Source organism: Methylobacillus sp. MM3 (genome assembly GCF_001645185.1).
GTDB lineage: Bacteria > Pseudomonadota > Gammaproteobacteria > Burkholderiales > Methylophilaceae > MM2.
Genome location: NZ_LXTQ01000040.1, coordinates 1 through 57,000, shown reverse-complemented (window position 1 = coordinate 57,000; position 57,000 = coordinate 1). Strand labels below are relative to the sequence as shown.

The window sequence follows — 57,000 nt, the reverse complement described above, 5'->3', positions numbered from 1 at the left end:
ATTGCACTGATCTTCATACTCTCGGGCTTCAGCAAGATAGCCGGCTTTGACGGCACCGTTGGCTATATCGCCAGCCAGGGCTTGCCAACACCACAACTGTTGGCAATCGTCGCGATCATTGTGGAAATCGGCGGTGGCCTGATGCTGGTACTGGGCTGGCGCGCACGCTGGGGCGCTGTCGCGCTACTTGTGTTCACCGCGCTAGCCGCGCTGCTGTTCCACAATTTCTGGTCCGTACCGGCAGATCAGGCGCAAATCCAGATGATCATGTTCATGAAGAACATTTCCATCATGGGCGGCTTGCTGTTCGTGGTCGTACACGGCAGTGGCAAGCTGAGTCTGGCGAAGAATTAAAGCCGCGGGCGCTTCAACACTGAAAAGTAATAAAAACAATGGCCGCTCCTGCGGCCATTGTTTTGTCGGATTACGGCGCCCCCATCACTTGCGCACCTGCCACAAATACAACTGCTCCACCTTCGCTCTTGCCCAGGGCGTCCGGCGCAAGAACTTCAAGCTGGATTTGATGCTGGGATCATGCGTAAAACAGCGCACCGGAACAGCGGCTGCCATGGCCTCCCACCCCATGCTTTCAGACAGGTGCGTGACGATCATTTCAAGCGTGACGCCTTCCAGGCTGGGGCGGTTTTCCGGCTTTTTGATTGCATCCATCGCTGCATTTTACAGAGGTTACCGCTTGCAGGTCCTTGCAAAATGCACCGGGATTTCACGCAACCGAATTGGCATATCCCGGCTGGTAATGGCCCGAAAACGCGCGCAACGATTCAAGGGCAAGCGCCGGATCATGGCCCGGTTTCATAACGAAACTGGTGAATCCGCAGCGGGCGAGATAGTGCACGGTATCGATGAGCACATCTCCAACGGCTCTCAACTCGCCGCTCCACCCGTATTCCTGGCGCAGCATCCATGCCAGCGAGTAACCGCGGCCATCGCCATACTGCAAAAATTGAATGGCGATGAACGCCACATCCTTGCGAGCATGCAATGCTTCGGCATCCAGCATGAGATCGCTGCAATCGCCATCGGAAGGCATCACGATGCCGACCGGGCACTTTCTCCCGGGTTGGGCATGGAGCAACTCTTTCCATGACGACAGCTCGATCATCCATCCGGGGGTGTCGGGGGGAAGAGCGCATCCTGCGGCCGGATCAGGCTGGTAAAGTCGCCATGGGTTATCTTCCAGCTGTCCGTTGCGAATGAGCTTGCTGGCAGCAGACTCAGGCATGGGCCATTTCCTTCGCTTTTTGGTCATCGGGCTCGGCGTGTTTCGCATAGACAGCCTGCTTGAAGGACTCGATGCCCAGGCGCTCAACCACGTCGATGAAATGCTCATTTTCGCTGTCCCGCAATTGCAGGTAGGTCGTAACGAGTTTTTGAACCACTTCCGGGATTTGCGCTCGCGCGAATGCCGGGCCGATGACCCGTCCCAGCAGGGCCCCGCCCGCGCCAACGCGCCCTACCCGGCCTTGATTCGCGCCGTTCTGCCGGCCGCCCAGTGTCACCTGATACCACTCCTGGCCGTTTTTATCGACGCCGAGAATGCCGATATGGCCGATATGATGATGACTGCACGCGTTCATGCAACCGGAGATATTGAGGTCGAGCGGGCCGATGTCATGCAGGTAATCGAGATCGTCGAACTGCTGCTGAATAGCCCGTGCTACCGGAATGGAAGCCGCATTCGCCAGGCTGCAGTAATCGCCACCGGGGCACGAGACGATATTGGTCAGCAGGCCGATGTTGGGAGTCGCGAGCCCTGACCCATCCAATGCTTGCCATAACGCGAACAAATCCCGCTGGCGCACATCGGCCAGCACCAGATTCTGCTCATGCGAAACGCGCAGCTCGCCAAAGCTGTAGCGGTCGGCAAGCTCCGCCACGCATTCCATCTGTTCCGCCGTAATATCGCCCGGCGCCGGACCAGTGGCCTTGAGCGACACGCTGACCGCGGCATAGCCCGGCTGCTTGTGCTTGTGCACGTTGCTGCGCAGCCAGCGGGCAAACGCGCGGTTGCTTGTTGCAGGAACTCCGGCGTGCTCATCTTCCAGCGCCTCGTACTCCGGCCATGTAAAAAGATGCGCGATGCGTTGTAGTTGCGCTTGGGTGATCGTATCCGGACCGTCCTTGATGCGTTGCCAGAGTGTCTCGACTTCCTGTGCGAAAACCGCCGGCGTAAGATCCTTCACCAGGATCTTGATGCGCGCCTTGTACTTGTTGTCGCGGCGGCCATGCAGGTTGTAGATGCGCAGAACGGCCTGCAAATACGTAAGCAGATCCTGCCAGCGCACGAAGGGCTTGATGGAATGCCCCACCAGTGGCGTGCGGCCCAGACCGCCGCCGACCCAGACGCGAAATCCAACCTCGCCCTCCTGCTCCATGGCCTGCAGGCCGATATCGTGGACGCCGACGGCGGCACGGTCTGTTGCCGCACCGCTCACCGCGATCTTGAATTTTCGCGGCAAAAAAGCGAATTCGGGATGCAGCACCGACCATTGCCGGATGATTTCGCACCAGATCAGCGGGTTGATGACTTCGTCGGCCGCGACGCCAGCCAGATGATCGGTCGTCGTGTTGCGGATGCAATTGCCGCTGGTCTGGATGGCGTGCATCTGCACGGTGGCAAGTTCCGCCAGAATATCCGGCACATCCTCCAGTTTCGGCCAGTTGAACTGGATATTCTGACGGGTGGTGAAATGCCCATACCCCTTATCCCAGCGCCGTGAAATTTCCGCCAGCTTGCGCAACTGATACGACGCCAGCATGCCGTAGGGGATGGCGACACGCAGCATAGGTGAATGCCGCTGGATATAAAGGCCGTTCTGCAGACGCAGGGTGCGGAAATCGTCTTCGCTCAGCCTGCCGTCGAGAAAGCGTCGCGTCTGACCGCGAAACTGGGCAACGCGCTGCTCGATCAGACCCTGATCGAGTTCGTCGTAGTGATACATGGCACTCCACCTTTATTCAATGGGCGGAGCTTAAATCCGATGCAAAGGGAATAACAGGCTCAGTTTTGTGAATAAATACCGTATCAGATACGCGCTATCGCTGTGTGATCAATCGCCCCAATGTCATCATCGCGGACGCGACCCGGTCATCCCAGGGATGACCGTAATTGAGGCGGATGTAATCGTTATAGCTGCGCTGCGCCGAGAAGATCGGCCCCGGCGCGAGGCTGATGCCGTTGCCCAGCGCCGCGCGGTGCAGTTCCAGCGCATTGGCGCCTTCCGGCAGTTGCACCCAGAAAAAATAGCCGCCCTGCGGACGGCTGACGCGCGTGCCTTCGGGGAAATGCCGCTCGATGGCTTCGAGATACTGAATCTGCTGCAGCATCAGGGTGTGACGCAGCTGGCGCAGGTGGCGGTCGTAGCCACCCTTGGCGAGATAAGCGGCGACGGCTTGCTGCGCAGGGATGGAAGTCGCCAGCGAAGTGGTCAACTTGAGCCGTTCGATCTGTTTCGCATAGCGCCCTGGCGCCGCCCAGCCGACACGATAGCCTGGCGCCAGGCATTTGGAGAACGACGCGCAATGCATCACCCAGCCTTCGGTATCGAAGGCCTTGGCCGGCGTGGGCCGCTTTTCGCCGAAGTAGAGCTCGCCGTAAACGTCGTCCTCGATCAGCGGAATCCGGTAGCGCGTGACCAGTTCGACCAGCCGTTTCTTGTGCGCATCCGGCATCAGGCTGCCTTGAGGGTTCTGGAAATTGGTCATCAGCCATACGGCTGTGGGACGATACGCCTGCATCGCCCGTTCCATCGCGTCCAGATCGATGCCGGTGACCGGGTGGCTGGGCACCTCCACCGCCTTGAGGCCATTGCGCTCGATGGATTGCAGCGCCGCGTAGAAAGTCGGACACTCGATCAGCACCGTATCGCCGGGCCGGGTGACAGCGGCGAGGCAGAGGTTGAGCGCTTCCAGCGCACCGGTGGTAATCACGATGCCTTCAATCGGCACCTGCACGCCGTCGATCATGTAGCGCAAGGCGATCTGCCGCCGCAATTCGATATCGCCCGGCCCGAGGTCTTCCACCGTGCGCCAGGGGTCCATCTTCTGCACGGTGCTCGCCATGCTGCGCCCCAGCCGCGCCATCGGGAACAGCAGCGGGCTGGGAAAAGCCGAGCCGAGCGGCACGCCCTTGCGCGCCCGCGTCGCTTCGAGCACCTCGAACACCAGCTCGCTCACATCCAGCTCGGCGGGGATATCCGTCATGCCTGATGCGGGTTCCGGCAGCGGCTGCAAACGCAAGGAGCCGGACGAAACGAAATAGCCGGAGCGCGCCCTGGCCGTAATCATGCCGCGCGCTTCCAGCAGGTAATACGCCTCGAACACCGTGGAAGGGCTGACGCCGCGGCTGGAGCTGGTCTGGCGCACGGAAGGCAGGCGGTCGCCGGGGCGCAGCACGCCTTCGCGTATGGACTGCGCAATCGTGTCGGCCAGTTCTTCGTAGCGTTTCATTTCAACACTATTATGAAACCGTTCGGCACCATCTGATACGGTTTTTTTAGTTGAAACTGAATCTGTAATCCTTTTCGCCAAATTCCTACTATGCAGGCTCTCGTTGTTCCGTTTGGAGCCTTACATGCAAGCCGCCGAAGCAAAACAGCCTTTGTTCGCGAAGAAGGTCATCCCGATCACGCCTTACAACGTAAAAGGGCGTTACCGCAACATCAAAAGCCTGATCCTGGTCGTCGCCTATGCTGTGTATTTCTCGCTGCCGTGGCTCACCTGGCATGGCGACCAGCGCACCGGGCAGCCGCTGCTGATCGACCTCGCCACGCTGCGGGTCAATTTCTTCGACCTGGTGATTTTTCCGCACGATCTCATTCTGCTGGTCGGCATGCTGATCCTGGGCGTCGTGCTGCTGTTCATGGCCGCGTCGCTTTACGGGCGCATGTTCTGCGGGTTCTTCTGCTTTCAGACGCTATGGACCGATGCGTTCCGCTTTATCGAACGCATGGTGCAGGGCGAGGCGCAAGCCCGGCTTCGTTTGCGCAAGCAGCCATGGACGGCGGAAAAGGTCGCGAAACTGGGCATTACCCATGCGCTGTGGCTGCTGCTTTCGTTTGCGACTGCGCTGACCTTTGCGCTCTATTTTCTCGAAGCGCCGGTGCTGTTCGCAAAGATTTTCAACGGCACAGCGCCGGCCGCAGCCTATATTGCCGTCGTCACCCTGACGGCGACCACCTATGTCGCCGCCGGGCTGGCGCGCGAGCAAATCTGCCTGGTAGCCTGCCCTTACGGCAAGTTCCAGACCGCCATGCAGGATGCAGGAACGCTGACCGTGATGTACGACCAGCCGCGCGGTGAGCGCACCCTTGGCCGCGCCGCGCCGCGCGCAGAACTGAAACAGGCCGCCGTTCGGGCGGAAAAGGGAGTCGGCGATTGCATTGATTGCAATTACTGCGTGAATGTCTGCCCGACCGGAGTGGATATCCGCAAGGGCTTCCAGATCGATTGCATTGCCTGCGGTTTGTGCGTGGACGCCTGCGATACGATCATGGACAGCGTGAACATGCCGCGCGGCCTCATCCGTTTCGATCGGGGACAAACCGCAGCAGGCAGCCGCCGTCGCTTCAATGCCAAAACTGCGGGCTACTCGGCCATCCTGGCAGGCATGCTGGGATTCGTGATTTACACGGCCAGCACCCTGACGCCCTTCGATGCGACCGTGCAGCACCATGCGCAACCGCTGGTCACGCGCCTGTCGAACGGCGACCTCAAGAACCGATACATCGTGCGCATTACCAACAAAACCACGGCCAGGGCGCAATACATCCTGCGCGTGGAGGGCTTGCCGGCAGAGTCGCTCAGCGGGTCAACCCGGCTTGCGATCCCGGCGGGCAAAACCTACACCCAGACGTTCAACGTCGTTTTGCCGGAGAAAACCGCGCGGGCCACGGAGAAATTCAAGCTGATACTGATGCAGCAGGGGCACCCCCAAGCATCCAGGTCATTCAGCCTGAGCTATTACTCCATGATCTGATTGACTCAGCGCTTCTTCGGCCCGACGCGCAACAATTCGCCATCGTCGTTCACCACATAAATGGCTCCGTCATTGCCTTGGCGAACATCGCGGATGCGCTGTCCCCGGTCGACCAGCAGGTGTTCTTCGCCGGTGACGCGATTGTTGTCGATTACCAGCCTGACCAGTCGCGCCTGGCGCAGGGCGCCGACGAACAGGTTGCCCTTCCACTCCGGCACGGCATCGCCGCTGTAGAACTGAGCGCCGGATGGCGCGATGACCGGATCCCAGTAATAAACGGGCTGTTGCATGTTCGGGCGCTGGCCGGCGGCGGTCTTGATCCTGTCACCGGAATATTCGATGCCGTAAACCTGCATCGGCCAGCCGTAGTTTTTGCCGGCCTCCAGCAGGTTGACCTCATCGCCGCCGCGCGGCCCGTGCTCCACGAGCCATAAGCGGCCCTGACCGTCGAATGCGGAGGCCTGCACGTTGCGGTGACCGTAGGTAAAGATTTCCGGCAGGGCATCGGCTTGCTTGACGAAAGGATTGTCCGGCGGCGGCGTACCGTCGGGCTTGATGCGCAGCACCTTGCCAAAATGACTGTTGAGGTACTGGGCTTGCGGGCGCGTTTCGAGGTCGGAACGTTCGCCCATGGTGACATAGAGCATGCCGTCCGGACCGAATGCGAGGCGCGATCCGAAGTGCATGTTGTTGTCGTAGGTGGGGCGCGTATGCAGGATGACTTTCACCTGGTCGAGCTGCGTGCCGTCCGACGACAGCACGCCGCGCGCAACGCTGGTGCCGTTGCCGTTGTCGCGGGGCTCGGTGAAGCTCCAGTAGACCGTGCGGTCGTTCTTGAAATCGGGACTCAGCACAAGATCCAGCAAGCCGCCCTGCCCGCCGTCATCCACTTCGGGGACGCCCTTGATGGCAGGGCCGACCTTGCCGTCGGCCGACACCAGCCGCATCTGGCCGCGCTTTTCGTTAACCAGCCATCGGCCGTCTGGAAGCGGCTCTATCGCCCAGGGCTTACGTAAACCCTTGGCCACAACAGCCACGTCGATACTTGCTTTGGTTGAAACGCCGCACGTGCGCGTCTGGCCCTGGAAAGCCGGCTTGAAGAAGGGAGCTTCTTTCTCGCCGGTTTTCAAGGGCTTGCAATCGGTCTCGGCATAAGCTCCGGCAATCGACCCAAACAGCAGGATAGGGAAGAACAACAGCTTGCGGAAGCGTGGAGGGGTGTCTTTTTTTTTCATCGTGCGCTCCTGTAATAGCAGGGATATTGCATTGTGATGGCGAAAAGCGCTCCGGGTTCCGAAAAAGTATTTCTGTATGCTTCCCGCTTGGCTTTCCGGCCGCTACAAATGCCAGTACTTCCTTACTCCTCGTCGGCCACCTCACAGTATCGGCGCCTGGCTCGTCGGCGTATCGATAGAAACGAACAAATAGTAAGTTTTTATCGAACTTGCAACGACGCTTATGCTGGTATTCTCGAAGTTCGCCGGAACGGCTCCCGAATATTTATTTAGAGGAAAACCATGAAACGCTTTTTTTCGACCCTGATGGTGGCTTTCACCTGCATCGCCTTGTTCGCGCCCCCGGCGGCTGAGGCTGGCAAACGCTTCGGTGGTGGCAGCAGCTTCGGTAAACAGCGCACGGTACAGCAGGCGCCGCAGAAATCCGCCGACCAGACCACGACACAACAGAAGCAAGCGCAACAACAGCCAACCCAGCAAGCCCAACAGCCTTCCGGTGCCAGCAAATGGCTGGGCCCGCTGGCAGGTCTCGCCATCGGCGCCGGTCTCGGCGCGCTGCTGGCCAATATGGGCCTGGGCGGCGCGATGGGCGGCATCCTGATGGCCTTGCTGGCTGGCGGCCTGGTGCTTTTCCTCGTCTCGCGTTTCGTCAAGGCGCGGAGCCCGGCCATGCAGTACGCAGGACAAGGTGCGCCGTATCATGAGCCCGCGCCGGTACGCGAACCGCTCATCGGCGGCGGTGCTGCTCCTGCGATGGCCCCCGCTACATCGGCGATGATCCCCGCCGATTTCCCGGTCGAAGAATTCCTGCGCAACGGCAAGCGCTCGTTCATCCGCCTGCAAGCGGCCAACGACCGCAAGGACCTGAACGATATCCGCGAGTACACCACACCGGAAATGTTCGCTGAAATTTCCATGCAATTGCATGAGCGCGGCGATGCGGCGCAGAAGACCGATGTGGATTTCATCGATGCCGAACTGCTGGAAGTCGCCAATGAAGGCGACTACTCGATTGCGAGCGTGCGCTTCACCGGCCAGATCCGCGAAAACGACGGCCAGGCGGAACGTTTCGATGAAGTCTGGCATGTGCAGAAGGATCTCCGCGACGCGAAGTCTTCGTGGCTGCTGGCGGGAATCCAGCAAGTTTCCTGATACAGGCAAAACATGAAAAAGCCGGCGCAAGCCGGCTTTTTTATTTGCACGGTCGGACAATTCCACCCGCCGCCAAGTCATCCCATACCCCACCCTGTCCGTTATAGGAAATAGCAGTGCTGATATGGAGTGTTATTGCTGGTGAGCCATATCTTCCGTCAAAACACCAGATAGTAGTTCAAGGTCCAGATGAAACATTTGAGTGTGCTATTGGCAGCCATGGTATGTCTCATGTCGGGCTGTGTCGTTGTGCCTTACCATCATCATGACCCTTATTATTATGGTTATCCGGGCGGTTATTATCAGTATCACCATGATGGGCGAGGCTATCATCACTATCGCCGCTGATTTTCAGACCCAATACTAGTCCCGGACGCAGGCATCACAGCCATGAAACAACTGCGGTGATGCCTGGATTTATCCTTATTAGATACATGAGGCCGGAGTCATTTGTCGTTCAAAATCTTGACTCGACTTTATTGTTTCTTCTCCTTGTTCAGCTTGTATTCAGCTTGGCTCTATAGAGTAAAGACTCCCTGAACCGATAAAAGGAGTCTTGTCATGAAACATATTGCTATCTCTTTCCTGCTGGCCGGGCTCACCGCCGGCGCCGTATTCGCGCTTCCGGCGCATGCCGACGACGATGCCCGCGAAATGGAAGCCCTGGTGAAGCAGTTCGGCTTCATCACCCTGGAACAAGCCAGTACCAAGGCATTGGCGGCAAAACCCGGCGTGATTACCGATGCCGATCTGGATGACCGCGATTTCGGCAAAGGTTGGGATTACGAGTTCGAGATCGCGGATGCCGACGGTCACGAATGGGAAGTGTATGTCGACGCCAAGACTGGCAAAGTACGCAAGGTCAGCCGGGAATGGTTTTAAGCGTTTAACTCGCTGCCTGACGAGCCGCACATCGGAATCGATGGCGGCCCGTCAGGCTTGCGGCAGATTGGAAGTAAAACGCACCTCGACACGCAATCCACCCAGGCTTGCGGATTTTCCGAGCTCCAGGGTTCCGCCGTAGCTCTCCACGATATCCTGCACGATCGCCAAGCCGAGTCCGCTACCGGGCTTGGATTCGTCGGCGCGGAAACCGCGCTGGACCAGGGCTTCCATATGGTCGCCCTGATATCCAGGCCCATCGTCCTCGACGGTGAACCGCACCGCCCCATTGCCGCTCACGGTCAGGGCCACACGGCGCGCGCACCATTTTCCCGCGTTGTCGAGCAGGTTGCCCAGAAGCTCCAACAGGTCTTCACGATCGCCGATGAAACTGGCTCCGGGGGCGATGGACCAGTCGAACTCCACGGCCTTTTCCGCATACAGCAGCCGCATCGTTTTCATCAGCTGGGCAATCTCGAGCTCGAGATCGATACGGCGGCCCGGGCTGCTGTTGCCCAATAACCGGGCGCGCTTGAGTTCGCGTTCCACGATCTGGCCGATAGCGGCCGTGGAGGCATGAATCTGGTTTCGCACTTCCGGCGCCGCGTCGATTTCGGGACGCTCGGCCGCCTGATTGAGCAGCGTGAGCCGGGTTTTGAGCGCATGCGCGAGATTGCCGAGCGCTTCGCGCGACCGCCGTGTCCGGCGCACCATGCCGCCGAGCAGGCGGTTGAGCTCGTCAATCAGCGGCATGATCTCGCTTGGGCCGTGCGCTTCGATATGGTCGGCTTCGCCGCGCCCGAGCCGGATCAGGTTCTGGCGCAGCTTCTGCAAGGGGCTAAGCGCGTTCAGTACGATCATGCGCTGCAGCAGGAGCAGCAGCACCAGACCAACGACGGAGACAGCCGCGTACATCATCTGGAAACGCATCAGGCCGGCCTGCATTGCCGTCAGATCCGAAGCCACGAGAATCGTGATCGGCAGATTCCGCTTCGCATAACCGTGAACGATGGCCAGCAAGGGCTGCCGCTCCGGTCCGGCCAGGCGCAGCATGCGCTGCTCGCCGGGGCCGACGGCCTGGAAGGCCAGATCGGCATCCCACAGCGAGCGCGACAGCAGTCGCTGCCGCGGCGTCACGATGGCGTAATAGTGCCCCGAGAATGGACGCTGGAAGATCGCGCTGACGTGCCTCTCGTCCAGTTGGATAGCGCCTTGCGCATCGAACCGGATACCGGCCAGCAGGCTTTCGCTTTCGAGCTGGAGGCGCGTCGCAAGCTGATCTTCGGTCAATCGCTGAATGGCATAGGTCACCACCAGCCATTGCAAGCCGAGCAGCAGCACCAGGCTCAGCATCAGCCCCCAGGTAAGACGGCCGCGCAGCGACGTCATGCCGCGGCGTCCATGAACACGTATCCTTGGCCGCGCCGCGTTTCTATCCTGCCCAAGCCGATTTTCTGCCGCAGGCGATTGATGTACACCTCGAGCACGTTGCTGTCCCGGTCTTCATCGTATTCATAGACGTGCTCGGTCAATCGGGATTTGGACAATACCTGTCCGGGATGCAGCATGAAGTAGCGCAACAGGCGAAACTCGGTGCCGGTCAGGCCAGACTCGCTGCCGTCGGGGAGAATGACGCACTGGCGTCCCTCGTCCAGCGTAATGCCGCCCACCTGCAGCTTGCCGAGTGCCGCGCCCTGGCTGCGCTTCAGCACCGCACTGATGCGGACCAGCAGTTCTTCGGTATGAAAGGGTTTGCCGATGTAATCGTCGGCCCCGACCTTGAAACCCTCGACCTTTTCCTGCCAGCTGCCGCGCGCCGTCAGGATGACCACCGGCAGGCGATTGCCTCCGGCGCGCCAATGCTCCAGCACGGCCAGGCCCGACCGACCGGGCAGGCCGAGATCGAGCACCGCCAGGTCATACGGCTCGATGTCGCCCAGCGCTTCCGCATCGATGCCATCCGTCGCCAGATCGACCGCATAGCCCGCCTGCTGCAATGCGGTTTTCAGTTGCGGACCGAGTTGCGGATCGTCTTCCACCAGCAGCAGACGCATCTCAATCCTCGCTTTCCACGGCGATGAGCTTGCCGGACCTGGCATCGAGCTTCACTTCCCACACCTGCCCGCGCGCGTCGAGGATTTCGACCTCGTATACATAGCGGCCGTGCTTGCGCTCGAGTTCGGTTTCGAGGATTTCGCCGGGCTTGACCGCCTTGGCGGCGGCCACGATTTTTTCCAGCGGCAGGATAACGCCTGCATCGCTCAGCTTGCGCGCGGCCACCGGGCCTTCATCGGCCACGGCAACAGATGGATGGGCTGCGGCGATAACGGCCAGCAGCGCCATCGCCGCGGCCAGATGGATCAGCGTTTGTCGCGACATTACGACTCCTCCCGGGCAGGACATGCGATAAGGCGCAGTCTAACGCAGCTTCCTTAATTCAGACTGAACGCGTCATGCCGAACCGATGCCGGGTCGGACTCAACGCAATGCCTGCTTATCCGCCGCATCCTGCGTATCGGCATGCCACCCGCCGCCCAGCACCTTGTAGAGCGTTACCTGGTTGCTCAGCATCGTCAGCCTGAGCGTGATCAGGTTCTGCTGCGAGGCGTACATCGCGCGTTGCGAATCGAGCACGCTCAGATAGCTGTCGATGCCGCTCTTGAAGCGGGCCTCGGACAGGCGATAACTGACGTCGGTGGCGTCCACTAGCGATTTCTGCGCGGCGAGTTGCTCGTCCAGCGTGGCCTTGACCGCGAGCGCGTCGGCAACTTCGCGGAAAGCGATCTGGATGGCTTTTTCGTATTGCGCGATATTGATGTCCTTCTGCACCTCGGCCACGTCCAGACTGGCCCGGTTGCGGCCGGCATTGAAGATCGGCACGGTAATCTGCGGAATGAAGGTCCAGAAGCCCGAACCGGCGCCGAACAGGCCCGAGAGCTGGCTGCTCGCCGTACCCACCGAAGCCGTCAGCGAAATGGTCGGGAAGAACGCCGCGCGGGCCGCGCCGATGTTGGCGTTGGCAGCCTGCAACTGATGCTCGGCCTGCAGCACATCCGGGCGGCGCTGCAGGACATCGGAAGGGACGCCGGCAGGGATTTCCGAGAGCGCGGTAACTTCGACCATGCCTCCTTCGGGCCGAGCATCGGCGGGCAATGGCGCGCCCAGCAGCAGCGTCAGCGCGTTTTCGTCCTGCCGCACCAGCGCGGTGTAGCGGGCTACATCAACCTGCGCCGTGTCCATCGTCGTCTGCGCCTGGCGCAGGTCGAGTTCCGACGCCACGCCGAGTTCGAAGCGGCGCCTGGTGAGGTTGTACGATTCCTTCTGGCTGGCGAAAGTGTCCTGCGCGAGTTGCAGGCGCTCCCGATCCGCCGCCAGCGTGAGCCAGGCGTTGGCGACTTCCGCCACCAGCGAAATCTGCGTGGCGCGCCGCGCTTCTTCCGTGGCCAGATAGGACTGCAAGGCCTGGTCGTTCAGGCTGCGGATGCGTCCGAAGAAATCCAGCTCGTAACTGCTGAAGCCGACGGTGGCGCGGTAGCTGCGCGAGGTATCCGAGCTGCCTGAATTCGTTGTCCCTGAACCGGAATTGGCGGAACCGTTGTGCTGGATAGTCGCGCTGGCGCCGCCATCGATGGTCGGGAACAGATCCGCGCGCTCGATGCGGTATTCCGCCCGTGCCCTTTCGATGTTGAGAGCGGCCACGCGCAGGTCGCGATTGTTGGCGAGCGCGATGTCGATCAGCCGGCGCAGTTTTTCATCGACGAAAAACTCGCGCCAGCCGATGTCCGATACGCGCACATCGCCCTTGCCGGCTGCGCTGCCCCATTCCGCTGCCACGGGCGCTTCGGGCCGCTGATACTCGGGCGCCATCGAGGCACAGCCGGTCAACAGCGCGGCCATCGTCAGGGAAATCAGCGTTTTGTTCATATCCATATTCATCAACTCGTTGCAGCCGCCGGGGCATACGTTTCCACCGGCCGATAAGGAAACACCGTGCGGATCAGCACATAGAACAGCGGCACGAAGAAAATGCCCAGCAAGGTCGCCGTCAGCATGCCGCCCAGCACGCCGGTGCCGATGGCCTGGCGGCTGGCCGCACCGGCACCGGTACTCAGCGCCAGCGGCAGCACGCCGAAGATAAAGGCCAGCGAGGTCATCAGGATAGGGCGCAGCCGCTGCTTCACCGCCTGCATGGTGGCGTCGACCAGCGACTTGCCCTGCTCCTGCAATTGCTTGGCGAATTCGACGATCAGGATCGCGTTTTTCGCTGCGAGGCCGACAGTGGTCAGCAGGCCGACCTGGAAATACACGTCGCCCGACATGCCGCGCAGCGTAGTGGCGAGCACCGCGCCGACGATGCCGATAGGCACGATCAGGATCACCGAGAACGGCACCGCCCAGCTTTCGTACAGCGCCGCGAGGCACAGGAAAACAAACAGGATGGAAATCGCATACAGCAGCGGCGCCTGCGAGCCGGACAAGCGCTCCTGGTAGGACGCGCCGGTCCAGTCCAGGCCGAAGCCTTCGGGCAGTTGCCGCACCAGGTCTTCGACGATGAGCATCGCATCGCCCGAGCTGACTTCGTGAGCCGCCTCGCCGACGACTTCCAGCGAGGAAATGCCGTTGTAGCGCTCCAGCAACGGCGAACCGTACGTCCAGCGGCTGCTGGAGAATGCGGAGAACGGCACCATTTCGCCGTTGTTGTTGCGCACATACCACTCGCCGATGTTTTCCGGCTGCATGCGGTACGGCGCATCGGCCTGCACGTACACCTTCTTCACACGGCCGTTGTGGATGAAGTCGTTGACGTAGTCGCCGCCCATCGCCGTCGACAGCGTGCTGTTGATCGCCGAGGTGGAAATATCGAAGGCACCGGCCTTTTCGTCGTCGATATCGACGCGGAATTCCGGCGTATCGTCTAAGCCGGTACTGCGCACCCGGTTAAGGCGCGGTTCCTTCTCGGCAAGCTCCAGCAGCCGGTCGCGCGCTGCGACCAGCGCCTCGTGCCCCTTGCCCGCGAGATCGCGCAATTGCATGGTGAAGCCAGAGCTCTGGCCGAGGCCGCGCACGCTGGGAGGCTGCATGACGAAGATCTTTGCGTCGCGGATTTTCGATAGATCGCGGGTCGCCTGCTGCGCAATCGCGGCGGCGCTTTGCGATTGCTCGGTGCGTTCGGACCAGTCGCGCAGCTTGATGAAGGCGCGCCCCGAATTCTGGCTGCCGCCTCCGCCCTGCCCCATGCCGGTAATGGTGACGATGGAGTCGATGACATCGGTCTTCTTGACGAAGTACTGCTCGATCTCGTCCATCACCTTCAGCGTGCGATAGTCCGTCGCGCCCACCGGTAGCTGCACCTGCGCCATCAGGATGCCCTGGTCTTCGTCGGGCAGGAAGGAAGTCGGCAGGCGCAGGAACAGCACCGCCAGCAAGGCGGCGATGCCGCCGTACACCAAAAGCGCGATGAACTTGTGGCGCAACACACCCTGCACCGTGGATTGGTACTTGCGCGAGGAACGGTCGAAATTGCGGTTGAACCAGCCGAAGAAGCCGCGTTCGCGATGCGGATGCGCGCGGTCGACCGGCTTCAGCAGCGTGGCGCACAGCGCCGGCGTCAGCACCAGCGCCACCAGCACCGACAACAGCATCGCCGACACGATGGTGATAGAGAACTGGCGATAGATCACGCCGGTGGAACCGCCGAAGAAGGCCATGGGCACGAATACCGCCGACAGCACCAGCGCGATGCCAACCAGTGCCCCGGTGATCTCGCTCATAGATTTGCGCGTGGCCTCCTTGGGCGGCAGGCCTTCCTCGCTCATCACGCGCTCGACGTTTTCGACGACGACGATGGCATCGTCCACCAGCAAACCGATGGCGAGCACCAGAGCGAACATGGTGAGAGTATTGATCGTGAAGCCGAACGCCGCCAGCACGCCGAAGGTGCCCAACAACACGACCGGCACCGCAATCGCCGGAATCAACGTGGCGCGCCAGTTCTGCAAGAAGAGGTACATGATCAGCACCACCAGCAAGATGGCCTCGGCCAGCGACTTGACCACCTCCTCGATGGAAATCTTCACGAAAGGCGTGGTGTCGTAGCCGATCTCGGTGCGCAGCTTGAGTTCGGGCGGGAAATATGGCTCCAACTCCTTCATCTTGGCCTTCACGGCTTCGGCCGTGTCCAGCGCATTCGCGCCGGCCGCGAGGCGGACGATCATCGCCGCGGAAATCTTGCCATTGAATTCGGTGCGCGGCGTGTAGCTGTCGGCGCCGAGTTCCAGCCGCGCCACGTCGCCGAGACGCACGCTGGCGCCGTCGGTGGTGGATTTCAGCACGATGTTGCGGAATTCCTCCACGCTTTGCAGCTTGCTGCGCGCGCTGATGGTGGCGTTGAGCTGCTGGCCGGATGCGGCGGGCAGCCCGCCCAGCTGGCCGGCGGAGACTTCGGTGTTCTGCGCCTGGATCGCGGCGCTGATGTCGGACGGCATCAGGTTGTATTTCACCAGCCTGGCCGGATCCATCCAGATGCGCATCGCGTAGCCGCCGCCGATGGCCTGCGCTTCGCCCACGCCGTCGATGCGGCTGACCTGGTCAAGCAGCGTGCTGTTGATATAGTCGCCGATATCGATGGGCGAAACATTGGGGTCATCGGAAATCAGCGAGACCACCATCAGGAAGTCGATGCCGGACTTGTTGACCCGCACACCCTGGTTTTGCACCACTTGCGGCAGGCGCGGCATGGCCTGCTGCAGCTTGTTCTGCACCTGCATCTGCGCCACGTCCGGGTCAGTGCCGGCGGTGAAAGTCAGCGCAACGCTGGCGCTGCCGGAGGAGTTGCTCGACGAGGTCATGTAGGTGAGATTGTCGATGCCCTTCATCGCCTGCTCGATCACCTGCGTCACCGAGTCTTCGATGGTCTTGGCCGAAGCGCCGGTATAAGTGGCGCTGATATTGACGCGCGGCGGCGCGATGTCGGGATATTGCTCCAGCGGCAGCGCAAAAATGGAGGCCAGGCCGGCCAGCATGATGACGATGGCGATGACCCAGGCAAAAATGGGACGGTCGATGAAGAAACGGGCCATGATCGTGCCTTACTTTCCGCTGGCTTCGGCGGATTTGTCGACCGCTTCGGCAGACATGACACGGGCTTTCACCGCATCGCCGACACGTATCTGCTGCACACCTTCGACGATCACGCGATCGCCGGCAGCGAGCCCGGCGTTGACCAGCCACTGGGTGCCAATGGCGCGCCCGACTTCCACCCGCCGCTGTTCCACCTTGTTTTCGGCATTGACCACCAGCACCAGCGCGTCGCCCTTGGCGGTGCGCGTGACGCTTTGCTGCGGCACCAGGATGGCCGCCTCGTCCACGGCTTCTTCCAGTTGGGCGCGCACGTACATGCCGGGCATCAGCAGGCCTTCCGGATTGGGCACGATGGCGCGCAACGTGACCGCACCGGAGGTCGGATTGACGGTGACGCCGCTGAAACTCAGACGGCCGGCGTGCGGATACACGCTGCCGTCTTCCAGTAGCACCTTGATGCGCGCCTCGTCGGCGCTGATGCGCTTGAGGTTGCCCTTGGCAAGCTCGCGCTTGAGCCGCAGCAGATCGCTGCTGGATTGCGTCACATCGACATAAATGGGATCGAGCTGCTGCACCGTGGTAAGCGCGGCCGCCTGGTTGGCCGTCACCAGCGCGCCGGGCGTAACCACCGAAGTTTCGACGCGGCCGGAAATCGGCGCGGTAATGCGGGTATAGGCAAGGTTGATGCGCGCGGTTTCCAGTGCCGCCTTGGCCAAGGCAACATCCGCTTCGGATTGCTTCAGCGTTGCCTGCATGTCGTCGTAATCCTGCTTGCTGACGGCATTGATCGCGACCAGCTCGGTATAGCGCTCGGCCTTCACCTTGCTGGATTTATACGTGGCTTCGGCTTTCTGCAGCGCGGCCTGGGCGCTGGCGTAGGCAGCTTCGTACATCGCGGGGTCAATGCGGTACAGCGTCTGTCCGGCCCTGACCATCGCGCCTTCGACGAATGTGCGTTCCTGGATGATGCCGCCGATCTGCGGGCGGATCTCGGCGATCATGCGCGCGTTGGTGCGGCCCGGCAGTTCGGTCACGATGGGCTGGGCGCTGGACGCAATTTCTACCACGCCGACCTCGGCCGTTTTGGGCGGAGGCGCCTTGTTTTCGCCCGACGAGGGATTGCAGGCCGTCAACAGCAGGAGCACGGGAAGCAAAGTCAGCAGAGATGGTGTGTAGTTGATTTTCATGGCATCACGGAAAAACTAAAAAACTCCGGGCCGCGCTTTCGCGTTACCCGGAGAAGGGAGTAAATCAATTCAAAAGGGAGAGATTATCAGCTCTTTTCGACGTCATCGTGACGCGCGCGTTTCGCATCCCACTTCTGCTTCTGCTCGGGAGTCAGCAGGCTGTAAATCTGATGCATGGTCTCGGTGCGCAGCACGGTCATGTCGGCGTGCAGCGCGGCCTGCTTGTTGGCGATTTCGCGCACCTTGGCACTATCGTAGGCATCGCTGCGCGTCGCTTCGCGCAATGCCTGGCGCGACTCCTGCATGGCCTTCATGTGGGCTTCGCGCTGGGGCTTCTGCTTGTCCATGATCTCTTTCACCCGCGCCTGCTGCTCGCTGGTCAGGTTGAGTTCCTTCAGCTTCTGATGGAAACCGTGATGCATGTCGCCATGCGCCCCTATCTTGCCGTGATGCCTGCTGTCGCAGCGCTCGCCCTCGCCGGACATGGCCGTACCGGCAGCAAACAGCGATGCGGTGATCAGCGCGGCGGAAACCAGATATTTATGAGACTTACCCATGATGGACCTCCGATGGTCTGTGAACAATGAATGTGACGATCATTTTCCGGATTTGCGTGTAGGCTTGCGTTCAGGGCGCGTAATACTACGTAAAAGTATGTAAGGAGCGCACCATCCGCCCGCCAAACTTTGGCAGAATCACATCCAACCTCTTAATTCGGAAACGATAACGCGTGCTGCAAGTCCTGCTGATCGACGACGACATCGAGCTTTGCCAGATGATGGAAGAATATCTGGAAGCCGAGGATTTCGCGCTGGAATTCGCCCATGACGGGCAGGAGGGCGCGCGCATGGCGCTGTCCGGCAAATACGACCTCGTGGTGCTGGATGTGATGATGCCGGGCATGAACGGCTTCGATACGCTGCGCCTGATCCGCAACACCAGCCAGATTCCCGTCATCATGCTCACCGCCAAGGGCGACGACATCGACCGCATCGTCGGGCTCGAACTCGGTGCCGACGATTACCTCACCAAGCCTTTCAATCCGCGCGAGCTGGTCGCCCGCCTGCACGCCATCCAACGCCGGGTGGTGGTGCGTGATGCCGCAACACAGCGCGACGGCGTGCTGCGCGTGGGCCGGGCCGCGCTGCATGCCGCCGAACGCATCATTGAATGGAACGGGCAGCCGCTATCGCTCACCACCAGCGAATATGCGCTGCTGGAAGTGCTGATCAAGCACGCCGGCCACGTCGTCACCAAGGCCGACCTGTTTGTGCAGGCGCTGGGCCGGCCGGAAACCAAATACGACCGCAGCATCGATGTGCACGTCAGCAACCTGCGGCAAAAGCTGGGCACGCTGGACGATGGGCGCTCCCCCATCCAGACGGTGCGCAACGTCGGCTACCAGTTCATTCCGGGTTAAGGAAAGAAAGATGGGACGCCTGTTCTGGAAACTGTTCTTCGGCCTGTCCGTCACGCTGGTGCTGATCGGCGCCGGCATCGGCGGGGCGGTCTATCTGCACGATCAGCGCTTGCAGAACGAAGAAGGCATCTCGCGCGACCGGCGCGCCGAATTCGTCGTCGGCGTCGTCGCGAATGCGGTGCAATATTCCGGAGTGGCCGGTGCGCGGGCGCTGCTCGATGAATGGCCGGGCAAGAACAGGTCGCCGCGCGTACTGATCGTCGATGTAGAAGGCCGCGATGCGCTGGGACGCACCGTGCCGCCTGCCGCGCTGAAAAAAGCACGGGCGGCATTGCAGCACGGCAGGCTGAAACACAGCGTGAAGCGCGTCAGTGCGCCCAGCGGCGAAGAATATGTACTTTTCCTGCCCGCCGCCAGCGCGGATGCCGGCCCGCCGCGCATGCCGCCGCCGGGCATCCAGATTGTCATCGCCCTGTTCGCCAGCCTGCTATTCAGCGCGATATTCGCGACCTATCTCAGTCGCCCGATCCGCCATCTGCGCAAAGTCAGCAACCGCCTCGCCGAAGGCGACCTCAACGCCCGCGTCAGTCCGTTGATCGGCAGCCGCAACGACGAGCTCTCCGATCTCGGCAAGGATTTCGACTTCATGGCGACGCACCTGCAAACCTTGCTGAATTCGCAACGGCAGCTGCTGCACGACGTTTCGCACGAGTTGCGCTCGCCGGTCGCGCGCATGCGCCTGGCTGTGGGCATCGCCCAGCAGCAGCCCGACAAGGTGGCGATGGCGCTCGGCCGTATCGAACGCGAAGCCGAGCGCCTGGACGAACTGCTCGGCCAGATACTCACCTTGGCGCGGCTCGAATCCAACCTCGGCAACGACGGAAAGGAAAAAGTCAGCATTGACGAACTGCTGGAGGAAATCATTCAGGATGTCAGCTTCGAAGCTCAGGCCAACGGGCGCACGATCGAATATCGCGCCGACATCAAGGCCGAGGTCGAAGGCCAGCGCGAACTGCTGCGGCGCGCCTTCGAGAACGTCATTCGCAACGCCATCAAGTACACGGCCGACGCCAGCGCCGTGGAAATCCGCCTCACCGACGAATCGCATAAGCCCACCGTGCTGATCCGCGACCACGGCCCCGGCATTCCGGAGGAAGAGTTGACCAAGGTCTTTCAACCCTTCTATCGTTTGCCGCCCGAAAAGGATAAAACCCAGGCATCGGGCTATGGCTTGGGCCTCGCCATCGCTCAACGCGCGCTGCACAAGCACGCCGGCACGCTGGAACTAAGCAATGCCACCGGTGGCGGCCTGCTGGTCAGGATTCAATTCAATCACGCAAAGGTGTTTTGATACGCAAAATTTGCACGAATATTTTGCGTGAGTCATTTCGAATGCGCTGCGCATCCAGCGGCGCCGCCCCGGATGCGGACGTCTGGCCGGACAAATCAATAACCGTTTGTTTTTAATGATATTGTTTTAAACGCTCGATACCGTTGCGCAAGGCTAGCCTTGCGTGAATGAGTACTGACATGGGAAGTGCAGAAAGGCAGCCCGCAAGCAGATTGCCTGGTACAAAAATTCGAGCCTTACCTGTCAAAACATAAAGCCCTGGCCGTGTTCGGTTTCGGCCCGGCTTGTGCATTGAGAAATTGAGTTCCAGGTCTTGGCAGACCAAGCTCCGGCATCGGCCAATGACAGAAAAAACCGGTCGCCGGCAGAAGAAGCGGTAACAGCGCATACAATATGCGCCTATCCAATTCTGTAATCGTGCAACTCCATGACCTCCGGCCATATTTCTTCCTCCGCCTTCTGGCGTAAGCACTTTTTCCTGCATTTCATTGCCTTTCTGCTCCTCACCTTCTGGGTTGCCGCGCAGACGCGCCCAGTTGCGCTTCCCGATCTGCATCTGGCAGAGGGCGAGCGGCTGGATTGCGTGTCTTATGCGCCTTACCATTTGCCGGGGCAGACGCCGCTCAATCCGGCGATGCGTATCCCCAAGGAACAGATCGCGGCGGATCTGGCAGCCTTGGCGCCTATCACCCATTGCGTGCGGATTTATGCCGTCGATCAAGGCCTGGAATACGTGCCCGAACTGGCGCAGAAACTCGGCTTGAAAGTCCTGCTCGGCGCCTGGATAGGGCGCGATCCGGTGGCGAATCGCTCGCAGCTGGAAACCGCCATCCGGCTCACCAACCTATACCCGGACGCGGTGCGCGCCGTGATCGTCGGTAACGAAGTTCTGCTGCGGCAAGAGCAACCCGAGGCAGCAATGCGCGCGATGCTGGACGAAGTACGCGGGCGGGTGAGCGTACCCGTCACCTATGCCGATGTATGGGAGTTCTGGCTGCGCCATCCCACTCTGGCGGAAGGCGTGGATTTCCTGACGATACATATTTTGCCGTATTGGGAAGACGAGCCGGTGGCGGTGGACCATGCGCTGGAGCATGTGGCGCAAGTGCGTCAGCGCATGCAGGAGCATTACAAAAAGCCGGTGCTGATCGGCGAAACCGGCTGGCCCAGCGCTGGCAGGCAGCGCGAAGGCGCGCGGCCGGGCTTGGTGGAGCAGGCGCTATATGTGCGCAGCTTCATCCGCGAGGCGCACGACAAAGGCTGGGATTACAACGTCATCGAAGCCATCGACCAGCCGTGGAAACGCCAACTCGAAGGCACGGTAGGCGGATACTGGGGAATTCTGGATCAGGATTTGCAGCCCAAATTCCCTTTGGCGGGGCCGGTACGGGCGCGTACTTCCGTGCAGCCCTATCTGCTTGCGGCACTGGCAGGCAGCATGCTTTGCCTGGGATTGGCCTGCCTGCCCGGCCGCGCGCGTAGTTGGCGCTTGCTCACACACATTGCTGCGGGCGCGTGGACGGGCGGCGTAATGTGGCTGGCATGGGAGCATGGGCAAGTGGCCTACCGCAACGCATGGGAATGGGCGGTGCTGGGCATGATCGCGCTCGCAGGCATTGGGCTGGTGCTTGGCATTGCGGGACGTCGTAATCAAAACATGCTGCCGGGATTCATCGAGGCCATGCAGCAACGGCAAAACCGCTGGCTTCCGGCCTTGCGCATGGCCGTCCTGTTCGCGGCGGCAACGGCGGCCCTGCTGTTGCTGGCCGACCCGCGCTATCGGGATTTTCCGATATGGCTGTACGCCATTCCCTCGCTCAGCCTGCTGACGCTGAACCGATTGTCGCGCACAGGGCGGGAGGAGAAACTCTGTGCCGGCATTATCGCGCTGGGCGGCATTGCGCGCTGGGCGATGGAACCGATGAACCCGCAGGCTCAGGCATGGCTGGCGCTTTGTTTGTTGCTGGCCGCGGCCTGCCTCGCCAGCACCAGCAAGGCCAGTACGACTGCCGGCGCCGACGGTTCGTAGCAATAAAGCACCAGCCCGGCGATGCCGGCGATCCAGCCTGCCCAGGCGAGCAGCCGCAATCGCGGGATCAGCGCGAGCAAAGCGGCCGCCAGGCTGAAGTAACCGAGCCGCTGCTGGGTGAAGATGACGATGGCGGTTTCGCGCACCGCGCAGCCCATGTCGGCCACCTGCGTGCAGAGCAAGGCCATTCCCTCTTGCTCCACCAGCGCGTAGCGCACCCACAGCGCCATGCCTAGCGCAGCCAATCCGCTCAACAACAGTTTCAAAACCTGTGCACGCATGCGGCTCATCCTGACCTCATGAAGCACTTGCGGGATTGTCTTGCGGGGCTTTTTCCGGCCAGTACGAGGCAATCTGGCAACCCAGCGCCGCCCAGTATGGAATCGTGGCGAACAGCAGCACGGCAACCCACGCCTTGGCCGCGGGGTCCTGCACTCCCAGGGTGAGCGATATGCTGACTACGCTTACCAGCAGCGCCAGCAAGAGCCCTAGCTCCTCACGTATCGGCCCGAAGAACGCCAGTGCACGCTTGGCCTTCCAGCCCTTGGGGGTGACAACGAACTCGCCCTTTTTCTTGAAGATGCCGGCGAAAATGCCGCGCGCCACGGCGTGCGAAATGCCCGCCGAAAGCAGCGAGGCGCCGGCGATATCCACCCACGGGCAATTCATCGTGCGCCGGTAGAGGATGGGGCCCATCGCGGTCTTGAACGCCATGAACCCTAGCATCGGCGCGACCAGCACCGTCATCGGCAGACCGAAAGATTCCGGCGCAACGATCATCAGGATGCTCCACAGCAGCGCGGCGAAGGTAAACACCAGTTGCAGCGCATCGCCGAACCAGGTGAACCAGCCGGTAAGGAAGTGATAGCGCTGCGCCAGATTAAGCCGGCTGCGACCGAGCAGCGCCGGCAGGTGCGCCTTCAGAATCTGCATCGCGCCGAACGCCCAGCGGAAGCGCTGGCTCTTGATCGCAGAGAAGTTGGCCGGGGTCAGGCCCTTGCCCAGCACGCGATCCACGTAGCGGGTGTCGTAGCCTTTGCGCAACAGACGGAGCCCGAGTTCGGAGTCTTCGCAGATACACCACTCCGACCAGGCGCCGACTTCGTCCAGAAATTTGCGCCGTACCAGCGTCATCGTGCCGTGCTGGATCAGCGCGTTGCGTTCGTTGCGGTGGTGCATGCCGATGCGGAAGAAGCCGTCGAATTCCCAGTTGCACATACGACGGAAGGGCTGTGTTTCCCAGTTGCGATGGGCTTGCGGCGCCTGTACCACGGCCACGTCGGGCGCATCGACAAAATGCGGCACCAGCGTGGCGATCCAGTCCGGATCGACCACGTAATCGGCATCGACCACACCGATGACCTGCGCGCGGGGATCGGTTTCCTTGAGCGCGAAATTGAGCGCGCCGGCCTTGAAACCCGGCCACGGGCGCAGGTGGAAGAAACGGAAATTCGGCCCCAGTTTCGCCATGTGTGCCTCGACCGGCTTCCACAGCGCTTCATACGCCGTATTGTTGTCGATCACCAGCACTTCGAAATTGCGATAATTCATCCGCGCCAGGCTGTCGATGGTCTCGATAACCATTTCCGGCGGCTCGTTGTAGCACGCAAGATGGATGGAAACGAAAGGCTCCTCTTCCGGCGGCAGCGCGGGCAAAGGCGCAAAACGGCGCTTCCAGATGCGCTTGAACAGCACCTCGCCGAACTCGTAACCGTGGGTCAGCAGTACCGAGATGGTGATCAGCGTGGCGGCGATCAGCACGGAGAGGCCCGCGAGGTCTTTCGGCGTCAGGTAATAATCCGCCGGCACGTTGATGCCGACGATCAACGTCGCCACCGACGCCTGCACCAGCATTGTCAGCCATACCCGGCCCCACAGGCTCCAGCCGGCCAGCAGGTAGGCGATCAGCACCATGGGAATGAAGGCGTAAGCCGCAGCTTCATACGCTTTGCTTTGCCAACGGATATCGCGCGGCACGTCGCCGGTCAGCGCGAACTTCGGTTCACGGTCGGCACTGAATACCCCCCAATAGGCGCCCGCCCAGCCTTCAAGCGCCACTTTCCAGGGCTGGTCGAAAGCTTCCATCACGTAATAATCCAGAGCGCGGGTGCGCTCCTGCGACAGGAAGGTGCGCAGGAACAGGGCTTCGTTGGCGCGCGAAGGGATTGCCGCCTCGACCGCAGGGCCGCGACTCGGCCAGCCGATTTCGCCGATCACGATCTTTTTCTTCGGGTAAGCCTTGGCCAGCTCATCGTAGCGCTGCATCGCATATGCGACGGCCGCCTCGGCGGGCACGCCTTCATGGTAGGGAAGCAGGTGCGCGGTGATGAAATCGACGCTGTCCGCGAGTTCGGGATACTTGAGCCAGATATGCCACGGCTCGGCGGTGGAAACCGGCTTCCGGGTTCCGGCCTTGACGGTCTTCAGGTAGAAAATCAGCGTGTCCGGCGTCATGTCTTCGCGCAGTACCGCTTCGTTGCCGACGATCAGCCGGTCGATATGCTTGTACTTGTTGGCGAGCCGGATGCCCTCTTCGATCTCGCGCTGGTTATGCTCCACGCTCTGGTCGAGCCAGATGCCGTTGGTCAGCTTGAGTCCCTTTTTCGCGGTGAGGGGCACCACGGCGGCGTTGTCGATTGAGCTATAGGTGCGAACGCGCTTGGTGAATTTGGCGAGCAGGTCGATGTCGCGCGCCAGTTCGGTTTCCTTGGGGTATTCCCGCGTCAACGGGCTCTGGTCGCGTCCGTAGCCGCTGTAGGCAAAGCCTGCGATGCGCTGTTCCGCATCGGTCATTTCCACGCCGCGATTGACCCATGCCCAGACGGCATATTGGGCAAGCGCAACAAAAGTCGCAATGCTCAGCGCGACGGCGAGCCGCATGAAAAATCTTGCGTAACGTTTAATGGGCATGATGCTGATTCTGTTGCCGATTTACCTGACGGTGATGGGGACGTGATTGTAATTGATCTTGATCGGAAGAATGCATCGAAACGGAAACACCATACGAAAAAAGCCCGCATTTGCGGGCTTGGGCGCTCACCGGAATCTCGCCATTCAATTAAGCTTCCGTTAAGCGCAAGCGTCTACAATAATAATCATACCGTGATCAAGGATTTGTACCATGACTTCTGCCGCCACTTCCTCCCGCTATGGAAACCTGACCATCGGCCTGCATTGGCTGATTGCCATCCTGATTGTTGCCGTTTATCTCCTGATCGAATTGCGCGAACTCTACCCCAAGGGCAGCGACCCGCGCGAAGCGATGAAAACCTGGCACTTCATGCTGGGCTTGTCAATATTCATTCTCGCGTGGCTGCGCCTTTTCGTGAATATTCGCGCTACCAGGCCGGCCATTGTTCCTACCCCTCCTGTCTGGCAGAAAATCAGCGCCGGCGCAGTACATGGCCTGCTTTATCTGTTGCTGCTGGGGTTGCCGCTGGCAGGATGGCTAATCCTGAGCGCAGCCGGAAAACCGATTCCCTTTTTCGGTCTCGAATTGCCGCCACTCATCGGCGAAAACAAGGAACTGGCCAAAACCATCAAGGAAATCCACGAGACCGGCGGGACTATCGGCTATTACCTGATCGGCCTGCATACCGCCGCCGCGCTGTTTCATCATTATCTGGTACGCGACAACACCTTGCGGCGCATGCTGCCTTTACTGAAATAGCGGAAGGGATAACCGCGATGATGCGCAAACTGGATTCATTATCGGTATCCTCCGGCGTCCGCGGCAGAAGCAGCCTACCTTGAATAAAGCCCGCCGCCAGGCAGGCTTCTTCAAGGATCCGTTCAAAAAATCAGTTTGATAACGCCGGTGACTACCAGCAATCCGACCAGAAAAATAATGCCGACTATCCACAATAAGATTTTCATTTCTTCTTCCTTCACACATTGATTCCGATACTAGGGAAATAGCAGGTTCGACGGTAAGAAGCGGAAGCTGAATCGTGTGTGAGATGACTCTTACGTGGGGCGCGCCTTCTGGTTGCAACGGCGGGATGCAAAAGCCCGGCCGGCACGAGGCGTATAACGTGAAAATAGTGCGACTCTATGGCGAAAGAATCGCCATAGTCATTGATCATACCCGGTTGCACGAGGCGGATTGAGCGTCAGCGCATCCAGTTCCGCCTCGGTAAACCCGGCGGCCAGTCTGGCTTCGATGTTGAACGGCCCGCGCAGGGCCGGAGCTTTATAGGCAAGCGCCAATTGCTCGTAGGTATCCAGCGGATTCAGGTTCCGCTGTTCGCATAGCCAGCCATACCAATGGTTGCCGATGCGTACGTGCCCGATCTCGTCGCGCAGGATGATCTCCAGAATGGCTGCGGCGGCGCGATCCCCCGCCTGCGCCAGCTTGTCGCGCAAACCGGGCGAAACATCCAGGCCGCGCGCTTCCATCGTGCGCGGGATCAGTGCAATACGGGCAAGCACATCGCCCCTGGTGCGATCCGCGATTTCCCACAAGCCGTTATGCGCCGGGAAATCGCCATACGCATATCCGAGCGACTGCAAATGGCCGACCAGCAAGGTGTAGTGGTACGCCTCTTCCGCGGCCACCTGCAACCAGTCGGTGTAAAACTGCGTTGGCATGTCCGGAAAACGCCAGACTGCATCCAGCGCCAGGTTTATGGCGTTGAATTCGATATGCGCCAACGCATGTATCATCACGGCCCGCCCTTCCACCGTCGCCATGCTGCGTTTATTGAGGGATGCAGGCGGCACCAGTTCCGGCCTTGCCGGACGGCCGGGAACCGCATTTTCGGCCGAAAGAACAGCTTCGGTATCCAGCGTCATGCTTCCTGCCGCCCAGCGGCGAGCCATTTCGGACACGCCCGCTGCCTTGCCGACCGGAACAGGCTCGGCCAGCCAGTGGAGCGCGGCCCGCCTCAGTTCGCCAGACATTGCATGTTCATGCATGGTAATGGAATCAATTTCCCCAAGCCTTATCCAGCGCCTGTTCCCGCTGCTTCAGTTTCCCTTTTGCGATATCCAGGCTCGCCCTGGCGGCCTTCTGCCGCTTTCTGAGTTCATCGAGTCGCGCCTGTTCCTGCGCGACACGCCCGGCTTGCGCCTCGGCCAGATCCGTGACGGATTCGTACTCGGATCGCGCATCGTTGTACTGCTCGCGAGCGACGGAAACGTTGTATTGCTCCGTCGCGGCGTCTTTCGCCATGACCGCCTGAACGGCAAGCAGGCCCAGCAGGAGCGCGATAGTTCGTTTCATGGGCATCCGTTATACCTTTGCGGTTGGTTTTTATGGTGAGAATTTTATACCGCATTCGTGGCCGGCATTGCAGCCGCCCCCTTGAGCAAGGAAATCCAGACATCGAGCAAAAGGCCGGCACAACGCCGTCTGCGGCATGATTGCTCGTTCCTGGCGCAATTTTTTTATCAGCCACTGGAAACATTGATCGGATTTAATGTATGATGCCGGCCTTCGTCAGCACTTGTGCGAACGAAAGAGCGGAGTGGTAGTTCAGTTGGTTAGAATACCGGCCTGTCACGCCGGGGGTCGCGGGTTCGAGTCCCGTCCACTCCGCCAACTCCCCAGCCTTATCGGCAATATTTCCCGGCAACATCGTCATTCCCAATAGCGCATCCGCCGTTATAATCTGCCGACTTTACTATCGCAACATATCCGAGGTTCCCTGCATGCGCGAAGAAACTCCGCTCAAACTCAAGCCCTTATCCGCCATTCTGTTCGGCAGCCGCTGGCTGCAAATGCCGCTTTATCTTGGGCTGATCGTTGCCCAGGCAGTGTATGTCTATCTGTTCTGGGTAGAACTCACTCATCTGGTACAAGAAACCCCGCATCTCACCGAAGAAAAAATCATGTTGATCGTGCTGGGGCTGATTGATGTCGTGATGATCTCAAACCTGTTGATCATGGTCATCGTCGGCGGCTATGAAACTTTCGTTTCCCGGCTCGGCCTCGCAGGCCACCCGGACGAACCGGATTGGCTATCGCATGTAAATGCGAATGTGCTGAAGGTGAAACTGGCCACTGCGATCATCGGGATTTCTTCGATCCATCTGCTGAAAACCTTCATCAACGCGCCGAATCTCGATGAAAAAACATTGTTGTGGCAAGTCGTGATCCACATGTCCTTTGTGCTTTCGGCGGTAGGCATCGCGGCCATCGACCGGCTGATGTCGCACTCAATACCGGCAATAAGCAAACACTGACGACGCGAAAGCGAATTGCAACAAAAACGGCCAGCAATCGAACTGGTCGTTTTTGTTCAGGAAGCCGCTTCATGACGCCGGGCTGGTGCAAATAATCCACACATCCTGTCCCACGGGCCTATGATGAATGTATGTTGCCTGGCTTGGTGCAGGCAAGCACCTGCCACTCAATCACTGCCGCCCGGGCTCTCTGCACGGGGCATCGCTAAGGAGAAACATCATGGCCAAGGGTCAACAACGCAGCAACAAGGAAGTAAAGAAACCCAAAAAGGACAAGCAGACCACCGCGCCCATAGGAACCTTTATCCCCATGCCGAAAACAACCCTCCCCAAGTCCAAATCCTAAAATCGAATTGCAGCGTCACGCACCATTCCCATTGCCGCGATATTCACTCCGGATGTTTTGCTGCCCAGCCCGGATGTTTTAGTAGCGATATCGGGCAGTTTCAGGACGCTATTCGAGTGTCCAGCCCCTAGTTCTTAATCTCATCCGCGCAATCCACAAAATCTGTGGATAACTCTGTGAACATCTGTGACTTAAAAGCGTAACTTACGCCTGCATAAAGACTTTTTTCCTTCGATTAAAAATTGAACTTTTTAGCATCCCATTTAAAATCAATAACTTATTTTCTTTCCATTATTTATTATGGAGTTAGGGGAATTCTTAAGGAACTACATGAAGAGGTGTGCATAACCGAGGATGTCTTGCAATGATTTTTTGCTGAAACTCGGCTCTGCGCTTGGGCCCGGGCCGTCAGTCGGAAACAAAAACCTCAAGCGAAAAAATTTATTTGTACTTGCGGAATTGCCCGACCACCACACCGAAAATTTCGAGCCGGCCCTGCGGGCGTATCGTGGGATAGGCCTTGTTTGCGGGATAAAGAACAAACGCGTTTTTTTCGCGCCCCAGCGTTTTGAGGGTGAATTCGTTATCAACGATGGCAACCACCATGTCGCCGACATTTGCCATCTGGCGCTTTTCGACCACCACCACATCGTCCGGCATGATGCCGGCATCGATCATGGAATCGCCGCGCACGGTGATCAACACGGTTTGCGATGGGCGTTCGACCAGATAATCATCGATGGAAAGCGTATCGTGCCGATCGCCGGTGGCTGCCGAAGGCATGCCGGCTTGCACCACGCTCTCCGCGAGAATGCGCTCGAAGAAGCGTGCCCCGGGTTTGAGCCGCTTGTCTGGCGCAGATTCCAGATAGTTCTGCAGCTTGAGCCGAGCCACCAGCGCGGTCACGGCATTCTTGGACTTGAATCCAAGCAATGTCGCAATCATCGCAAACGACGGCAAGGTCTTGTGTTCGGCGTAGTAGTCCTGCAACGCAGCGAGATAATCGTGATCGTTTCCCATACGCGTCAAGATACTGTACGTTCGTACAATCGTCAACATTGCCGCCGATGGCAAAGTGCTGGTATGGTTCCTGAATGGAACATCCAACCCGCTTTGTATCAGCAGGTTTGGCCAGCCTTTTCACTGAAAATTGATCCAGACATCTTTTGATAATGAGCAACCCAACCGAAGAAAGTATCCCGCCCGCCTGGGCCAAAGCCGTCCCCGGGCTTGCCGACCAGCATCGCAAGATGGTGGAAACCCTCCAGGACGAGGCCGATGTCAGGCCTCGCCGCGGCTTGTGGTATGAAGCCTTGCGCAAGGTGCCGCCCGACCAGGTTCGTGTCGTGATCCTCGGCCAGGATCCTTACCATGGCGAAGACCGCGGCATTCAGCAGGCACACGGGCTGGCATTTTCCGTTCCCGACGGCGTGCGGCCGCCGCCCTCCTTGCGCAATATCCTCAAGGAAATGCAAAGCGACCTGGGCCGGCCTTCCAGCGTTTCCGGCGGCAACCTCACCTCATGGGCCGAGCAAGGCGTGCTGCTTCTGAATGCATCGCTGACAACGCGCGGTGGAAAAGCCGGCGTGCATGCAAAACAATGGCATCGCTTCACCCAGACGCTGATCGATTATCTCGGCCGCCGCCCCGATCCGCTGGTGTTTATCTTGTGGGGCAATCACGCGCACAAACACAAAAAAGACATCGCACCGCATCATATCGTCATTGCGTCGGCACATCCGTCGCCGCTGTCGGCGCATCAGGGATTCTTCGGCAGCAAACCTTTCAGCCACGCCAATGCGGCATTGAGCCGGCTGAACAAACCGACAGTGAACTGGTAAGCACCTGGCCAATAAAAAAGCGGGGGAAATATCCCCCGCTTTTTTCAGGTGCGACAGTTTAGCTTCTGCCGCTATGGCTGCTCATCCCGCCTTTACGGCCAGCTTCTGCAGCCTCTCTGGATGTGAATTCGTGAGCGGTGCCACGAGCATGCGCCGCCTTTCCGCCCTTGCTTCCCGCTTCGGCAGCTTGCTGGGGCGTAAATTCGTGTGCCGTACCTTTTTCGTGGGCCGCCCTGCCGCCCTTGCTGGCAATTTCGCGTTGCTTGTCTTCGTCCATTGCGGCAAAACCGCGGTTGCTGCTACCTTGAGTTTGAGCCATATCTTTCTCCTCTTTTCTTAAGACAGATAAAAAGCAAAGCCCTTTGGTGAAACCAATGGGCTAACTCCGCCACACAGGATGCAGAAGAGTATTTACAGATTAGCGCTCAAGGAGCTTCGGCAATATAAGACTCGACTGATTACCGTGTAGGAATGGCCGATTGAATTCCCGGTATCCGGGATCGCATCATTGCTGATACCATGCCGCCTTTTCGCTAGCACGAAGGGCAGTCATGAATAACATCGTCGTCGAACGTAATCCGCAAGCTTCCCGCCTCGAAACGCTGGGCGTTTCGAAGTGGCCGACGTGGTCGAAGGAGGTTTCGGTATTCCAATGGCATTTCCTCGAACAGGAAATTGCTTACATTCTTGAGGGCGAATGCGTCATCACCCCCACCGACGGCGCGCCGGTGACATTCGGCAAGGGCGATCTGGTCACGTTTCCCGCCGGCATGAAATGCACATGGGAAGTGAAACAGCCGTTGCACAAGCATTACCAGCTGGATGGCTCCAAGCTGGCGCAAATCGGCCGCCGACTGCGCGCCATGCTGCCGTTCTGAGCTCCTTCGGCCCGCCCCTCCTGCTTTACCGGGGACAGGGCCGCTTGCCCCGCCGCACCGGCATTGCAGGAAAATTTTGGAACCGTTTTCCGGTTTTCAAATCAATAACAATTATGTAGTGCATATTGCAAAATACCGTATGCTTGGAATATCTTGATGGAGAGAAAAGGCTTATAAGCAAGAGCAATGGCGAGAGACAGGAGGCAGACCATGCACACGCATTATGTTTTTGTCGACTACGAAAATACCCAGCCCGGTAACATTGGCCTGATCAGCGAACGTCAGCAGAACATTCAGATCAAGATTTACCTGGGCCGCCATCAGAACATGATTCCGCTCTCTCTGGCTCGTGCAATGCACGGCCTCGGCGAGCGCGCCGAATATATCCAGCTCGAAAGCAGCCGGCGCAATGCCATCGATTTCAACATCGCTTTCCAGTTGGGCGAACTCGCGATCCAGCATCCGGATTCGAAATTTTCCATTCTTTCCAATGACCCGGGCTTCGATGCAATTCTGGAAAGCTTGAAAACCAAGGGCATCGTCTGCGCCCGTTATCCGGATATCGAAACCCTGCTGGAGCACACCACCGAACCCCCGCCTTCCGATCCGGGTAAGTCCGGCCAGGATAAGGTGGTTGCAATGGACAAGAAACCGCCGCATGTCCAGGCAGTTCGCTGAACCCTAGCGGATAATGAGTTCGTCCTCTTCCAGGTCGCCGCTTTCGGCGGCCAGGAGAACTTTTAGATCCTGTCTCCCCTGTTCGGTCAGATCGATCAAGGCTTCGCGGTCGTGCCTCACCTTGAGCGCGCGTTCCATCAACTCCTGATCGTGCCGATCGAATTGGCGAACGATTCTGGCCGCGCCGCTGGCAGATACCTTTAACGCCACCAGCGCCTGGCGCGCAGCTTCCAATGCCGAATGGAAAGTCTCGCGTATCGGCTCGATCCCCAGTTCATGAAAGTCGAAAGCATCGGTCCGGCTGCGGGCGCGGGCGACAATGGGCACCTCAGGCCAACGCTCCTTCACCAGCCTGGCCGTTTCCAGGGCCGCATGCGGATCATCCAGCGCAATGACGAACAGGCTCGCCTTGGCGATTCCGGCTTGCTGCAGCAAATCCAGCCGCGACGCATCGCCGTAATAACAGCGCCAGCCAAAGCTGCGCATCAGCTCGACCTGATTGGGATCCTTGTCGATCAGCGTCGCCGGAATCCCATGGGCCAGCAGCACACGGCCGACGATCTGGCCGAAACGGCCGAAACCAGCGACGATCACCGGATTTTCTTCTTCAATCGCATCATCGTCGGGCGGCGCGGCTTGCAGCCCGGCAAAACGGTCGTACAGCACCAGCAACAGCGGTGTGGTGAGCATGGAAACCGCGACGACGGCATTCAGCACATTGTAGGTCTCGCGATCCAGCGACCCTTGCGACAGGCCGATACCAAAAATGACAAACGCGAATTCACCCACCTGCGACAACCCGACCGCGAACAGCAGCGCATCGCGCGACGCCAGGTGAAACAGGCGGCCCAGCCCATACAGGATGGCGGCCTTCACCAGCACCAGCAGCAAGGCAAGACCGAGGATCAGCACGGGTGCTTTGACGATGAGTGACATATCCACCGACATGCCCACCGCGATGAAAAACAGCCCAAGCAACAGGCCTTTGACCGGTTCGATGTCGAGGCGCAGCTCATAACGGTATTCGGAATCGGCCAGCAGCACGCCCGCGAGAAAAGTCCCCAGTGCCATGGAAAGCCCGACCGATTGCACCGCAATCGATACGCCAATCACCAGCAGCAGCGAAAAGGCGACGAAGATCTCGCGCATGCCCGTTTCGGCGATCACGCGCATCACCGGCCGCAAGACAGTGCGGCTGGCCAGGATTATCGCGACGACCACAGCAAGCGCCTTGACCACGGCCCACGGATCGACAGCGCCCGCACCGCCCGGAGCCAACAAGGCCAGCAGCATGAACAAGGGGACGACCGACAAATCCTGAAAGAGCAGCACCGCAAACGAAGCTTGACCGCCGGACGTGCGCAGCAGCTTTCTTTCTTCAAGCGAAGCCAAACCGATCGCTGTGGAGGACATCGCAATCCCGATGCCCGCCACCAGCGCCACCGGCCACGACAAGCCAGTCATCAGCGCGATGCCGGCGACCAGCGCAATAGTGCCGCCAACCTGCAAGCCGCCCAGCCCGAACAAGCGCTTGCGCAGTTCCCATACCTTATCCGGCTCCAGTTCCAGCCCAACCAGGAAAAGCAGCAGCACCACGCCAAACTCGGCGAAATGCAGTACCTGTTCTGCATCGCCGATCAACTTGAACGCATACGGCCCGATCAGGACGCCCGCCAGCAGATATCCCAGCACGGAGCCGAGGCCGAGGCGTTTGAACAAGGGCACGGCAAGCACAGCGGCAGAAAGATAAATTGCGGCTTCCACCAGAAAACCGGATGGATTCATGGTTGCTCCCATCTTTAGAATTGGAGCCATTCTGCCTGATTGCCCGCTCGCAGCGGTAGCGATGTCGATTCCGGTATCCGGCAATCCCCGTCAATGCCCTGTAGAATGGCGGGGTTAGTGCAGCGAATAAGGCAGTAAGCCCGGCATGCCGGGCCGATGAGCCGTCATTGACCTAGTGTGACTCTGCCGATATAGATTAGGCGCACTAACACCTATACATCCGGCCCAATGCGTAGACTTCCAGCCTCATCATCCGCTGCCAAGCGTCCATCCGCCCTGACGGAGACGCTCAACCTGCACGACTACCCCGCCACGTTTCCCGTAGCCCGCGCGCTTCGGCGGCGCATCCATTTTCGGCTGGGCCCGACCAATTCCGGCAAGACGCACGATGCCTTGATCGCGTTGCAGAATGCCGAGTCCGGGATTTACCTGGCGCCGCTGCGCTTGCTCGCGATGGAAATCCGCGACCGGCTGACGGATGCCGGCATTCCGTGCAATCTGGTAACCGGCGAAGAGCGGGTGCTGGTTCCCGGCGCGCGGCATACCGCCAGCACCGTGGAAATGATGCATCCCACGCGCGAAGTCGCGGTAGCAGTCATCGACGAAATCCAGATGCTGCAAGACGAATCGCGCGGCTATGCCTGGACGGCGGCGCTGGTCGGCGTGCCCGCGAGGGATGTCTATGTGTGCGGCTCGGAAGCCGTCACCCAACCCTGTGTCCGGGCCGTCGAAGCGATGCACGAACCTTATGAAATCGTGCGCCTGCAGCGCCTGACGCCACTCATTCTGGAAACCGAGGCCTTGAGCGGCAACCGCTACAGCCGCTGGAAATTGAAGAAACACCTGCAAAAAGGCGATGCGGTCATCGCCTTCACGCGCAAGGATGTACTCACGCTCAGCGCGCGATTTCGCCAATGGGGATTCGGCGTCGCGAGCATTTACGGCGCGCTGTCGCCCGAAGTACGCCGCACGGAAGCGCGGCGCTTCAATAGTGGCGAAGCGGATATCCTGGTCGCGACCGACGCTGTCGGCATGGGGCTCAACCTGCCGATCCGGCGCGTGGTGTTTTCCACCACGCATAAATTCGACGGCGTCGCGACACGCGATCTCAACGCCACCGAAGTCCGGCAAATCGCCGGGCGCGCCGGACGTTACGGCATCTACCCCACCGGCTATGTGAACGCGTTCGAAAACGATGAACTGCGGCATCTGGAGCACATGCTCACGACTTCAGACACCGCGGAAATAGACCGGCTGCCGATCACGCCGAATCTCTTTCACATGCAAGTACTTTCCGAAGTGCGGCATTGCGGCCGCATAGGCGAATTGCTGGCATACTTTACCGAGCGCGTCGGCATCGACAGCCCCGTTTTCGAAACGGCGGCGTTGAGCGTGCATGTCGAACAAGGGCATCTGATCGACATGCATGCCCCGAGCCTCCCGTTGGCACAGAAATACATTTTTTCATGCGCTCCGGTTTCACTCGACAAGGCGCATGAGCGCGATTACTTCCTCGCCTGCCTGAACAGCGTGGCGAACCAAAAGCCGAGGGCGTTGCCGGCCATGCCGGACTGGCTGGATTCGACGAGCCCCAAACATCTGGAAGATGCGGAAAACCTGAGCAAGGATTTGAGCCTGTACGCCTGGCTCTCTTTCAAGTTTCCCGAGATATTTGTTGAAGGCGACACGGTACCGATGCTGCGTGCCCGGATCAGCCGCTATATCGAGCAGGCGCTGCTGACCCAGGCGGGATTCGGAGATACGTCGAAAGAATTGTTGTACGGCTATCGCTAGGCCATTAGCGTCATCGGCACCAGGGCCATTTCGGCCAATTCCAGGCAGGCGATTTCCAGCCACCCCAGAATCAGTAGCTTGAGCCCCAGATGCATCTTCGGCGAATCTTCCTTGGGCTTGATGTCGAATGCGACGCAGATGCGCTCATCATCCGACTTGAATGGAATCGTGCGATGAAACAGCGAGGATGGGAACATCACAATATCGCCCACCTTGGGCAGGATGGAGCGTTCGGGAAAGTTATCGTGCTTGCGCGGATACGCATCGCCGTCGGTGCCGAACGCGAAGCTTCCCGCGACGCCGTCGGTCTCCTTGGGCATTTGCAGGTAAACCGCGCCGCTAATCCAGCCTTCTTCATGGATATGCGAAGTCAGATGACCGCCCTGGCGCATCTTCACATACCACGAGCTGCTGAATTGCACGTCCTGGGGGAACGACTTGATGAGTTCGCATTGCGAGCCGTTGAACTTCTGCCGGTACTTGGCAGCCTCGTTTCTGACCAGTTGCGCCAGCTTGCGGAATGACTCTTCCGGCCGCTTGAACAGGTTTCCCGCCGACTGGATGCCGTTATGCAGACGTCCCTGCTTGCGTTCGGCAATCTCGGCATGATTGATGTCATTCAGAATCTCCTGCAACAGCGCACTGTTTTCCTGGGCCAATTCCGGAATGCTGTTCTGGTAGACAAACTCCATGCCGTCGGGGCAAAAGTTGTACGGGTCGGATATGCCGAAATTAGTGGCGTAATGTGTGGAAAGCGTGGCGAGGAAAGGCGAGTTATTCTTGCCTTTCAGCATGTGCTGCAGCTGATCGCGGAATGCATCGAACTTTTCGGTCTTGTACAGGCAATACAGCGTACGTTCGCGCCAGTCATGCAACTGTGACTTCTCGAAAAACGGAATCGCTTCATCCAGTTTGCCGGCATCGAACAGGAATTGCGCCCAGTTGAAGTTGGCAAGCCCGTTTTCGGGATTGATCGTCAGCGCCGTACGGAAGCAGGCCACGGCCTCTTCCATCCGCCCTTGGTCGCGCAACGCTTCGCCCATGTTGTTATGGGCTTCGACGTAATCCGGCTTGAGCGCCAGCGCCTGCCGGTAACTGGCAATCGCCTCGTCCAGCTTGCCCTGGTCGCGCAGCGCGGTACCCAGATTGAAATGCCCGCGCGCATCGGCATGGATCGCCAGGGCGCGACGGTAACTCGCCACGGCCTCTTCCAGCTTGCCCTGCTTTTGCAGCACCGTGCCGAGATTGCCGTGTGCCTCGAAAAAATTGGGCTCGACCGCCAAAGCCTTGCCGAAACTGGCTGCCGCTTCCTCCAGCCTGCCGCGCTCCTGCAACGCGGTGCCGAGATTGAAGTGCACGACAGCGAGATTCGGCTTAAGCGCGGCAGCACGCTTGTAGCTGGTAATGGCATCGTCCAGCTTGCCGAGATTGCTCAGCACGACGCCCAGATTGAAATGCAGTTCGGCAAGACCGGGGTTCAGGGATAAGGCCTTGCGATACCAGACGGCCGCCTCTTCGAACTTGCGTTGCCCTTCGAGCGCAACGCCCAACACGTTATAGGCGATCAATGCGCCGGGATAGGATTTGATCAGCGACTTGGCGGTGATCTCCGCCTGTGGCAACTGCCCGGCATTGTAGAGATTGAGCAGGCCCTGGATTTCACCCTGGCTGGGCTCGCGCGCTTGTTGAAACCGATTTTTCATTTGCTATTCCTTGATACGCCACTGTACTTCCGGATAAAACAACAAAAAACTGATCCGTAGAATGACGGTTGGCCAATCCACATCTCATGTACTTTAACGATTTATCCGCGCATTGCCTAGCAGGCGCCGGCATGGAAAAAATTTTACATTTTTCTTGTAAAAACAACACTCCTGATAGTTTTTCTACTATGATGGCTCCGTTTTGCGCGGAATCATTTGCGCAGAACGCGCTCCAAAGTACAGCCAGGACACAATCCCGGCCAGTTGAAAACTTCCCAAAAGGAAAATGAATCATGAAAGCAGCAACCGTTCTACAGTCGTTGTACCAGTCTTTTGCCAAGCTCTTTGCAAGCAGCCACCTTCGCCCTTGGACCGAACCGCAAAATCAGGAAAACCCCAAGGTTGAATCGGCATCGCAGCGCCAGTATTTCGTTAGCCATATCGACGATTACTGCGATTGCGTTTAACGCTTGCGCGGCGATAAGCGGACGGTAATACGACCGTCCGCTTACTCAAATGTTTTTTCCGTAAGCGGCCCGTAAGTCAATTCGTCCATTCCCCAGAAGCCGCCCTTGGCATTCAGGTAATACTCTCCGCTGTCACCCGCTCGATACAGGGTAAAGGCATAAACCTTCTGGTTGTAGTACTTGCCCGGCTCGCTGTATATCTTTAGCAACGGTCGGCTTTCCTGGATATGTTTCCATTCATGCGCTTCAATCAACGCAAACGGCAATAGCATCTGGCTGTCGGCGCCAAGGTATTGCTGATACTTGCGGTTGAAACCCGCTTGCAATTCGTCGGGCGTCAGCTCCGCGAAGGCCGGCATAGCCAGCAACAGGGCAAGCACGGCAACAAGGCTTTTGTATCTTTCGTACATGCGCATATCTTTCCAATAATTCATGTTCGTATCCTATCCGTTCCATACGCATGGTCTCGCCTGCACCGAATGATTCATGGAAATCATGAGCGTGATTTCATGACTTTAGGCAGGGTTTCCATTGAATGCCGGGCGCACAATGAACTCCAACTTACAGACCGCTTACTCCATGAAGCGCTCTATAGTGGAAACAGCCCAGTAGGAATATTTTAGGAGGACTTCATCATGTGGACCAAACCTCAAGCAACTGAAATGCGTTTTGGCTTTGAAGTGACGATGTACGTTTGCAATCGCTAATTCGCAGCAATAAATGAAAACGGGGGCCTCGGCCCCCGTTTTCATTTACGGATTTCGCTGATTCGCGTTGTATTCGCCTCCAGATACTCCATCAGCGCATCAAAGCTCACCGGCCGGCTGAACAGATATCCCTGCCCCATATCGCACCCCCGCTGGCGCAGGAAATCGGCCTGTGCTTTGGTTTCTATCCCCTCGGCGACAACTCTCAGCTTCAGGCCATGCGCCATCTGGATGGTGGCCGTGGTAATTGCAACATCTTCGCTGTCTTCCGGAATATCGCGGATAAAGCTCTGGTCGATCTTGAGCTTGGCCACGGGAAAGCGTTTGAGATAGGTCATCGAAGAATAACCGGTACCGAAATCGTCTATGGATAGATAAATACCCTTGTCCTTCAGCCGGTACAGTCGCGCCACGGTCGCTTCGGCGTGCTCCATCAGCACGCTTTCGGTAATTTCCAGCATCAGCATCGAGGGATCGAGGCCGGTGTCCAGAAGAATAGACAAAATCGTGTCGATCAACGGCTCTTCGCGGAATTGCCGCCCTGACAGATTCACGCTGACCTGCACATTGTGTCCTTGGGCATGCCATGCGTGCGCATCGGTACAAGCCTGACGCAACACCCACTCCCCGATCGGCACGATCAATCCCGTAGTTTCAGCCAAAGGAATGAAGATATTCGGACCGATCATGCCTTTTGCCGGATGTTGCCAGCGCAGCAGTGCCTCAACGGCGACCACTTCTCCCGTTTCGAGCGCGACGATAGGCTGGTAATGCACTTCGAATTCACGGCGCTCGAGCGCCAGGCGCAGATCGCCCTCCAGCGCCAGGCGCAGCGAGCTTTTTTCATGCATTTCTTCGGAGAAGTACTGGAAAGTGTTTTTCCCCCGCTCTTTTGCGGAGTACATCGCCGCGTCCGCGTTGCGCAATAGCGTGGCCGTATCCGCGCCATCGTGCGGGAACATGCTGATGCCGATACTCGTGCTGACGTAAAGCGTATGGCCTTCAATATTGAGTGGCTGACTCAAGGTGCGGATAAACTTCTCGGCCACGATGACCGCATTTTCTCGATCAATATTCGGCAGGATCATCGCAAACTCATCGCCACCCACACGATATACGGTGTCGCCCTGGCGAATGCAAGTGGAGAGCTTTTCTGCCACGACTTTAAGCAGCACGTCGCCGACATGGTGTCCCAGCGTATCGTTCACTACCTTGAAGTCGTCCAGGTCGAGGAATAGCAAGGTCAATTTCTGATCTTGCTCCCGCGACTCGCCCAACCTCGCCTCAAAGCACTCATTGAACGCATGCCGATTCGGCAAATGCGTCACGGTATCGTAATAAGCCAGATATCCCACCCGCTCCTCTGCATGCCGCACGGCGCGCCGCATGCGCCGCAGCAACAGGGCAGCAGCCACAGTGATGGTCAATACCACCAGTACCGTCGTACCGACGTACCACAGCAGCTGGATATAAAGCTGTCGCATGTTGGCACGGATATAAAGCGCACCAACCGGGTTTCCTGCCACGTCGACATTACGCAGGTATTCGACATAGGTCAGGGTGGCACGCTGAGGCTGCGTCGGCCGGAGAGAGGCGAGCGAAGGATCGATGTCATGGCGGCGGTATTGGGCGAACATCTCGCCTTCCGGGGTATAAAGGATTGCAACGTCCACGCTGGGGGAAGCTTGAAGGGTGCCAAGAATTTCATCGGCAGCCGCTCTATCCTTGAACATCAACGCCGCACCGCTGTTATCGCCGATGATGCGCATTTGCACATCGAGCTCACCGAGCAAGGAAGAGCGCAGGATGACAAACTCGGCGGCAATCAATACGATACCCGCCAGCAATAATGCTGCAGCGGTAACAACGATATCGATTCTCCACAAACTGGATGATCCCGCTTTCGGTGTCAGCCACAGCAGCCCGGCGTGTATTTTCAATTGGCGTTCCCGTTCAATTGGCTATTCTGGCCAGCTTGAGCAGCTTTGAGCTCAGTATCAGCCGTGCGCGACGCGCATTGAGTAAATTGACGTCGAACGCGAGCCTGCCGTTTTCGATCGCCATGCTAATGACTGCCTCCTTGCGAATCGGATCCGGCACATCCGTCACCGTCAGCGTTCCGGTATCGCGCACGATTTCCAATATGCCCGGAATTGCCTCAGTACTCTTTGCTCCAAAAAATAACACATGGCATCCCCGCCCATCTTCTGGCATCTCGATCTGCCTGACCAGAATGCCCCGGTCGCGTATTTTTCGGGTCTGCAGGCCGGCAATCGAGGCCGCTTGCTCATCCTGGGCAAAGACGCAGAAAACCAGCGGAGCATCCTTCTCCTCCATTCTGTCCTGCGGCCAGGTAGTGAACAGCGCAAAATTGTACAAGTAAGCCGCTTTCAACTCATACTCGGAGACGGCTGCAGGGGACATGGCCCACGCCTCGAATCCCATTACGCAACCGAGAGCCAGCAAGATAACGCGCTTCAAATAAAAGCCGGCCTTCATGCGCTTCAAAATCTGTAATCCAGCTTGATCCGAAGCGTCCGGCCATCCTGCTTCAAAACATCCTGCAACTCAAATGCGCCGGTATCGGCGGGATCCTCATACTCTTTGTCGAACAGGTTATACGCGCTCAGCGATGCATCGAGGCCTTTCAACAGACTTCTGCGGTTCAGTGTCAGGTTGGCCAATGCATAACCGCCGACTTCACCGGCATTTGTACGTCGCTTGCCGGTGTATTGCAGCTCTGCCCCGGCCTGCCAGAAATGCGCGATAGGCAAGGCCAGTGCGAGCTTGCCCAAGATGCGCGGCGAATTGGTCAGCCACCGGTTATCGGCTTTATCCCGAGCGTCCTGGTAGCTGATATTGCCTTTGAGCTTTGCGCCGCCTTGCCAATATTTCTCGGCGCTGAGCTCGATGCCGGAGGTGTGTGCTTTCTCGCCATTGACGAACAATAGCCTGTCATCCGTATCGACAATCTGGGTGATCAGGTTTTTCACGTCATAGTGGAAGACGGAAAGCGTACCGTGCCAGGAAGCGCCGAAGCTTTTCTCCAGTACAAGCTCGTATGTCTTGATTCTTTCCGGATCCAATTCCGGATTGCCTTTGTAATCCGGCGTGTCCGCATCGCCATAGAACATTTCATAGGCATTCGGCGCTCGGTAAGCCGAACCGTAGATCAGCTTCAGTCCGTTGCCGGGCGAAGGATGGTAGATCAGCGCGACGCGAGGGTTGGTAGTGCCGCCGAAGGCGCTGTAATGATCGTAGCGCAGGCCTGCGTTAAGCAGGAGGTCATCCCGGATGGTGTATTCGTCCTGAACGAAAATCCCGTGCTTATGGGGTGCCTGGTCGCTTTTGAAATATTCCGTACGCGGCGTCAGATCGTAATTCCGCTGCATCTGGCGCAAATCTTTTTGATACTCGATGCCACCCAGCAGTTTGTGACCTGCAAAAGCCGTGCTCAACAAGCGTAGCTCTCCACCTGCTCGCCGGCCTTTGCTGCGGTCGATATTCAATGTGGTTGCATACGGATAGATGCCATCGTAATCGTATGCACCGTAATACAGATTACCGGACAGGTGCAGTTTGTCTGAAAGCGCGCTGTTATAACTGGCATTGGCAAAAGCATGGGTATCGACGGTTTCAAAACGTTCATCGCCGAAAACAGTACTATAGGGAGCGGAAGGGTTGCTTTTGGGACGCTTCATATAACCGCCTTCAAAAGCCCATTCCTGATAGGACACCTTGGCAAACAGCTTGGTATAGCGTTCGGTATCAAGATCGTGCGCTACCGCGCCATGCTCCGGCGAGAACCAGTCCCGCCCCTCGCTCTCGTAGTGAGTGATCCCCATGACGACCTCGGCACCGTTATCCAAACGATTGCCGTAGCGATATCCGCCCTTGTAACTGTTATGGCTGCCGGCCTCCGCCGTAATCGTGGATCCCAACATGGCGGACGCCGATTTGGTAATGACATTGATCACGCCGAAGAAGGCATTGTCACCATAGGCTGAGGCACCCGGACCGGGAATGAATTCCACGCGCTCGACCATGTCGATATCAACCAGAAACTCGTTGCCGATGTAAGCCTGGTTGAAAATGTTGTCGTTTACGCGATAGCCGTCCACCAAAAGCAGAACACGGGTGTTGTAATCGCCGGGGCGAGAAAAACCGCGTACGCCGATATAGCTCCAGCTATGATCGTCGCTGATATAAAGTCCCGGCATGCTGCGCAACACATCCGCCAGCGTTCGATATCCGTAAGTACGGATTTCGTCGGAGTCGACCACCACTGCCGCGGATGGCGCTTCGCTTATTTTTTGCGGATAACGGGATGCGCTCGACACCTCAAGGGTGACCAATTGCTCGAATGGAATATCAATCAGCTGCTCGGCTGTGAGCGCGGGCGACTCTGCGGCCTGCGCTGCTGGGAAGGATACCAATAACACACAAATGGCGAAGCTCTCGCATACGCGAGATTTTGCTTTTTGTGCGGCAATCGATATCTGGGTCATGCTAACCACGCTTTCAATGGTTCATGACCTCATGAAGTTGTACCTAACCTTCGGAATGATCAGTACCCGTTTTATTGTGTGTATCGGTAAGATCTATCAATCATCGACCTATGCATTGCACAAGTCATTTTTGGAGCGATGTTGCATATCCGGCGTTTATTCTAAATGCCGGAATTACCTTAATCAACCTGGTTGATTAATCCTGCCTGACTGCAGGGGATCAAGTGAATAGCGATGTATAAAGATGACTATTTTCCCTGCCACTCCTTGGGCAACAAAACCCATAGCCTACCCTGCTGTTTCATGCCGCCGGCCTGCCTTCCCGCGTCGAACCCCGCGCCCCAGAAAAAGTCCGCGCGCACGGCCCCCTTGATGGCGCCGCCGGTATCCTGAGCCACGACCAGCCTGCGCATGGGCTGACTACTATTAGGATAGGTCGTACTCAGGAATACCGGCGCTCCCAACGGGATATATCTGGGGTCGATCGCGATGCTGCGCTCCGCGGCAATGGGCACGCCCAAGGCACCGAGGGGCCCAGGCAAACCTCCAGGCAATTCCCGGAAAAAAACATAGCTGGGATTGGTATTGAGCAATTCGCGCAACTTGTCCGGGTTGCGGCGGCCCCAATCCTTGATGCCTTGCATCGAGGCCTTGTCGGGTGTCAACTCGCCCCGGTCGATCAGAACCCGCCCGATTGACTGGTATGGGTGGCCGTTCTGATCCGCGTAACCCACCGGCAGCCTTTCGCCATTCTCCAGATCGATAATGCCGGATCCTTGGATTTGCAAGAAAAACAGATCGACCACATCGTCCACCCAAAGCAATTCCTTGCCTATCAATGGCGACTCGATAATGTCGATCTCGCCGCGGCTGTAATAGGGCATGAGCTTGCTGCCGCCAATCTTGCCGCGCAGCCTGCGCCCGGCAAGCTCGGGATATACACTGCCCAGTTCGACGCTGACCAGGTCATCCGGCCTGGAATAAAGAGGATAGCGATAGCGTTCAGTGCGCGTTCGACTGCCTTTCAGTTCCGGTTGGTAATAGCCCGTGATCAGTCCGGTGTCGGTGTTGTCGGAATTGCTTGCCTGATATGGCTTGAAATACTCGATCAGGAATTTACGGATTGTCCGATTATCCGGCGTTCCCAGCTGGAAAGCCGCCGAGCAGGCATTCTGCCAGGCATCACGATTCTTGAGAGCTCCGCAGCTACGCAATAGCGCTGGCCAGGCAGCGACCAGATCATCCTCGTCGAAACCGTTGAGAGCCGACCATTCTGCGGGGCGCAACAAGCCATATTCCGGCGCCTTGGGTGGCTCGACCGGCTTGACGATGGCCGATGGCGGTACATAGCGCTCCGCATCTGGAACCTGCAGCGGAGGCAGGGTTTCCTGCGGCTCGCATTTGCATGGTTTCGCAGTGGCTACGCCGGGAAGCGGGGGCTGTTCGACAACAGGTTTGCTGGCTGGCGCCGCACAACCCAGGAGGACAAGCGGCAGTAGAACGAGAAATCGGAACACCATCGCGTTAATGCAGCACGCGCGGCATGGAAAGGGCAAAGGGTGGGATCGGCGTTTCGAACTGGGTACCGTCTTCTGCCGTCATCTGGTAACTCCCATGCATCATGCCAACGGGCGTCGGCAATACTGTCCCGCTGGTATATTGAAAATGCTCACCCGGTTGAAGCAAGGGCTGCACCCCTACCACGCCCAATCCGCGTACCTCCTGCACATGCTCATTGGCGTCGGTAATGACCCAATGCCGGCTGATCAGCTGTGCAGCTACGCTGCCGGTATTGGTAATGGTTATGGTGTAGGAAAATACATAACGCCCCTGGTCTTCATCGGACTGATCCGGCACAAACGCTGTTTCGACCGAGACCGAAAATTGATACTGTTTATGCGTGGACATCGATCACGAACCTTTCAGGAGATCAAACCGGTTGTCGGTGAGCTTGGCGATGCCGAATAGAGCTTTTTCGGCATGCGTCCGGCGAGATATGCCTCGCGTCCGGCCTCGACCGCTTTTTTCATGGCCGATGCCATCAGCACCGGATCTTTGGCCGCCGCAATGGCGGTGTTCATCAGGATACCATCGCAACCCAGTTCCATTGCAATCGCCGCATCGGAGGCCGTACCCACCCCCGCATCCACCAGTACGGGAACCTTGGCATTCTCGATGATGATCTGGAGATTCCACGGATTGAGAATACCCATGCCCGAACCGATCAGCGATGCAAGCGGCATCACGGCACAGCAGCCGATTTCTTCCAGTTGCCTGGCAATAATGGGATCGTCGGAGGTATAAACCATCACATCGAAACCCTCTTTGACCAGAATTGTGGCAGCAGCAATCGTTTCGACGACATTGGGATACAACGTGTGCGGGTCGCCCAGCACTTCCAGCTTGACCAGCTTGTGTCCGTCCAGCAGTTCGCGTGCGAGCCGCAGGGTACGCACCGCATCTTCGGCACTGTAGCAACCAGCGGTATTCGGCAAATAGGTAAACTGCTCGGGCGGTACGAAATCCAGCAAGGACGGTTCGCCGGCATTCTGGCCAATGTTGGTACGCCGGATCGCCACGGTGACAATGCGCGCGCCACTGGCATCGATAGCTGCGCGTGTTTGTTCGAAATCCTTGTATTTGCCGGTCCCGACAAGCAGTCGCGAATCGTACGACTTGCCGGCGATATTCAATGTGTCCATGTTGTCCTTCAGCCCCCGCCTACCGCACCGACAATTTCCAGCCTGTCGCCCGAGACAAGGTCTGTTCCCGCAAATGCGGTGCGCGACACGATCTCTCCATTGCGCTCGATGGCAATCCGCTTGCCTTCCAGCCCCATGCGGCTGACCAGCTGGGCAACAGTAAAGTGCGTTTCTTCAAAAGTCCGGGTATTGCCGTTAATCGTGAGATTGATCAATTGTGTGGTTGCAATCAAATCTAGTAAAATCGATGGCGCTGCAATTCCAGTGCGCCGCCTGATGAATGTAGTTCAGGTTGAATATTATAGCGGGTTGGATGGTATTTTCGGTATCGGGTTCATTGCCGCGAACGCTTTGCAGCGCACCGCATCGTTTCAGGCGGGTGTAGTTCAATGGTAGAACATTTGCTTCCCAAGCAAAATACGCGGGTTCGATTCCCGTCACCCGCTCCACCCTCTGGATTATCTTCGATTCAATTCGTGTGAATGTCGGCTGAAAAGTGCGGCATACACGACTCGAACGTGTGACCTACGGCTTAGAAGGCCGTTGCTCTATCCAGCTGAGCTAATGCCGCATCGGGCGAATGGAGGCATGTGCATGCCAGCTTCTTGCTAATGAATTACTGATTACGACCACTATTGAATCAGACTGAGAAAGTGGTCGGGGTGGAGAGATTCGAACTCCCGACATCCTGCTCCCAAAGCAGGCGCGCTACCAGGCTACGCTACACCCCGAGGGGAAGCAACTATACGCAATCCGAATCGTCCGGTCAATTTAATCTGATAAAATAGGCACATTCCGGAAAACTAGAATTCATATGGCAGCAGAAATTCTCAACGGCAAGCTACTCTCTGAAAAATTGCTGGGCAACCTCAAGCAGCGCATCGAGCAACGCGTCGCCAATGGTCGACGCGCGCCCTGCCTGGCGGTGATCCTCGTCGGTGACAGTCCAGCCTCTACCATCTATGTCGCCAATAAGCGCCGCTCCTGCGAGCAAGCCGGCATGCGCTCGCTTTCATATAATCTCGCCGGCGATACCAGCGAAACCAAACTCCTGAGCCTCGTCGACGAACTCAATGCCGACGCATCGGTAGACGGCATTCTTGTGCAACTGCCACTTCCGCCGCAAATCAATGCGGAACGCGTGATCGAGCGCATCGATCCGCTCAAGGATGTGGACGGCTTCCATCCCTACAACGTCGGCCGACTGGCTCTGCGCATGCCATTGCTGCGGCCATGTACGCCGCGCGGCATCATGACCATGCTGCAAAGCCTGGACATCGATCTCAAAGGGCTCAATGCCGTCATTGTCGGCGCCTCCAATATTGTAGGCCGGCCGATGTCGCTCGAACTGCTGCTTGCCGGCTGCACCGTCACGACCTGTCACCGCTTTACGCGCAACCTGTCGGATATAGTTGCCAACGCCGACCTGCTGGTCGTTGCCGTTGGAAAACCGGGCTTTATCCCCGGCGAATGGATCAAGCCGGGTGCAATTGTGATCGATGTCGGCATCAACCGCCTCGAGTCCGGCAAGATCTGCGGCGATATCCAGTTCGACAGCGCAAGTGAACGCGCCGCCTGGATCACACCCGTCCCCGGCGGAGTCGGCCCGATGACCGTAGCCACCCTGATGGAAAACACATTTGATGCCCTGGAGGCTCGCGAAAAATTGCAGCAGGCATGATTTTATCTGCTAGACATATTTTTCAATCGTAGTAAACTTGCGCCTGCTCCAACTTTCTGCTATCGAAAAGATGGCTAACATCTACGAGTTCACATGACAGAAGTAATCAAGCACTTTACTCCGTACGAGGCCAAGGCCGACGAAGAGTACATGAACGCCACGCAACTGGATCATTTCCGCAAGATTCTGAATGCGTGGAAGGCCGAGCTGAGCCTGGATATCGACCGTACCGTGCATACAATGCAGGACGAAGTCACCATGTTTGCCGATCCGAACGATCGCGCCAGCCAGGAGTCCGATATGGCCCTGGAATTGCGCAATCGCGACCGCGAACGCAAGCTGATTAAAAAAATCGACGAAACGCTGAACAAAATCAACGAGCAAGACTATGGCTACTGCGAAAGCTGCGGTGTCGAAATCGGCCTGAAGCGCCTTGAAGCACGGCCGACCGCGACACTCTGCATCGATTGCAAGACGCTCGACGAAATTCGCGAGAAACAAGTCGCCAAGTAAGGCACTTTGCATTCGCACCCATAATGAAAAAGGCCGCTTGAAGCGGCCTTTTTCATTCCCCAACATCCGTCTTCGCTACCGCCTGTAATTATATTTCGCTGGAAATCCGGCATAAAAAAGCCGGATAACCTGAGTTATCCGGCTTGATAGCAAGCACGCTGTAAGTAATTACTCGTGCTCTACGGGTGCCTTCGGTTCCGCAGCAGGTGCCTCAAGCAGTGCTTTCATGGAAAGACGCACACGACCGCGATCATCCACTTCCAGCACCTTGACCTTAACCTGCTGACCTTCCTTCAGGAAGTCGGCCACGTTGTTTACGCGCTGATGGGCAATCTGGGAAATGTGAACCAGACCGTCCTTGCCCGGCAACAGCGACACGATAGCGCCGATATCCAGCAGTTTCAGCACGGTACCTTCGTAGACCTGGCCCACTTCAACTTCGGCAGTGATCAGTTCGATGCGCTTCTTGGCCTCTTCACCGGCTTCGGCATTGACGCAACCGATCTTGATGGTGCCATCATCGTCGATATCGATGGTTGTGCCGGTTTCTTCGGTCAGCGCGCGAATCACGGCGCCACCCTTGCCGATCACGTCGCGGATTTTCTCCGGATTGATCTTCATGGTGATGATGCGCGGAGCGAAAGCGGAAAGCTCTTCGCGTGAATGATCCATCGACTGCTTCATCAGGCCGAGGATGTGCATGCGACCTTCCTTGGCTTGAGCCAGCGCAACCTTCATGATCTCGGCGGTAATACCGGTGATCTTGATGTCCATTTGCAGCGCAGTAATACCCTCGTCCGTGCCGGCCACCTTGAAGTCCATATCGCCCAGGTGATCTTCGTCACCCAGAATGTCGGTCAGGACTGCAAAACGGTTACCTTCCTTGATCAGGCCCATCGCGATACCCGCAACGTGCGCCTTGACCGGAACGCCGGCGTCCATCAGCGCCAGACAGCCACCACAGACGGAAGCCATCGAGCTGGAGCCGTTGGACTCGGTGATCTCGGACACCACGCGAATGGTGTAACCGAATTCTTCCTGGCTCGGCAGAGCGGCCAACAGCGCGCGCTTTGCCAAACGGCCGTGACCGATTTCGCGGCGCTTCGGCGTACCGACACGGCCGGTTTCGCCAGTGGCATACGGAGGCATGTTGTAGTGCAGCATGAAGCGGTCGTGATATTCGCCTTGCAGCGCATCGATAATTTGTTCGTCACGGCCGGTGCCCAGTGTGGCGACGACCAGCGCCTGTGTTTCACCACGGGTGAACAGCGCGGAGCCGTGAGTGCGCGGCAGAACGCCAGTACGGATGCTGATCGGACGCACGGTGCGTGTGTCGCGACCGTCGATACGCGGCTCGCCGTTCAGGATCTGGCTGCGCACCACATCGGCTTCCAGCTTGAACAGCGCGTCCTTGATCTGGTTGGCCGCGTTGGTGTCGGTGTCGGCGGTGATCATCTCACCCAGCACGCGCGACTTAATCTCATCCAGCTTGCTGGAGCGCGCCTGCTTGGACTTGATCTGATAGGCGGCGTTAATGTCGTTGGCAGCCAAAGCTGTGAGCTTCTCAACCATGACAGCATCGGTTTCCGGCGGAACCCAGTTCCACGGCTCCTTGCCGACTTCCGCGGCGAGTTCGTTGATCATGTTGATCACAGCCTGCATCTGCTGGTGCCCGTACACCACGGAACCCAGCATTATATCTTCCGACAGCTGCTTGGCTTCGGACTCCACCATCAGCACTGCGCTGTCAGTAGCGGCAACCACCAGATCGAGTTGGGTTTCTTCCAGCTCGGACTTGGTCGGGTTCAGCACGTATTCGCCATTGATATAACCAACGCGAGCGGCGCCGATGGGGCCGTAGAAAGGAATACCGGAAATTGCCAGCGCAGCGGAAGCGCCGATGATGGCCGGAATGTCGGAATCGATTTCGCTGTCGGATGACATCACGGTAGCGACGATTTGCACTTCGTTATAAAAGGCTTCCGGGAACAGCGGGCGCAGCGGGCGGTCAATCAGGCGGGAGGTCAGCGTTTCCTTTTCGGAAGGACGGCCTTCGCGCTTGAAAAAGCCACCTGGAATCTTGCCGGCGGCATAGGTACGCTCTTGGTAATCCACGGTCAGCGGGAAGAAATCCTGGCCCGGCTTCACTTCGGTCTTGCCGACCACGGTCACCAGAACCACGGTATCATCAAGGCTCACCAGTACGGCGCCATCCGCTTGACGGGCGATTTCGCCTGTTTCCAGTGTCAGCTGATGACGGCCGTAAGGGATTGTTTTTTTGATTGCTTTCACGACGTTACGTCCTTTTTAAATGAAAATAAGCCGACAAGCGCTGCGTTTCCGCATGCTTTCGGCTTATTTTTGTGAATACTCCAGAGATTACTTGCGCAGACCGAGGCGTGCGATCAGGCTGCGATAGCGATCGGCATTCTTGCGCTTGAGGTAATCGAGCAGCTTGCGACGTTGGCTAACCATGGCCAGCAAACCGCGACGGGAGTGATGATCCTTGGCATGCGCCTTGAAGTGTTCGGTCAAGGTGCTGATACGGCTGGTCAGAAGAGCCACTTGCACTTCCGGGGAACCGGTGTCATTTTCACCTTGTTTAAATTCGCCAATAAGCCTGGCTGTTTCAGCAGTCGTAATGGACATACTTTTCTCCTAATCTTGAACCGCGCATTCTAACTCTAAATTGAATATATTAACAAGGTGTTAATCGTTTTTACTGCTTTTCTTGTGTCTGGAGCAATCGCCGCGGTGCGATCTTTCCATCCGGCATGACTTCGCCCAAGCCAAGAAAGCGCTGATCTCTGCCGTATAAACGTACATCGCCCAGCGGCCGCTTTCCTGGCTGCCAGACCGACTGGCCTCGGCAAAGATAAAATGCGCTGTCGTCATCCAGCGCCACCTGCGGTAAATCCGCGACCAAACAATCCGCCGCGAGAAGGCTCGCATCACGCGCATCGAGCGACATCGCTTCCAGTTGCTCGAGTGTCACCGCTTTCGACAAATCGAAACTACCCGTTGCAAGTCGCCGCAATTGAGTCAAATAAGCGCCACAACCCAACGCCTTGCCAATATCCTCGGCCAAGGTCCGGATATAGGTACCTTTGCTGCATGAAACCTCAATCCTGGCATATGGCACGGCAAGCTCCAAAAGCCTGACCCGATGTATTGTTATCGTTCTGGCCGGCCGCTCGATGTCCACACCGGCACGCGCATATTCGTATAAAGCCTTGCCTTGATGCTTGAGCGCAGAATACATTGGTGGAACCTGGTCGATTTCACCGACAAAAGCCTGCAGTGCCCATTCGAATTGCTCGCGAGTGACGTTGACTTCACCCGTCGCAACAATCTCGCCCTCGGTGTCGCCTGTCGTGCTTGTGGCACCCAGACACAAAGTTGCGGAGTAGGTTTTATCCGCATCGAGCAAATAATGGGAGAACTTGGTAGCTTCGCCGAAGCATATCGGCAACAGGCCCGTCGCGAAGGGATCAAGACTGCCGGTATGGCCCGCTTTGGCTGCCATATAAAGGCGTTTCGCTTGCTGCAAGGCTTGGTTGGAAGAAAGTCCAACAGGCTTGTCTAACAGCAAAACGCCATCTACCGGCCGCTTGATACGCTTGAACTGCACGTGAAATCAGTTTTCTTCGGAGTCGGACTTGTTGTCTTCCGCAACGGCATCGTCAATCAGGCGTGACAGACGCATGCCGCGCTCGATGGACGCATCGTAGACGAAGTGCAATTGCGGCACGGTACGCATCAGCATGCGCTGCGACAGCTGGCTGCGCAGGAAACCGGCTGCCTTTTCCAGGCCTTTTTGCAATTCCGGCGAGTTTTCGGTCGAGCTGTAGTAGACCTTGGCGTGCGCAAGATCACCAGTCACCTCTACCTCGGTGATGGTCACCATGGAGACGCGCGGATCCTTGACCTCGAATTGCAGCAAATCAGCCAGCTCGCGCTGAATTTGCTCGGCGACGCGCTGGCTTCTGGCGAATTCTTTAGCCATTACAACGTTCTTGCCACTTCCACGACTTCGAACACCTCGAGTTGATCGCCCACTTCGATGTCGTTGAAGTTCTTGAGAGAAATACCGCACTCGAAACCGGCCTTCACTTCGCGCACATCGTCCTTGAAGCGCTTCAGCGCTTCCAGTTCTCCGGTGTGAATGACCACGTTGGAACGAAGCACGCGCACCTTCGAACCGCGCTTGACCATGCCGTCCAGCACGTAACAACCCGCCACGGAGCCGACCTTGGAAATGCGGAACACTTCGCGGATTTCCACCAGGCCGATGATGTTTTCCTTCTCTTCCGGAGACAACATGCCACCCAGAGCCGCCTTAACTTCATCCACGGCTTCGTAAATGATGTTGTAGTAACGCACGTCAACGCCGGCAGAATCCATCAGCTTGCGCGCGCCCGCATCGGCACGTACGTTGAAGCCGATGACGACCGCCTTGGAAGCAGCCGCCAGATTGATGTCCGACTCGGTAATCGCGCCTACGCCGGTATGAAGAATATTGACCTTTACCTCGTCGGTGGACAGCTTCTGCAACGATGTCGCCAATGCTTCATAAGAACCTTGCACATCGGACTTGATGATAAGCGGCAACGATTTGACTTCGCCCTCGCCCATCTGCTCGAACATGTTTTCCAACTTGGCAGCCTGTTGCCGGGCCAGCTTGACGTCGCGGAACTTGCCCTGACGGAACAATGCGATTTCACGCGCCTTGCGCTCATCGTTCAGCACGATGGTTTCTTCGCCGGCGTTCGGGACTTCCGACAAACCGAGAATTTCCACCGGAATCGACGGGCCAGCTTCTTTGACCTCGCGTCCTGCCTCATCCAGCATGGCGCGAACACGGCCGTAAGAACTGCCCGCGAGCAGCATATCGCCGCGCTTCAACGTACCGGACTGCACCAGAATGGTTGCCACGGGGCCACGCCCCTTATCCAGACGGCCTTCGATGACCAGCCCCTTGGCCGGTGTATTCTTCGGTGCCGTAAGCTCCAGCACTTCCGCCTGGAGCAAAACGGCTTCCAGCAGATCTTCGATACCCTGGCCGGTCTTGGCCGAAACCTCGACGAACATGGTCTCGCCGCCCCAATCTTCGGGAACGACTTCCTGAGCAACCAATTCCTGCTTGACTCGCTCCGGATTGGCATCCGGCTTGTCTATCTTGTTGATCGCCACGACCAGCGGTACTTTTGCTGCCTTGGCGTGGTGAACGGCTTCTATGGTTTGAGGCATAACGCCGTCATCCGCGGCCACAACCAGAATGACCACGTCGGTCGCCTTGGCGCCGCGCGCGCGCATGGCCGTAAATGCCTCGTGGCCCGGGGTATCCAGAAATGTCACCTGTCCGCGCGGGGTTTCCACATGGTAAGCGCCGATATGCTGGGTAATACCGCCCGCTTCTCCGGAAGCAACGCGCGTACGACGGATATGGTCGAGCAACGAGGTCTTGCCGTGGTCGACGTGGCCCATCACCGTCACGACCGGAGGACGGGTTTCATTGACAGCTTCGACATGTTCCGTCTCGAGGAAGGCTTCAGGATCGTTGGCTTCCGCCGCCTTGGCGGTATGACCCATTTCTTCCACGACGATAATCGCGGTTTCCTGATCCAGCACCTGATTGATGGTCACCATCATGCCCATCTTCATCAGCGTCTTGATCACTTCCGCGGCCTTGACCGACATCTTGTGGGCCAGATCAGCGACCGAAATGGTTTCAGGAATCAGCACTTCACGCACCAGCGGCTCCGTCGGGGCCGAGAATGCATGCTGCTGGTCGCCATTATCCTTGTGCGATTTGGACTTGCCCTTATGGTCACGCCAGCCTTGGCCGACGCCGACGTCGCCGCGCGTCTTGATGCCGCGTTTTTTCGCTGCACTGTCCCAGTCGCTTGCGCCCTTGCCCTTTTTCGCCGGCTTCTCTTCGGTTTTTGCTTTTTCCTTGGTAGCCGGCTTGTGCAGCGTACCCTCGCTCAAACTTGCAGGCGCCGCCGGTGCGGCTGCAGCGGCCTCGCTCGCCTTGCGCGCTTCTTCTGCACGCCGTTGCTGCAATTCTTGCTTCTTGCGCACTTCTTCGCTCTGGAGCGCAATCAGCTCTGCCTGGCGGCGAGCTTCTTCTTCACGCTTGGCAATCTGTTCTGCATCCAGGATGCGCGGGCGGACAGCTGGCATCACTGGAGCAGCAGGCTTTTCCTCAACAACTTCAGGCGCTGCGGGCGCTTGTTCCACCTCAGGCTCGGGTTGAATCTCAGGCTGCGGCTCCGGTTCCGGCATTGGTAGCGGCGGAATCGGCTCTGGCTGTTGCTCCTGAAGTGCCAACTCAACCGGCTCAGCTTCCATCGCCTGCTCCGGCTCGGCATCGCGACGCACCAGAACGCGCTTCTTGCGCACTTCAACCTGGATGGTCCGGGCCTTGCCGCTGCTGTCCGACTTGCGGATTTCTGTGACTTGCTTGCGTGTAAGCGTAATCTTGTTTTTAGGGGCCTCGGCACCGTGGCCCTTGCGCAAATATTCCAGAAGCGCGGTTTTATCCTGCTCGGTCAATTTATCGTCGGTATTGGCTTTATCCACCCCGGCCGCCTTCAGCTGCTCAAGCAGCAACTCGGCCTGCAGACCCAGTTCACTGGCAAATTGTGCAACGCTCGATTGTCCCATACTGCTCTCCAGTCTACTTTTGCGGTCGCCCTATCAGGCAAACCAGGGCGCGCGCGCCGTCATGATTAATTGTTTGGCGCGCTCGGCGTCCATCGAGGTCAGTTCGACCAGATCATCCACGGCGAGATCGGCAAGATCTTCTACCGTCGAAATGCCCTTGGCGGCCAGCATGTGTGCCGTGTCCGCGTCCATGCCTTCCATCGTGAGCAGCCCTTCCGAGGCCTCTTCGACTTTTTCTTCCTTGGCGATCGCTTCGGTCAGGATTGCATCGCGGGCACGCTTGCGCAATTCGTTGACGGTATCTTCGTCGAATGCTTCGATCTCGGTCATTTCAGACAATGGCACATAGGCGATTTCTTCGAGCGAGCTGAAGCCTTCCTGCACGAGAATATCGGCCACTTCTTCATCGACATCCAGTTTTTCCATGAACAGCTGGCGCGTTTTGGAATATTCCGCTTCATTCTTCTGCGCGGCTTCCTCTTCCGTCATGATATTCAGCGTCCAGCCGGTCAGTTCGGAGGCCAAGCGCACGTTCTGGCCGCTCTTGCCGATGGCCTGCGCCAGCTGGTCTTCATCCACCACTACATCCATGCTGTGTGCATCTTCATCCACCACGATGCTCGATACTTCGGCCGGGGCCATCGCATTGATGACGAACTGTGCTGGCTCCATGGACCACAGCACGATGTCCACACGCTCTCCAGCCAACTCACCCGTAACTGCTTGCACGCGAGAACCGCGCATGCCGACACAGGTACCTACCGGATCCAGGCGCTGATCGTTGGACTTCACTGCAATCTTGGAGCGCAAGCCAGGGTCGCGTGCCGCGGATCTTATTTCAAGCAGTCCTTCTTCGATCTCAGGCACTTCCAGCTCAAACAGTTTGATCAGGAACTCAGGCACAATGCGGGACAAAATCAGCTGAGGGCCACGGCCACCACGCTCAATCCGCATCAAATACGCGCGGACACGGTCGCCGACACGCAGGTTTTCCTTGGGAATCATCTGCTCGCGCGGCAGCAAGGCTTCAATGCGACCCACTTCAATAATCGCATTGCCTTTTTCCATGCGCTTGATCATGCCGGTCACAAGATGCTCTTTGCGTGCCAGAAAATCGTTCAGAATCTGCTCACGCTCGGCTTCTCGCACCTTTTGCAGAATGACCTGCTTGGCTGCTTGCGCGCCAATGCGGCCGAATTCTATCGATTCGAGCGACTCTTCGATGTAATCGCCTTCGCTCAACCCTTGAGCACGCTCGTCAGTTGCACTTATTTGTGCAGCCGGATTCTCAATTGCGTCATCAGCTACCACCTGCCAGCGCCGGAAAGACTCGTACTCGCCAGTATTGCGGTCGATAGCGACACGCACGTCGGCATCTTCCAGAAAGCGTTTCTTGGATGCGGAAGCCAGCGCCAACTCAAGGGCAGTAAAAATTACTTCCTTCTCGACATTCTTTTCATGCGCCAGCGCATCGACCAGCAATAATACTTCGCGACTCATCTTCCACCTCCACCTAAAATTCAGGACTCAACCGGGCCTTATCGATATTGCTCATTGCGAAACCCTGCAGCCCTGCTTCGGTTTCGAGTTGCACCATATCCTTATCAACGCCGCGCAAAATTCCTGTGAAATTCTTCCTGCCATCAACCGGCACACGCACTTTTAATTGCACTCTATTACCTGCGAAACGCGTGAAATCGCTTTCCTTTTTCAAGATGCGATCCAGCCCTGGAGAGGAAACCTCAAGACGGTCATAGTCCACGTCATGTTCCACCGCCAGTAAATTTGAAACTTGCTCGCTCACAAGCGCGCAATCGTCAATATTCACGCCGCCCGGCTTATCGATGAAAAGTCGAATAAGCTTTCCTCTGCCGGATATCTCCAGATCGACCAATTCATAGCCAATCTGCTCCAGCGATTTCTCCAGCAATGTATGCAAATCCAGCATTGTTCCGGTTCCACAAACAAAAAATGGGCTGAAAGCCCATCTACAATAAGACCGATATTATATCAACCAATTCAATGAATTGGTATCTAGCCCCAAAAAGCTCCGGCAGAACTGAATTAGTCAGCTCCGCCGTCATTTTCAAGGCACGGACACGCACGGGCATAAACACAAAAGCCCTCGCGAGGAGGGCTTTTGTGAGGATAAGGAGCCTGGCGGTGACCTACTTTCGCATGCGAAGAGCATACTATCATCGGCGCGGA

General features: G+C 58.1%; 53 protein-coding genes and 4 tRNA genes (1 of these 57 only partly in view). 20 read left to right on the top strand and 37 right to left on the bottom strand.

Annotated elements, in window-relative coordinates; all coding sequences use genetic code 11:
- Positions 1-354, top strand: partial view of a DoxX family protein gene (locus tag A7976_RS10660; protein ID WP_067111345.1) — the 3' portion only. The gene continues 45 nt to the left of window position 1, outside the view; only the last 354 of its 399 coding nucleotides appear in the window; the start codon falls outside the window, past its left edge; the stop codon is at positions 352-354.
- Positions 355-438: 84 nt separating this feature from the next.
- On the opposite strand, the gene A7976_RS10655 is transcribed toward A7976_RS10660, so the two are convergent.
- From A7976_RS10655 to A7976_RS10640, 4 genes are all read right to left on the bottom strand, one after another.
- Entirely contained in the window at positions 439-669 is a 231-nt protein-coding gene (locus A7976_RS10655; RefSeq protein ID WP_067111342.1) for a VF530 family DNA-binding protein, read from the bottom strand.
- Positions 670-724: 55 nt separating this feature from the next.
- Positions 725-1,243, bottom strand: coding sequence for a DUF934 domain-containing protein (locus A7976_RS10650; protein WP_067111339.1), 519 nt, complete (start codon positions 1,241-1,243; stop codon positions 725-727).
- Positions 1,236-2,963, bottom strand: coding sequence for a nitrite/sulfite reductase (locus A7976_RS10645; protein WP_067111336.1), 1,728 nt, complete (start codon positions 2,961-2,963; stop codon positions 1,236-1,238). The genes A7976_RS10650 and A7976_RS10645 overlap by 8 nt, the downstream gene beginning before the upstream one ends.
- A gap of 94 nt (positions 2,964-3,057) precedes the next feature.
- Complete coding sequence (locus tag A7976_RS10640; protein WP_067111331.1) at positions 3,058-4,470, bottom strand: PLP-dependent aminotransferase family protein; 1,413 nt, start codon at positions 4,468-4,470, stop codon at positions 3,058-3,060.
- 124 nt (positions 4,471-4,594) lie between these two features.
- Here A7976_RS10640 and ccoG point away from each other — a divergent pair, with 124 nt between their 5' ends.
- On the top strand, positions 4,595-5,998 hold the full coding sequence (gene ccoG, locus A7976_RS10635; protein ID WP_067111328.1) for a cytochrome c oxidase accessory protein CcoG: 1,404 nt from the start codon (positions 4,595-4,597) through the stop codon (positions 5,996-5,998).
- A 5-nt stretch (positions 5,999-6,003) separates the two neighbouring features.
- Here ccoG and A7976_RS10630 read toward each other — a convergent pair whose 3' ends face one another.
- On the bottom strand, positions 6,004-7,233 hold the full coding sequence (locus A7976_RS10630; RefSeq protein WP_067111325.1) for a PQQ-dependent sugar dehydrogenase: 1,230 nt from the start codon (positions 7,231-7,233) through the stop codon (positions 6,004-6,006).
- Positions 7,234-7,515: 282 nt separating this feature from the next.
- Between A7976_RS10630 and A7976_RS10625 the strand changes: the two genes are divergently transcribed.
- Together A7976_RS10625 and A7976_RS10620 are read left to right on the top strand one after the other, a co-directional pair.
- On the top strand, positions 7,516-8,385 hold the full coding sequence (locus A7976_RS10625; protein ID WP_067111322.1) for a Tim44 domain-containing protein: 870 nt from the start codon (positions 7,516-7,518) through the stop codon (positions 8,383-8,385).
- 561 nt (positions 8,386-8,946) lie between these two features.
- The gene (locus A7976_RS10620) at positions 8,947-9,267 is read left to right on the top strand and encodes a PepSY domain-containing protein (RefSeq protein WP_067111319.1); all 321 of its coding nucleotides are present in this window, start codon (positions 8,947-8,949) and stop codon (positions 9,265-9,267) included.
- 51 nt (positions 9,268-9,318) lie between these two features.
- Here the strand turns inward: A7976_RS10620 and A7976_RS10615 are convergent, their stop codons facing one another.
- The 7 genes from A7976_RS10615 to A7976_RS10585 form a co-directional block, all read right to left on the bottom strand.
- Positions 9,319-10,656, bottom strand: a complete 1,338-nt coding sequence (locus A7976_RS10615) for a sensor histidine kinase (RefSeq protein ID WP_067111317.1) — start codon at positions 10,654-10,656, stop codon at positions 9,319-9,321.
- A complete protein-coding gene (locus A7976_RS10610; protein WP_067111313.1) occupies positions 10,653-11,321 on the bottom strand; it encodes a response regulator transcription factor in 669 nt (222 codons plus the stop codon). Before A7976_RS10610 ends, A7976_RS10615 begins: the two co-directional genes overlap by 4 nt.
- Position 11,322: 1 nt before the next feature.
- Positions 11,323-11,646, bottom strand: coding sequence for a PepSY domain-containing protein (locus A7976_RS10605; RefSeq protein ID WP_067111310.1), 324 nt, complete (start codon positions 11,644-11,646; stop codon positions 11,323-11,325).
- A gap of 99 nt (positions 11,647-11,745) precedes the next feature.
- On the bottom strand, positions 11,746-13,191 hold the full coding sequence (adeC, locus tag A7976_RS10600; RefSeq protein WP_067112007.1) for an AdeC/AdeK/OprM family multidrug efflux complex outer membrane factor: 1,446 nt from the start codon (positions 13,189-13,191) through the stop codon (positions 11,746-11,748).
- Positions 13,192-13,202: 11 nt separating this feature from the next.
- The gene (locus A7976_RS10595; RefSeq protein ID WP_067111301.1) at positions 13,203-16,346 is read right to left on the bottom strand and encodes an efflux RND transporter permease subunit; all 3,144 of its coding nucleotides are present in this window, start codon (positions 16,344-16,346) and stop codon (positions 13,203-13,205) included.
- A 9-nt stretch (positions 16,347-16,355) separates the two neighbouring features.
- A complete protein-coding gene (locus A7976_RS10590; protein WP_082878096.1) occupies positions 16,356-17,534 on the bottom strand; it encodes an efflux RND transporter periplasmic adaptor subunit in 1,179 nt (392 codons plus the stop codon).
- 86 nt (positions 17,535-17,620) lie between these two features.
- A complete protein-coding gene (locus A7976_RS10585) occupies positions 17,621-18,091 on the bottom strand; it encodes a Spy/CpxP family protein refolding chaperone (protein ID WP_067111298.1) in 471 nt (156 codons plus the stop codon).
- Positions 18,092-18,264: 173 nt separating this feature from the next.
- Between A7976_RS10585 and A7976_RS10580 the strand changes: the two genes are divergently transcribed.
- The 3 genes from A7976_RS10580 to A7976_RS10570 all read left to right on the top strand — a co-directional run bounded on the left by A7976_RS10580 (position 18,265) and on the right by A7976_RS10570 (position 22,334).
- Positions 18,265-18,954, top strand: a complete 690-nt coding sequence (locus A7976_RS10580; RefSeq protein ID WP_067111295.1) for a response regulator transcription factor — start codon at positions 18,265-18,267, stop codon at positions 18,952-18,954.
- A 10-nt stretch (positions 18,955-18,964) separates the two neighbouring features.
- Entirely contained in the window at positions 18,965-20,305 is a 1,341-nt protein-coding gene (locus A7976_RS10575; protein ID WP_067111292.1) for a HAMP domain-containing sensor histidine kinase, read from the top strand.
- 427 nt (positions 20,306-20,732) lie between these two features.
- On the top strand, positions 20,733-22,334 hold the full coding sequence (locus A7976_RS10570) for a beta-1,6-glucan synthase (RefSeq protein WP_067111289.1): 1,602 nt from the start codon (positions 20,733-20,735) through the stop codon (positions 22,332-22,334).
- On the opposite strand, the gene A7976_RS15075 is transcribed toward A7976_RS10570, so the two are convergent.
- Together A7976_RS15075 and A7976_RS10560 are read right to left on the bottom strand one after the other, a co-directional pair.
- Complete coding sequence (locus A7976_RS15075; protein WP_131801019.1) at positions 22,241-22,615, bottom strand: hypothetical protein; 375 nt, start codon at positions 22,613-22,615, stop codon at positions 22,241-22,243. The genes A7976_RS10570 and A7976_RS15075 overlap by 94 nt on opposite strands.
- 16 nt (positions 22,616-22,631) lie before the next feature.
- Positions 22,632-25,244, bottom strand: a complete 2,613-nt coding sequence (locus tag A7976_RS10560; protein ID WP_082878094.1) for a glycosyltransferase — start codon at positions 25,242-25,244, stop codon at positions 22,632-22,634.
- Positions 25,245-25,455: 211 nt separating this feature from the next.
- Here A7976_RS10560 and A7976_RS10555 point away from each other — a divergent pair, with 211 nt between their 5' ends.
- Entirely contained in the window at positions 25,456-26,004 is a 549-nt protein-coding gene (locus tag A7976_RS10555) for a cytochrome b (protein ID WP_067111283.1), read from the top strand.
- A gap of 404 nt (positions 26,005-26,408) precedes the next feature.
- Here the strand turns inward: A7976_RS10555 and A7976_RS10550 are convergent, their stop codons facing one another.
- On the bottom strand, positions 26,409-27,236 hold the full coding sequence (locus A7976_RS10550) for a ferritin-like domain-containing protein (protein WP_067111281.1): 828 nt from the start codon (positions 27,234-27,236) through the stop codon (positions 26,409-26,411).
- A gap of 25 nt (positions 27,237-27,261) precedes the next feature.
- A complete protein-coding gene (locus tag A7976_RS10545; protein WP_067111278.1) occupies positions 27,262-27,558 on the bottom strand; it encodes a hypothetical protein in 297 nt (98 codons plus the stop codon).
- Positions 27,559-27,799: 241 nt separating this feature from the next.
- Between A7976_RS10545 and A7976_RS10540 the strand changes: the two genes are divergently transcribed.
- The 3 genes from A7976_RS10540 to A7976_RS15400 all read left to right on the top strand — a co-directional run bounded on the left by A7976_RS10540 (position 27,800) and on the right by A7976_RS15400 (position 28,866).
- Positions 27,800-27,876 (top strand) — tRNA-Asp (locus tag A7976_RS10540).
- A 110-nt stretch (positions 27,877-27,986) separates the two neighbouring features.
- Positions 27,987-28,520: a TIGR00645 family protein gene (locus A7976_RS10535; RefSeq protein ID WP_067111276.1), complete on the top strand. Its 534-nt coding sequence runs from the start codon at positions 27,987-27,989 to the stop codon at positions 28,518-28,520.
- 220 nt (positions 28,521-28,740) lie between these two features.
- Positions 28,741-28,866, top strand: coding sequence for a hypothetical protein (locus A7976_RS15400; RefSeq protein ID WP_256365516.1), 126 nt, complete (start codon positions 28,741-28,743; stop codon positions 28,864-28,866).
- 441 nt (positions 28,867-29,307) lie between these two features.
- Here A7976_RS15400 and A7976_RS10530 read toward each other — a convergent pair whose 3' ends face one another.
- Entirely contained in the window at positions 29,308-29,886 is a 579-nt protein-coding gene (locus A7976_RS10530; protein WP_067111999.1) for a LexA family transcriptional regulator, read from the bottom strand.
- A gap of 152 nt (positions 29,887-30,038) precedes the next feature.
- Here A7976_RS10530 and A7976_RS10525 point away from each other — a divergent pair, with 152 nt between their 5' ends.
- Positions 30,039-30,707, top strand: coding sequence for a uracil-DNA glycosylase (locus A7976_RS10525; RefSeq protein WP_067111273.1), 669 nt, complete (start codon positions 30,039-30,041; stop codon positions 30,705-30,707).
- A 58-nt stretch (positions 30,708-30,765) separates the two neighbouring features.
- Here the strand turns inward: A7976_RS10525 and A7976_RS10520 are convergent, their stop codons facing one another.
- Positions 30,766-31,026, bottom strand: coding sequence for a KGG domain-containing protein (locus A7976_RS10520; RefSeq protein WP_067111270.1), 261 nt, complete (start codon positions 31,024-31,026; stop codon positions 30,766-30,768).
- 232 nt (positions 31,027-31,258) lie between these two features.
- Between A7976_RS10520 and A7976_RS10515 the strand changes: the two genes are divergently transcribed.
- Both A7976_RS10515 and A7976_RS10510 read left to right on the top strand, forming a co-directional pair.
- Positions 31,259-31,585 (top strand): cupin domain-containing protein, encoded by a 327-nt coding sequence (locus tag A7976_RS10515; RefSeq protein ID WP_067111266.1) that lies wholly within the window; start codon positions 31,259-31,261, stop codon positions 31,583-31,585.
- A gap of 210 nt (positions 31,586-31,795) precedes the next feature.
- Positions 31,796-32,263, top strand: a complete 468-nt coding sequence (locus A7976_RS10510; RefSeq protein ID WP_067111264.1) for a PIN domain-containing protein — start codon at positions 31,796-31,798, stop codon at positions 32,261-32,263.
- 3 nt (positions 32,264-32,266) lie between these two features.
- On the opposite strand, the gene A7976_RS10505 is transcribed toward A7976_RS10510, so the two are convergent.
- Positions 32,267-34,048: a monovalent cation:proton antiporter-2 (CPA2) family protein gene (locus A7976_RS10505; protein ID WP_067111260.1), complete on the bottom strand. Its 1,782-nt coding sequence runs from the start codon at positions 34,046-34,048 to the stop codon at positions 32,267-32,269.
- Between the two features lie 228 nt (positions 34,049-34,276).
- On the opposite strand from A7976_RS10505, the gene A7976_RS10500 reads away from it, so the two are divergent.
- Positions 34,277-35,842, top strand: a complete 1,566-nt coding sequence (locus A7976_RS10500) for a helicase-related protein (protein ID WP_082878093.1) — start codon at positions 34,277-34,279, stop codon at positions 35,840-35,842.
- Here the strand turns inward: A7976_RS10500 and A7976_RS10495 are convergent.
- Entirely contained in the window at positions 35,839-37,545 is a 1,707-nt protein-coding gene (locus A7976_RS10495) for a tetratricopeptide repeat protein (RefSeq protein ID WP_067111257.1), read from the bottom strand. The genes A7976_RS10500 and A7976_RS10495 overlap by 4 nt on opposite strands.
- A 293-nt stretch (positions 37,546-37,838) precedes the next feature.
- Between A7976_RS10495 and A7976_RS15190 the strand changes: the two genes are divergently transcribed.
- Entirely contained in the window at positions 37,839-38,012 is a 174-nt protein-coding gene (locus tag A7976_RS15190; RefSeq protein ID WP_165601736.1) for a hypothetical protein, read from the top strand.
- A 41-nt stretch (positions 38,013-38,053) separates the two neighbouring features.
- Here the strand turns inward: A7976_RS15190 and A7976_RS10490 are convergent, their stop codons facing one another.
- Positions 38,054-38,446, bottom strand: a complete 393-nt coding sequence (locus tag A7976_RS10490; protein WP_240483855.1) for a hypothetical protein — start codon at positions 38,444-38,446, stop codon at positions 38,054-38,056.
- A gap of 201 nt (positions 38,447-38,647) precedes the next feature.
- Here A7976_RS10490 and pqqA point away from each other — a divergent pair, with 201 nt between their 5' ends.
- Complete coding sequence (gene pqqA, locus A7976_RS15435; protein WP_082878026.1) at positions 38,648-38,719, top strand: pyrroloquinoline quinone precursor peptide PqqA; 72 nt, start codon at positions 38,648-38,650, stop codon at positions 38,717-38,719.
- Positions 38,720-38,760: 41 nt separating this feature from the next.
- Here the strand turns inward: pqqA and A7976_RS10480 are convergent, their stop codons facing one another.
- The 7 genes from A7976_RS10480 to thiS all read right to left on the bottom strand — a co-directional run bounded on the left by A7976_RS10480 (position 38,761) and on the right by thiS (position 46,144).
- Entirely contained in the window at positions 38,761-40,659 is a 1,899-nt protein-coding gene (locus A7976_RS10480) for a bifunctional diguanylate cyclase/phosphodiesterase (protein WP_082878092.1), read from the bottom strand.
- Positions 40,660-40,672: 13 nt separating this feature from the next.
- The gene (locus tag A7976_RS10475; protein WP_165601735.1) at positions 40,673-41,143 is read right to left on the bottom strand and encodes a YfiR family protein; all 471 of its coding nucleotides are present in this window, start codon (positions 41,141-41,143) and stop codon (positions 40,673-40,675) included.
- Positions 41,144-41,223: 80 nt separating this feature from the next.
- The gene (locus A7976_RS10470) at positions 41,224-43,227 is read right to left on the bottom strand and encodes a TonB-dependent siderophore receptor (RefSeq protein WP_067111247.1); all 2,004 of its coding nucleotides are present in this window, start codon (positions 43,225-43,227) and stop codon (positions 41,224-41,226) included.
- A gap of 248 nt (positions 43,228-43,475) precedes the next feature.
- Positions 43,476-44,747: a murein transglycosylase A gene (locus A7976_RS10465; RefSeq protein ID WP_067111244.1), complete on the bottom strand. Its 1,272-nt coding sequence runs from the start codon at positions 44,745-44,747 to the stop codon at positions 43,476-43,478.
- Between the two features lie 4 nt (positions 44,748-44,751).
- Positions 44,752-45,135, bottom strand: coding sequence for a Co2+/Mg2+ efflux protein ApaG (gene apaG, locus A7976_RS10460; RefSeq protein WP_067111241.1), 384 nt, complete (start codon positions 45,133-45,135; stop codon positions 44,752-44,754).
- A 14-nt stretch (positions 45,136-45,149) separates the two neighbouring features.
- A complete protein-coding gene (locus A7976_RS10455) occupies positions 45,150-45,929 on the bottom strand; it encodes a thiazole synthase (protein ID WP_067111238.1) in 780 nt (259 codons plus the stop codon).
- Positions 45,930-45,937: 8 nt separating this feature from the next.
- A complete protein-coding gene (gene thiS / locus A7976_RS10450; protein WP_067111987.1) occupies positions 45,938-46,144 on the bottom strand; it encodes a sulfur carrier protein ThiS in 207 nt (68 codons plus the stop codon).
- A 160-nt stretch (positions 46,145-46,304) separates the two neighbouring features.
- Between thiS and A7976_RS10445 the strand changes: the two genes are divergently transcribed.
- A tRNA-Gly gene (locus tag A7976_RS10445) sits at positions 46,305-46,378 on the top strand.
- 48 nt (positions 46,379-46,426) lie between these two features.
- Here the strand turns inward: A7976_RS10445 and A7976_RS10440 are convergent.
- Together A7976_RS10440 and A7976_RS10435 are read right to left on the bottom strand one after the other, a co-directional pair.
- Positions 46,427-46,500 (bottom strand) — tRNA-Arg (locus tag A7976_RS10440).
- Between the two features lie 83 nt (positions 46,501-46,583).
- A tRNA-Pro gene (locus A7976_RS10435) sits at positions 46,584-46,660 on the bottom strand.
- An 83-nt stretch (positions 46,661-46,743) separates the two neighbouring features.
- Here A7976_RS10435 and folD point away from each other — a divergent pair.
- Positions 46,744-47,610: a bifunctional methylenetetrahydrofolate dehydrogenase/methenyltetrahydrofolate cyclohydrolase FolD gene (gene folD / locus A7976_RS10430; protein ID WP_067111236.1), complete on the top strand. Its 867-nt coding sequence runs from the start codon at positions 46,744-46,746 to the stop codon at positions 47,608-47,610.
- Positions 47,611-47,703: 93 nt separating this feature from the next.
- On the top strand, positions 47,704-48,123 hold the full coding sequence (dksA, locus tag A7976_RS10425) for an RNA polymerase-binding protein DksA (RefSeq protein ID WP_067111233.1): 420 nt from the start codon (positions 47,704-47,706) through the stop codon (positions 48,121-48,123).
- 168 nt (positions 48,124-48,291) lie between these two features.
- On the opposite strand, the gene pnp is transcribed toward dksA, so the two are convergent.
- The 7 genes from pnp to rimP form a co-directional block, all read right to left on the bottom strand.
- Positions 48,292-50,415, bottom strand: coding sequence for a polyribonucleotide nucleotidyltransferase (pnp, locus tag A7976_RS10420; RefSeq protein ID WP_067111230.1), 2,124 nt, complete (start codon positions 50,413-50,415; stop codon positions 48,292-48,294).
- An 87-nt stretch (positions 50,416-50,502) separates the two neighbouring features.
- The gene (rpsO, locus tag A7976_RS10415) at positions 50,503-50,772 is read right to left on the bottom strand and encodes a 30S ribosomal protein S15 (RefSeq protein ID WP_067111228.1); all 270 of its coding nucleotides are present in this window, start codon (positions 50,770-50,772) and stop codon (positions 50,503-50,505) included.
- Positions 50,773-50,842: 70 nt separating this feature from the next.
- Positions 50,843-51,754 carry a tRNA pseudouridine(55) synthase TruB gene (gene truB / locus A7976_RS10410; RefSeq protein ID WP_067111225.1) on the bottom strand — a complete coding sequence of 304 codons (912 nt, stop codon included), beginning with the start codon at positions 51,752-51,754 and terminating at the stop codon, positions 50,843-50,845.
- 6 nt (positions 51,755-51,760) lie between these two features.
- Positions 51,761-52,129, bottom strand: a complete 369-nt coding sequence (gene rbfA, locus A7976_RS10405) for a 30S ribosome-binding factor RbfA (protein WP_067111222.1) — start codon at positions 52,127-52,129, stop codon at positions 51,761-51,763.
- Positions 52,129-54,792 carry a translation initiation factor IF-2 gene (gene infB / locus A7976_RS10400; RefSeq protein ID WP_067111219.1) on the bottom strand — a complete coding sequence of 888 codons (2,664 nt, stop codon included), beginning with the start codon at positions 54,790-54,792 and terminating at the stop codon, positions 52,129-52,131. The genes rbfA and infB overlap by 1 nt, the downstream gene beginning before the upstream one ends.
- 33 nt (positions 54,793-54,825) lie before the next feature.
- Entirely contained in the window at positions 54,826-56,292 is a 1,467-nt protein-coding gene (gene nusA / locus A7976_RS10395; protein ID WP_067111216.1) for a transcription termination factor NusA, read from the bottom strand.
- Positions 56,293-56,305: 13 nt separating this feature from the next.
- Positions 56,306-56,740 (bottom strand): ribosome maturation factor RimP, encoded by a 435-nt coding sequence (rimP, locus tag A7976_RS10390; protein WP_067111213.1) that lies wholly within the window; start codon positions 56,738-56,740, stop codon positions 56,306-56,308.
- Positions 56,741-57,000: the final 260 nt, after the last annotated feature.

Excerpts from the sequence above, each read along its gene's own strand:
- A7976_RS10520 (WP_067111270.1), bottom strand. The coding sequence starts at position 31,026 with ATGGCTCAAACTCAAGGTAGCAGCAACCGCGGTTTTGCCGCAATGGAC.
- A7976_RS10650 (WP_067111339.1), bottom strand. The coding sequence starts at position 1,243 with ATGCCTGAGTCTGCTGCCAGCAAGCTCATTCGCAACGGACAGCTGGAA.
- rimP (WP_067111213.1), bottom strand. The coding sequence starts at position 56,740 with ATGCTGGATTTGCATACATTGCTGGAGAAATCGCTGGAGCAGATTGGC.
- A7976_RS10625 (WP_067111322.1), top strand. The coding sequence starts at position 7,516 with ATGAAACGCTTTTTTTCGACCCTGATGGTGGCTTTCACCTGCATCGCC.
- A7976_RS10465 (WP_067111244.1), bottom strand. The coding sequence starts at position 44,747 with ATGGTGTTCCGATTTCTCGTTCTACTGCCGCTTGTCCTCCTGGGTTGT.
- A7976_RS10455 (WP_067111238.1), bottom strand. The coding sequence starts at position 45,929 with ATGGACACATTGAATATCGCCGGCAAGTCGTACGATTCGCGACTGCTT.
- A7976_RS10550 (WP_067111281.1), bottom strand. The coding sequence starts at position 27,236 with ATGTCTGGCGAACTGAGGCGGGCCGCGCTCCACTGGCTGGCCGAGCCT.
- A7976_RS10655 (WP_067111342.1), bottom strand. The coding sequence starts at position 669 with ATGGATGCAATCAAAAAGCCGGAAAACCGCCCCAGCCTGGAAGGCGTC.
- apaG (WP_067111241.1), bottom strand. The coding sequence starts at position 45,135 with ATGTCCACGCATAAACAGTATCAATTTTCGGTCTCGGTCGAAACAGCG.
- A7976_RS10585 (WP_067111298.1), bottom strand. The coding sequence starts at position 18,091 with ATGGGTAAGTCTCATAAATATCTGGTTTCCGCCGCGCTGATCACCGCA.
- A7976_RS10470 (WP_067111247.1), bottom strand. The coding sequence starts at position 43,227 with ATGACCCAGATATCGATTGCCGCACAAAAAGCAAAATCTCGCGTATGC.
- A7976_RS10555 (WP_067111283.1), top strand. The coding sequence starts at position 25,456 with ATGACTTCTGCCGCCACTTCCTCCCGCTATGGAAACCTGACCATCGGC.
- adeC (WP_067112007.1), bottom strand. The coding sequence starts at position 13,191 with ATGAACAAAACGCTGATTTCCCTGACGATGGCCGCGCTGTTGACCGGC.
- A7976_RS10530 (WP_067111999.1), bottom strand. The coding sequence starts at position 29,886 with ATGGGAAACGATCACGATTATCTCGCTGCGTTGCAGGACTACTACGCC.
- rbfA (WP_067111222.1), bottom strand. The coding sequence starts at position 52,129 with ATGGCTAAAGAATTCGCCAGAAGCCAGCGCGTCGCCGAGCAAATTCAG.
- A7976_RS10525 (WP_067111273.1), top strand. The coding sequence starts at position 30,039 with ATGAGCAACCCAACCGAAGAAAGTATCCCGCCCGCCTGGGCCAAAGCC.
- A7976_RS10515 (WP_067111266.1), top strand. The coding sequence starts at position 31,259 with ATGAATAACATCGTCGTCGAACGTAATCCGCAAGCTTCCCGCCTCGAA.
- dksA (WP_067111233.1), top strand. The coding sequence starts at position 47,704 with ATGACAGAAGTAATCAAGCACTTTACTCCGTACGAGGCCAAGGCCGAC.
- A7976_RS10545 (WP_067111278.1), bottom strand. The coding sequence starts at position 27,558 with ATGAAACGAACTATCGCGCTCCTGCTGGGCCTGCTTGCCGTTCAGGCG.
- ccoG (WP_067111328.1), top strand. The coding sequence starts at position 4,595 with ATGCAAGCCGCCGAAGCAAAACAGCCTTTGTTCGCGAAGAAGGTCATC.
- A7976_RS10615 (WP_067111317.1), bottom strand. The coding sequence starts at position 10,656 with ATGACGTCGCTGCGCGGCCGTCTTACCTGGGGGCTGATGCTGAGCCTG.
- A7976_RS10630 (WP_067111325.1), bottom strand. The coding sequence starts at position 7,233 with ATGAAAAAAAAAGACACCCCTCCACGCTTCCGCAAGCTGTTGTTCTTC.
- A7976_RS10570 (WP_067111289.1), top strand. The coding sequence starts at position 20,733 with ATGACCTCCGGCCATATTTCTTCCTCCGCCTTCTGGCGTAAGCACTTT.
- infB (WP_067111219.1), bottom strand. The coding sequence starts at position 54,792 with ATGGGACAATCGAGCGTTGCACAATTTGCCAGTGAACTGGGTCTGCAG.
- A7976_RS15075 (WP_131801019.1), bottom strand. The coding sequence starts at position 22,615 with ATGCGTGCACAGGTTTTGAAACTGTTGTTGAGCGGATTGGCTGCGCTA.
- A7976_RS10475 (WP_165601735.1), bottom strand. The coding sequence starts at position 41,143 with ATGTCCCCTGCAGCCGTCTCCGAGTATGAGTTGAAAGCGGCTTACTTG.
- A7976_RS10640 (WP_067111331.1), bottom strand. The coding sequence starts at position 4,470 with ATGAAACGCTACGAAGAACTGGCCGACACGATTGCGCAGTCCATACGC.
- A7976_RS10590 (WP_082878096.1), bottom strand. The coding sequence starts at position 17,534 with ATGAAAATCAACTACACACCATCTCTGCTGACTTTGCTTCCCGTGCTC.
- A7976_RS10620 (WP_067111319.1), top strand. The coding sequence starts at position 8,947 with ATGAAACATATTGCTATCTCTTTCCTGCTGGCCGGGCTCACCGCCGGC.
- A7976_RS10490 (WP_240483855.1), bottom strand. The coding sequence starts at position 38,446 with ATGAATTATTGGAAAGATATGCGCATGTACGAAAGATACAAAAGCCTT.
- A7976_RS10500 (WP_082878093.1), top strand. The coding sequence starts at position 34,277 with ATGCGTAGACTTCCAGCCTCATCATCCGCTGCCAAGCGTCCATCCGCC.
- nusA (WP_067111216.1), bottom strand. The coding sequence starts at position 56,292 with ATGAGTCGCGAAGTATTATTGCTGGTCGATGCGCTGGCGCATGAAAAG.
- A7976_RS10505 (WP_067111260.1), bottom strand. The coding sequence starts at position 34,048 with ATGAATCCATCCGGTTTTCTGGTGGAAGCCGCAATTTATCTTTCTGCC.
- folD (WP_067111236.1), top strand. The coding sequence starts at position 46,744 with ATGGCAGCAGAAATTCTCAACGGCAAGCTACTCTCTGAAAAATTGCTG.
- A7976_RS10645 (WP_067111336.1), bottom strand. The coding sequence starts at position 2,963 with ATGTATCACTACGACGAACTCGATCAGGGTCTGATCGAGCAGCGCGTT.
- A7976_RS15400 (WP_256365516.1), top strand. The coding sequence starts at position 28,741 with ATGGCCAAGGGTCAACAACGCAGCAACAAGGAAGTAAAGAAACCCAAA.
- A7976_RS10535 (WP_067111276.1), top strand. The coding sequence starts at position 27,987 with ATGCGCGAAGAAACTCCGCTCAAACTCAAGCCCTTATCCGCCATTCTG.
- A7976_RS15190 (WP_165601736.1), top strand. The coding sequence starts at position 37,839 with ATGAAAGCAGCAACCGTTCTACAGTCGTTGTACCAGTCTTTTGCCAAG.
- A7976_RS10510 (WP_067111264.1), top strand. The coding sequence starts at position 31,796 with ATGCACACGCATTATGTTTTTGTCGACTACGAAAATACCCAGCCCGGT.
- A7976_RS10610 (WP_067111313.1), bottom strand. The coding sequence starts at position 11,321 with ATGCGTCTGCTGCTGGTGGAAGACGATCCGCAACTCGGTCCGCAACTG.
- A7976_RS10575 (WP_067111292.1), top strand. The coding sequence starts at position 18,965 with ATGGGACGCCTGTTCTGGAAACTGTTCTTCGGCCTGTCCGTCACGCTG.
- rpsO (WP_067111228.1), bottom strand. The coding sequence starts at position 50,772 with ATGTCCATTACGACTGCTGAAACAGCCAGGCTTATTGGCGAATTTAAA.
- A7976_RS10560 (WP_082878094.1), bottom strand. The coding sequence starts at position 25,244 with ATGCCCATTAAACGTTACGCAAGATTTTTCATGCGGCTCGCCGTCGCG.
- A7976_RS10495 (WP_067111257.1), bottom strand. The coding sequence starts at position 37,545 with ATGAAAAATCGGTTTCAACAAGCGCGCGAGCCCAGCCAGGGTGAAATC.
- A7976_RS10595 (WP_067111301.1), bottom strand. The coding sequence starts at position 16,346 with ATGGCCCGTTTCTTCATCGACCGTCCCATTTTTGCCTGGGTCATCGCC.
- A7976_RS10605 (WP_067111310.1), bottom strand. The coding sequence starts at position 11,646 with ATGTCGCGACAAACGCTGATCCATCTGGCCGCGGCGATGGCGCTGCTG.